The sequence below is a fragment of the Halalkalibacter alkaliphilus genome, from assembly GCF_023555415.1.
GTDB lineage: Bacteria > Bacillota > Bacilli > Bacillales > Bacillaceae_D > Halalkalibacter > Halalkalibacter alkaliphilus.
In genome coordinates this window covers 1-54,283 of record NZ_JAKRYL010000029.1, presented here as the reverse complement: position 1 = coordinate 54,283, position 54,283 = coordinate 1, and the positions used below count along the sequence as shown (strand labels likewise).

Genomic DNA, 54,283 nt, shown 5'->3' with positions numbered 1-54,283 from the left:
GCGTTTGTACTACTAATGTTAGTATGTTTTGCGTTTTTGAAAAGTTGTTCATTCATCCTATTTCTTATCATAAGTATTAATAAGATTTCCTTTCCCTTAACAGAGGTTTTATAAAAACGATGTCATGGGAGGTGCAAATATGAAAGTCAAAAAATATTTGAATTTCATCTATGAGAGCGAAAATTACTTACAGAGTCAATTTAAGATTTCTAAAAAACATGCACATCATGGATTAGAAGGAGTATGTGAAACCATTCGATGGTTAAATTCTTCTATCTTCAAAGAAGCCGTAGCTGATCTAACCTGCTATATTACCGATGAGCCAATTAATTTTCCCGGAGAATTAGCCATTGATGATGTAGGATCCTTTGAACCCGTTATTTATATTAACATTATGTCAGTAACGGAGTGTTTTCAAAATAAGGAATATATTATTGATTTGAAGAAAAATCGTACAACCTGTTTTGAATATGCTGCATTTGTGCTTTTACACGAAGTAGGTCACTATATCCATGCTCTTATTGGTGGGAATGGAAAAAGTAAGAAAGAGCGGTTATTTGATTACTTTGATCGAGGAGAGTATCATTATGAGCGATTTATCGATAACATGATAGACGGGAATACGTATAAAGAGAAAAAAAGGTATCGAAACATTCCTCATGAAAAAGCAGCAGACAATTTCGCCAGGCAATATGTAGAGTATATCTGTGATCAATAAATAATTAATTAATGACGTCACACCCTGCGACAAAGGAGTGGCGTTTATTTTATTTTAAACGAGGATGGAATAAACAACTCTCTTTTGGGAGATTTTTTAGTTAGACTAATTAAAATTAAGGAGAGATTCTATGTACATTACCGAAATGATCATTCGCACAACTATTGCTTTTATTATTTTGTATATATTGTGCAGGATTCTAAATAAAAAGTTAATTTCCCAAATGACATTCTTTGACTTTGTCGCAGGAATTACCATCGGTTCGATTGTTGCGAGTGGAATCATTATGAAGGATGTTCCTATTTTAATAAGTATGGCAGGATTAATTGTTTTTTGCTTATATACCTTTATTTCAAATGTCATAGCGATCAAAAGCCTTAGGGGCAGAAAATTATTGGAGGATGAGCCAACTTATTTGATAAAAGATGGAAAAGTGCTAGAGGAAGGATTAAAAAAATCGATGCTTACTATGGATAGTCTATTAACAAATTTACGTAAAAAGAATGTTTTCCATATAGATGAAGTGGATACCGCATTATTAGAAACGGATGGGACTGTGTCTGTATTGAAAAAACCAGCCTTTTTACCCGCGATGCAAAAAGATGTGTTTAATGTTCAGCCTTCAAGAGGGGTGGGACAAGCTTTTATTATCGATGGGAAAATATTAAAGAAAAGCTTAGAGCTATTAGAGAAAGATATTAAATGGGTAAGAACAATTTTGCATGCGAATGATATTGCAAAAATTGAAGATGTTTTCTTTGCTCAAATAGACAAACAAGGAGTCGTCTATATAGATAAAAAAAGTGATTTAATTTGATTGCTTTTATAGATCATAATACTATGAAATTTCAATATTGAGAACAACCGACTTGTTTGATTGCTCGTTTCAATACTATTTTCTATTAAAGATAACAGATCATAATTAGGGGGAACTACATTAACAATTAATTATTTAATTTTCTACAATAAGTTTTTTAAATGATTGAGATAACAAAATCCAATTTGACTTATAGGAATTATACAGATACGATAAAACTAATCATTTTATACAGTGAAATTTGTTGAATTGAGTCATTCATTCTAAAATGATCTATAATTTTAAGATATATTTGTGAGGTGGGTATTGTTGCAACTTCAGGTAATGAATAGTCCGTTTAATCAGGAGCAGGCAGATCTCCTTAACCGTCTTCTGCCAACATTAACAGAATCTCAAAAAGTATGGTTGACAGGATATCTTGCAGCCAGTCAATCAGTTGCTGCTACTACAGGGGTAGAACAGCAGTTGGTTGCGCCAACAGCAGCACCATCAGCAGCGCCCGTTGTAGAGCAAACCATTTCTAAGGAAGTAACCATTCTTTATGGATCGCAAACTGGAAACGCTCAAGGGCTGGCAGAAAGTGCAGGGAAAACACTTGAAGGACGTGGGTTTGATGTTACTGTCGCATCGATGAATGATTTCAAACCGAACAATTTAAAGAAGCTACATAATTTGCTTATCGTCGTTAGTACTCACGGAGAAGGGGATCCTCCAGATAATGCATTGTCATTTCATGAGTTCCTACACGGCAGAAGGGCCCCTAAGTTAGAGAACCTTCGCTATTCGGTGTTATCACTTGGTGACAGTTCTTATGAATTTTTCTGTCAAACAGGGAAAGAATTCGACCAAAAGTTAGAGGAGCTTGGTGGTACGCGCCTTAATGAACGTGTTGATTGTGATCTTGATTTTGATGAGCCTGCAGCTGAATGGTTAGAAGGTGTAATCGCAGGTTTAAGTCAAGCACAAGCTGGAGGGACTGAAGTGGTTTCACCAACAGCTGTAGCTCAGGAAACAGATACGGTCTATTCAAGAACCAATCCATTCCGAGCAGAAGTCCTTGAAAATATTAACTTGAATGGACGAGGATCGAATAAAGAGACACGTCACCTTGAATTATCGTTAGAAGGATCTGGATTAACATTTGAACCTGGTGATAGTCTTGGTGTTTACCCTGAAAATGATCCAACTCTTGTAGACAGCCTTATTAAAGAATTAAATCTAAACCCTACTGAAGAGGTACAGATTAATAAACAAGGCGAAAGTCGCTCACTAAAAGAGGCTCTTACTACAAATTTCGAGATTACCGTTTTAACGAAAGCTCTTCTTGAAAAAGCATCTGCATTTCTCAAGAATAATGATTTAAAAGAACTTTTAGCAAATGATGAGAAAGTGAAAGAATATATTGATGGTCGCGATATGCTTGATTTGGTTTCCGATTTTGGACCATGGGATGGATCAGCTCAAGATTTTATTTCAATTTTAAGAAAGCTACCATCTCGTCTTTATTCAATTGCTAGTAGTTTATCAGCAAATGAAGAAGAAGTGCATTTAACGATTGGTGCTGTTCGATATGAGGCACATGGAAGAGAAAGAAATGGTGTATGTTCAATCTTGTGTGCAGATCGACTTCAGCCTGGTGATACAATTCCTGTTTACATTCAACATAACCAAAACTTTAAGTTGCCAGAAAATCCTGATACCCCAATCATTATGGTTGGACCTGGCACAGGTATCGCCCCATTCCGTTCGTTTATACAAGAACGAGAAGAAAAAGGTGCAGAAGGGAAGTCTTGGCTCTTTTTTGGTGACCAGCATTTTGTCACAGATTTCTTGTATCAAACTGAATGGCAAAATTGGTTAAAGGATGGAGTATTAACGAGAATGGATGTTGCCTTCTCACGTGATACAGATGAAAAAGTGTATGTACAAAATCGCATGTTAGAAAATAGCAAGGAATTATTTGAATGGCTTCAAGAAGGTGCTGCTTTCTATATTTGTGGTGATGAGAAAAAAATGGCGCACGATGTTCATAACACGTTAATTGAAATTATTGAAAAAGAAGGCGGCATGAGTCGTGAGGATGCAGAAAAGTATCTTTCTGACATGCAGCAACAAAAACGTTATCAGCGTGATGTATACTGATTTAGGTATTGGAAGGAGTTTATGATAGATGGTGAATAAATTAATATTAAAAGCGCCGGACGGTCCTCCAAGTGATGTCGAACGCATCAAAGAGGAAAGCAACTATTTACGTGGTACTCTTGCAGAAACGATGTTAGATCGAATCAGTGCGGGAATTTCAGATGATGACAATCGACTAATGAAATTCCATGGAAGCTATTTGCAAGATGACCGTGATCTTCGAAATGAAAGACAAAAACAAAAGCTAGAACCTGCATATCAATTTATGTTACGCGTTCGTACTCCAGGCGGGGTTTCAACACCGGAGCAATGGTTAGTTATGGATGAGCTTGCTCAAAAATACGGCAATGGAACGTTAAAACTAACAACACGTCAAGCATTTCAAATGCACGGAATTTTAAAATGGAATATGAAGAACACAATTCAAGAAATCCATGCATCTATGCTAGATACGATTGCCGCTTGTGGCGACGTCAACCGAAACGTTATGTGTAATCCAAACCCTGATCAATCTGAGGTTCATGAGGAAGTTTTCAAATGGTCCAAACAATTAAGTGACGATTTACTACCTCGTACAAGAGCGTATCATGAACTTTGGCTTGATGAAGAAAAAGTTGCTGGCACACCAGATGTAGATGAAGTAGAACCAATGTATGGACCGCTTTATTTACCACGTAAATTTAAAATTGGTGTAGCTGTTCCACCATCTAATGATGTTGATATCTTCTCACAGGATCTTGGTTACATTGCTATTGTAGAAGATAATAAATTAGTTGGTTTTAACGTGACCATTGGTGGCGGTATGGGAATGTCACATGGTGATAAGGAAACGTATCCACAGCTAGCTAAAGTCATCGGTTTCTGTAAACCTGAACAAGTATATGATGTAGCTGAAAAAATCATTATGATCCAGCGTGACTATGGTAACCGTTCTGAACGGAAAAATGCTCGTTTTAAATATACGGTTGATCGACTTGGCCTTGATACAGTGAAAGAAGAATTAGAAAATCGTCTCGGATGGAAGCTAGAAGAAGCAAAGCCATATCACTTTGACCATAATGGTGATCGTTACGGTTGGGTGAAAGGGTCTAAAGGTAAGTGGCACTTTACGTTGTTCGTTCAAGGTGGGCGAATCACAGATCTTGACGATTATAAATTAATGACCGGTTTACGAGAAATTGCCAAAATTCATAAAGGTGATTTCCGCCTAACTGCAAATCAAAACCTAGTCATTGCCAATGTATCAAGCCAAAAGAAGAAGAAGATTAGCGAAATAATTGAAGAATACGGATTAACAGACGGAAAGCATTATTCTGCTATTCGCCGTAGCTCACTAGCCTGTGTTTCGCTTCCAACATGTGGGTTAGCGATGGCAGAAGCAGAGCGTTATTTGCCGGAATTAATTGATAAGGTTGATGCAATTATTGATGAAAGCGGCCTGAACGATAAAGAAATTACGATACGTATGACAGGCTGTCCAAACAGCTGTGCTCGTCCAACTTTGGCCGAAATCGGCTTCATTGGGAAGGCACCAGGTAAATATAATATGTATTTAGGGGCAGCGTTTGACGGTAGTCGCCTAAGTAAAATGTATCGTGAAAACATTGGAGAAGAAGAAATTTTAAACGAATTAAAAGTACTTCTTCCTCGTTATGCAAAAGAACGTGAGGAAGGCGAACATTTTGGTGACTTTGTGGTCCGTGCAGGGATTATCAAAGCTACTACAGATGGAACGAACTTTCATAATTAAGAGTTTTAGTTGAGACAGGATCTTATTCCTGTCTCTTTTTCTGTACATTATATTCAAAATTCAACATATAATCTTTATCAAATCACAGAAGGTATTTAAAAACGGCTTGAAAGGTCGGTGTGTGTGGTGAATGATGAATTTACTTGTTCCAAGAAGTGTCCGATCTGTAAGAATAATAATCATTGTGGCTATCACTCTTGTTGGTGTACGAAAGAATGGTTTCCACATGAGATTTTTGAATTAGTTCCTAAAGAACTTAAGAATAAGTCGTGTATATGTAAAGCATGCCTAGATTCATTTAACAAATGATCAACAACTGAGATTTTAATCAAAAAATAATCCCTTGAACATACATAAATCAGGGGATTATTTTATATGTTATTTCTCACTATTCATGATCCTTACTGCATATTCCTGATAAACCGCCTCTTCATAAGCTTTTGCTAGACCTACTTTAATAATATCCTGTTTCATAATTTCTTTATATTTGATCTTAATTTCGAACTCATCTTTAAAAGGGAATGGGGTTATAGAGAGTTGTTTAGTATTTAGCCAACATGCAGTGATTTTATTACCATTTGTACATGGGAGTAGGTCTGAATTATTAAATCGGTAACTTTTCTGTTGTCCAGGTTTATTCATACATAAATAAAGTGACAGGTGATCACAAAATTGAAGCAAATTAAAATGAGAAGCTAGTAAATCTTCGTGGCATCCAGGGTTGATTTTGAGTTGATTTTTTAAATTTTCTTGTCTTTCTTCTTCATGAGATAAAAACCACTGGTATTCATCGTCATTGGCAGTTAATAAAGCACAAAAATGGAGACTACAAAGCAAGGCCGCGTATGAATTTTCTCGTTCCACTTCATCAATTCCATGTTTATAGTGTACTAATTTAGGTACAAGAGGAAAGTCGATAAACGAATACGGCTTCTTATATAAATCATTCCAAAACGGTGTATGATCTAAGGCAATCCATCCTCGATCATGCTGATACACACTGTATATAACGTCTTCTCTCTTATTTTCACCCTGAAAAATGTCCTCATTCCAATTTTCGACTAGTTGACCAGAAATAACTGCATGGTCATGCTGCTTTACCAAAACAAAGCTATTTACTTTTTCACGAACGATCAACAGTGTTCCCCCTCACCCTGCGATTTTCTTACTACTTCTACATTAATATGTTTATCCCTTTTTTATAAAAAATGTGAATACTTCCAGTTTGATCAACTGATTTGTTTTAGACAATTAGAGAATTTATCATTTTTTAGTTACATATCTATTCAAATTATTCATGCTTACATATAGTAATATAGTTCTGCAATATAATCCCAACTTATTTAATCCATTATGACATTTACCAACGCATTCAAACGATTAATCTTCTAATTTTTAATATTGAGGTGACAAATATTATGAACCATGTAAAGCGTAATATATTGCTCAATCCGGGTCCTGCAACTACAACTGATAGTGTCAAATGGGCACAAGTAGTTCCTGATATTTGTCCACGTGAAGCTGAATTTGGTAATGTAATGAAATTTATTAGTAAGGAACTTACCAACATTGTAACTAATAAACATCAGTATTCGACGATTCTATTTGGTGGATCTGGAACGGCTGCAGTCGAATCCATTTTAAGTTCGGTTATAGATTCAGGCGATACAGTCTTGATTATCGACAATGGTGCATATGGTAAGCGAATGTGTGAAATTGCAAAGGTTTACGGTTTAAATTCTCTCGAATACCAAAGCCCTTCAGATGACGGAATAGACTTAGATGCGCTAGAGACAGTTATCCGTGAATCTAGTCAAAAAGTAACCCACCTTGCTGTCGTACATCATGAGACAACGACTGGGTTGCTAAATGATATAGAAACAATAGGATCTATCTGTAAAAGGTATAACATTGAAATGATTGTGGATGCAATGAGTTCATTTGCTGCAATCCCCATTGATATGGATAAAATGAATATTCATTTTTTGGCGGCTAGTTCAAATAAGAATATTCAAGGGATGGCTGGGGTTTCTTTCGTCATTGCGAATAACCTTTCATTAGAATCAATTAAAGATATCCCTCCAAAGAATTATTATTTAAATCTTTATGATCAATATCAGTATTTTACGAAGACTAGTCAATTGCGATTCACACCCCCTGTACAGACACTTTACGCACTACAGCAGGCTATTATTGAATTAAATCAAGAGGGCATCGAAGAAAGATATAAAAGGTATTCAGAATCCTGGAATACATTAATAAATGGAATTTCTAAATTAGGTCTTCGTTTTATGATTCCTAAAAAATACCATTCGAGGTTAATAACAGCAATCTACGAACCGGATTGTAGTCAATATGATTTTACAGAAATGCACGATTATTTTTATCAGCAAAATTTCACGATTTATCCAGGCAAGCTAAATAAGTTCAATACATTTAGAATTGCTAATATTGGAGAAATTTGCCATAAGGATATAAAAGAGTTTTTGAGGCTATTAGAAAATTATCTTAAGAATATAGGATATTTAGAAGAGAGCTAACTCGTTTAAAAAACTGCAAAAAGTAATTTTCACTAGTAATATTTGTTTAATTTACTTGAATCGTCACCTATATCAGAATCAATAGCGAAAGGTGGTTATCATGGCTGATTTAATAGGGAAAAATAAGTATGTAAGATATTTGTTATTAAAAGAGTCTGAGAGACTTATACCGCATTTACCTGAAACAATAAGATTTTCTGAAAAAGGCTTATGGAATATGCTCAGTAAATATAAAAACGTAATACTAAAACCAGTTGTAGGACAGCGAGGTAAGGGAATTATTAAAGTTTCATCAAAAGACTCCGAAGCGTATGAAATTCATTCGGAATTAGAAAAAACATTGATTACGGGAAAAAATGAAACCTATGAATATTTATTAACAAAGATAGGGGATCAACCGTATATGATTCAATATCGAATCGCTCTTGCTGAAATCAATGCATGTCCTATTGATTTACGAGTCATGGTTCAACGAAAAACAACAGAGGATCCATGGAAAGTTACTGGAAAAGCAGTCAAAGTGGCTGGGAGTGGCTATATCGTGACGAATAATGAAAGAAGTAATGGAACTATTTTGTCTGTAGAAGAAGCAATGCAAAAGTTATCTATCAATAAAAGGACAAAAAGAAGAATTATAAAAAAGATTAACCAAGTTACGATCCATGCAGCTGAAGTATTAACTCAGTCTATGCCGGACCACAGGGTTTTTGGTTTTGATATTGGAATAGATAACTCGAATCACATTTGGATTATCGAGGCGAATCGCTCTCCTATGGTTGCCCACTTCAAAAAGCTAAAAGATCAAACACAATATGAACGGATTATGAGGTATAAGAAAGGGGAGTAATCCATAGAACTTTCCAATTCACCAATAATCGGTTTTTTAAGCAAAGTTCGTATATAAAAAGATGAAAAAAGTCAGGAAATGATATTTAAAATCAGGGAACTAATGGCAGCAAATAAAATCGCTCAAATATTCATTTACTTTTCCACAGAAGAGGGTAACAAATTATGCGTGTACTGCACTCCAGTAAAACGAGCTTTTTGGTTCGTTTTTTTTTTCGGTTAAATAGCCATTTGTAAAAAGCTATCAATAATAAATTACTTTGAATTATAGATAAAAACATCTAGTGAAGGGAACTACACTAGATGTTAAAAAGTTTAATTATTTTTATCCGTAATTCTTTTGCTTTTTTGTTTTGTTGTAGGCATATCTGGCATTTCATTAACAGAAATGACGTTTGAGACTTTCTTGTTTGGTTTTTTCCAGTACTGATCATTATTAGGTAAATCATCGAACCAGCTGGCATCGTCTGGACAATCTAAGACCATGAATTTCCCATATTCATTATCTCTTGATTGATGATATTTCAAATACGCTTTTCCATCTTCAATTGCTAATATTTCAATTTTACCAGAAGTATGACTCATGGAAAGTCTAACACGTTTGCCTAATCCTGAAGTTCTTGCCTTAGCTTCTTCTACAATATCATATGCTTCTTTTAGAGTTAGAACAAAGGAACGGTTCCCAGCCACTGGACGATTAATAAAAAAGTAGTAAGGAGTTACTCCTGCCCACGATAATTTATCTAATAATTCTCCTAATACAACCGGGTCATCATTAATGCCTTTTAAGACAGGGGTTTGATTTACGATAATTGCTCCTGCGTCGTGTAATGCTTTAAAACATTTTCGTGCTTCTTCAGTTATTTCTCTAGGGTGGTTTATGTGAGCCATAATATAGATTCGTCGTTCTTCAGTGGAGTATTCTTTAATTAACTCAAGTAGGCTTTCATCTTCGTATATTCTCATTGGATTAAAAACAGGAATTTTTGACCCCAATCTAATGATTTTTACGTGATCTATAGCTCTTAGCTGTTCGATAATTAATCTAAGCTTTTTCGTAGCTAAGACTAATGGATCACCACCTGTAAGCAATACATTATTAATTTCGGGGGTTTTGGAAATATATTCAATTCCTTCACTTACATCTGACATCGCTTCTTTTACATCTGATCTAAATAAACGCTTTCTAAAACAATATCTGCAATAGGCACCACAAACTTCTGAGCAAATTAATAAGGCTGTTGTTTTATATTTATGCTGACAACCTTTAACAACATAGTTTGTGTCCTCATCTGAAGCATCCCAACGCCCGTATTCCTCTAGCTCATTTTCTGATGGGATAACTAATTTTTTTATTGGATCATTAGGATCCGACCAGTCGATAAGATTTAAATAATAGTCATTTATTCTAAATACATACTTATCAGTTACTTTTTTTAAGGCAATCTTTTCTTCTTCTGTTAAATTGCCTATTTTTTCAATATTAGCAATGTACTTTGGTTTCATATCACAATTTTACCCCTCTCCATAATTAGTAGTTGTATGGTGATTACAACTAATAGATAAAAAGATATGCTATAAATAGAACAGTTTAATTCCCTTTGTAATACATAAACTTCGCATACTCCAGTAGGTTTAAAAAAGATCGTGTAATGGTTTTCTCATCGTATGCTTTTATAAATGATTTTTTAGCGGAGAATGCATTACACTCTATAAACCATAATTCTCCTTTTTTATCTAAACCAATATCAATTCCAATTTCGCCGAATGGACCATATTCTTCTTCAATAGAAGTATATAATTGTATCAATACGTCCTCAATTTTGTTATGCAACAGATTAACATCTTCTTCTGAATAGGAAAGGATGACTTTAAAAAAATCGTTAAATGTAAAACTGTTACCATGAGTAGAAATAGGGGAGAACTTTTGACCAATTCGAACCGGAATAGCTGTCACTTCTATTTCTCCTTTTCCATTTCGCTGTACTTCAGCTCGTAAGTCAACAATTTGGTTATCTATCTTTACTAGATCAATTGCATCTTGAACAATAATATTTGATTCTCCAAAAAATTCTTTTAGAATGTCTATGATTTTAGTCTTATTATTAACTTGAATGATTGTGAGTTTACCAATAAAAAAAGAACATTCATAGCCATTTTGTTTTTTTTCAATACTTACAACTTTTCTGCCACGGGATCCTCTTGTAGCTTTAATATATAGTTTCGTTCCTTTTTTTAAGAGTGTTTCAATATCTTTTGTTGTTATATTATGAGCTTTCTCAAAAAAACGAGTAGAAGGTAAAAATGGCTGCAATTTTTTTTTCTTAACAAGGGATCGATAAACATCCCACTTATTAAATCCAGAAAGTGTATTAATTAACTGAACTCCGTTTGCCTGAAACGTATTGATTGCCTTTGTTACGTTTAACGAGCCCCTATAACCACGGTTATACACCACATCTGGAAAAGGAAAGCTTTTTTGTTTCCAAATTTTATCTTGATAATCAAAATATATTCCAGAAATGGTTTTGATAACGTAATTTATATCTCGTGGCGAAAAAAAATAAAGGGTTATTCTTGCAACCTTGTTCGCTCTTGCCATGTGAGTATATTTTATATGAAGTTCTTGCCGCATTAATTTGCTTACAATACTCCGCGAAGTTAGTACGCCTACAATGGGTTTTATATAGGATGTATCTTGACCTACCCTATTCATGCTACGCCACCCTCTTTAGCTTATGACATTAACTGGCAATTGTGAAAGTATTGGTAATTTAGTTTTATGTGATTTAAATTGACATAGGTATTTTCTGTAACAAGTGAAGTATTTTTTGTTAAAGAGAAATTTGTTATTAATGAAATTAATATAAAATATAAAGAACCTAAATAAGCAGGTTCTTTATAACAATACTTTAATTATTACGAACTGATTTCATAAGAAATTTAGCATACTCAATTGGGTTTAAGAATGCTTTAAAGTACGTTTCTTTGTCATATGCTTTATATAAGGAAACTTTTGCAGATTTTGCATTTGGTTCAATGAACCAAATATCGCCATTTGTATCTAGACCGAAATCAATTCCAATTTCTCCAAATGGACCGTATGCTTCTTCGAGCGCATGATACATGTCGTATAAAAATGTTTCGAATTGATCTTTAATTAAATATATTTCTTCTTGTGGATAATATAATACTGTTTCCAAAAATTGTTCGAGAGTATAAGCAGAAGAATGAGTAGTAATAGGAGAGTTCTTCACTCCTGTCCGAGCTGTTATCCCGGTAATTCCTAATTTGCCTTCTCCATTCCTTTGTAACTCAGCACGAAAGTCAATGTTGCTATTATCGACTTTTAATAAGTTGATTCCTTTTTGCATAATGAAAGGTCTGTCTTTAAAAAATTTTTGGATAAATGTGAACAACTCATTGAAATTTAAAGCTTTCCCTGTAAATAAACGATCATCCCTGAAATATTTATATTGATATCCATTGGATTCAACACTCTCTATACATAAAACACTTCGTCCTCTTCCGCCACGTGCAGCTTTTAAATAAACCTTTGAATGACGATCTAAGAAGGTAATTAGTTCTTTCTCATTTTTAAACCATTTCGTTTCTGGCAAATATTTATTCGATTTTTCATTTTTAAGAAGGTTCGTGTAAACTTCCCCCTTATTAAAATAGGAAATGGAATTAATTTTCTTTATTCCTTTTCGGTCAAACTCACGTCTTATTTGCTCTGATAAGCTTTTTGTATCTCTCGTAGCAAGACGATCATATAATACATCGGGCAATGGAAATAACTTCTTTTCCCAAACTCCTTGTTCGTCCATGATCATTCCTTTTACAGCTTTTGAGAAGTAAACGTTTTTTGCAGAAAAGAAATAAAGGGTCACATTAGCCACTTTAGCAGCTTTTGATAGTTGAACAAGGCGGTCATATCCTCTCATGGAATGGTCGCCTTTCATTAATTTATTGATAACTCGATTTGTTACAAGAACTCCGATTATTATTGAATCAGAAGTTGCCATTTCTTTATTTCACTCCCTTCTCAACAATACTTATGTTCATTTCCTTAAAACGGAAACGGCATATATAAGGGTTGTGGGAAATAATTAATAATTTAGTTTGAATTGCGCCATTGTACCTTTCAAATTGATCGCTCCTTAATAGAATAATGTAAATGTATTGTAAATCATTTTGCATTCATTCTATTGCGCCTATTAAGGAGGTTTAAAAGTGAAAAAAACAAAGCAACTTCGATCCTTGCTCAACTCTCCGCAGTTAGAGTTCTTAATGGAAGCACATAATGGTTTATCAGCAAAAATAGTTGAAGAAACCGGATTTAGTGGAATATGGGCTAGCGGGTTATCGATTTCAGCTAGCTTGGGAGTAAGAGATAACAATGAAGCATCCTGGACTCAAGTGTTAGAAGTTTTGGAATTTATGAGCGATGGAACATCCATACCAATTTTGCTAGATGGAGATACAGGTTATGGTAACTTCAATAATGCAAGAAGGTTAGTTAAGAAGTTAGAACAACGCCAAATAGCTGGTGTGTGTATAGAGGATAAATTGTTCCCTAAAACCAACTCATTTATAAATGGTGACACACAGCCTCTTGCGGATATTGAGGAGTTTAGTGGAAAGATAAAAGCAATGAAAGATACTCAAACAGATGATGATTTTAACGTAGTTGCAAGACTCGAAGGATTTATTGCTGGTCATGAATTAAAGTCAGTTTTAGAACGAGCTGAGGCGTACCGAAAGGCTGGAGCTGATGCTATACTCGTGCACAGCAAAAGAGCAGATAGTAATGAAATAGAGTTATTTATGAAAGAATGGGGAGGAAGACACCCTGTCGTCATTGTACCAACAAAATATTATCAAATTCCTACTGAAAGATTTAGAGAACTAGGGATAAGTTTAGCTATTTGGGCAAACCATAACGTGCGTGCTGCCATTAGTGCAATGCAAAAAACATCTGAGGAAATATATAGAATTCAAAATTTAACCTCAATAGAAAAACAAGTTGCTAGTGTAAGTGAAATTTTTAGGCTTCAAGGAGCAGATGAGCTTTTAGAGGCAGAAAAAAAATATCTCCCACAAAGGGCAAGTAAAGAATCAACAGAGGGAGGAGATAAACAAGGTGATACATCATGTTAAACACAGTGGAGTTTGGGGAGAAGTTAAAAGAACTAGGATATGACTTTTTTAGTGGTGTACCTTGTTCATTTTTAAAAAGCTTAATCAATTACGCTATAAATGATTGTAACTATATTCACGCAGCCAATGAAGGCGACGCCATCGCCATATCATCTGGAAGCAAGATTGGTGGGAAAAAATCAGTTGTCTTAATGCAGAATTCAGGTTTAATGAATGCTGTATCCCCATTAGTCTCACTGAATGCTCCGTTTAAAATTCCTCTACTTGGTTTTGTGAGTCTCCGAGGAGAGCCAGGAATATCTGATGAACCCCAACATGAATTGACAGGAAAAATTACGACAGACCTTTTAGAATTGATGGAAATTAAATGGGGATATTTATCAAAAGATATTGTGAAGGCCAAACAACAATTAGAGGAAGCAGACGAATGGATCAAAAAGGATCAATCATTCTTTTTTGTTGTCAAAAAAGGTACGTTCCAAAGTGAAGCACTAAAAGCACAAGAATCACGAACTAGTCTTATTCGTAAAAAAGAAGATGAACCTTCCGCTGATGAAATGCCAACTCGCTATGACGTTCTATCTGTCATTAACACGTTAAAAGATGAAAATACGGTTCAATTAGCTACAACAGGGAAAACAGGTCGTGAGTTATTTGAAATAGAGGATGCCGATCATAATTTATATATGGTGGGGTCAATGGGTTGTATCAGTTCTCTTGGCTTAGGTTTAGCTTTGTCTAGAAAAGATTTAAATTGTGTAGTGATTGATGGTGACGGGTCTTTACTAATGAGAATGGGAAGCTTAGCCACAAACGGGTATTATCAACCTTCCAATATGCTTCATATATTGCTTGATAATAATTCACATGATTCAACAGGGGGACAAAAGACCGTCTCTCATAATACAAATTTTGTAGATATTGCTGCATCTAGTGGTTATCCTTTTGCACGCTATATCCACACTATGGATCAGCTAAAATCCGCTATCAAACAGTGGAAAGAGGATCAAAGATTAACATTTATATATATGAAAATAGCAAAAGGATCAAAAGAAAAGCTAGGCCGACCGACGTTAAAACCATATGAAGTGAAGAATAGGTTAGAAAAGTTTATAAATTCACATAAAAAAAGTTGTGATTGCTTTTAGTCACAACTTTTTTTATTTCCCTTTTTAAACGAGTTGAAAATTACTGACAATATTGATGGATGCTTCAACAGGTTTAACTTTTCTTTTTTTTTTCGTCATATAAAAATTTGGCATATTCTAATATATTTAGATAAGAACTTTCTATAGTTTCCTTATCATATGCTGATAAAAATGATTTTTTAGCTGATTGAGCGTTGCACTCGATATACCATAGGTTGCCATCTTTATCCAAAGCTATATCAATTCCAAGTTCTCCAAAAGGACCATATTCCTTTTCAAGCGCTTTAAAAAATAGCTTCAATACGTCGTCAAGTTTCTTACGCAGTTCTACTACCTCTTCCTCAGAATACGAAAGAATTTTTTTATAAAAGTCTTCAAATGTGAAGCTTCCCCCATGTGTAGAAATAGGTGATGATTTTTTACCTACTCGAACTGGTATAGCAACAACCTCTAATTCGCCTTGGCCATTTCTATGCAATTCAGCTCTCATATCAATAAATTGTTCATCTAACTCCAGTAAATCAATTCCTTCTTGAAGAATCACACTCCTAGATCCAAAAAAATCCTTTAGTAGGTTTAATACCTCATTTTTATTCTTTACATGAACACTAGTAAGCTGATTATCGAAATGGGAAAAACAATAACCGTTACCTATTTTTTCTACACGTACAACCTTCTTCCCACGTGATCCCTTTACCGCTTTTACATATATTTTTTGATTTTCTTTTATGAATTTTTTAAAGTCGTCTTTTGAAATATCAGAAGCATTAGAAAAGTATTTAGTAAGGGGGAGAAAAGGCCGTAATTCTTTATTCTTAACTAAACGTTTGTAAACATCCCATTTGCTAAATCCAGCTACACTATTAATTACTTTCATTTCTCCTGAGTGAAGGGATCTTACTGCCTTCATAACGTTATAAGAACTTCTACTCCCTCGATTGTATAGAACATCAGGAACAGGGAAAATCTTTTGTTTCCATTCTTTTATTTGTTCATCATAATACGTTCCTACAATTGTTTTGTTATGATAAATAATGTCTTTATAACAAAAAAAATAAAGTGTTGTATTGGCAACTTTATTTGCGTTTGTAAGAAGAGAATATTTATAAACGTTTTTTTGTTCGTTTAGACGCCTTATGTTTCTGCAACTTGTTAATACTCCTACTATTGGTTTACTTAAGATAGAAGTCTCACGTATACTCTCCATTATAACCTCACTCCTTTTACCATCATTTATAATAGTTTATGAATTTCAAGAGAGGCTGACTTGGCTAATTCATTTATTATACATATATTATAAAAAATGGGTCATTGGAGGGGCATAACCATAAATAGAAGCATCTCACTTTGAAGTACATTCTATTCCTTATCTTTTTTTTGTTTCCCAATTATGCCATAAAAAAAGATATTTGTTATCTCTTCAGTAAGCGGGAGAATTTTTTGATAAACATCTTCTTTTTGAATATAATCTTTTAACATTTGTACATAAAACAGGATCGCTTCCTCTGATAAGTTCGGATCAATAAACCCTTGTTCTTTTCCTTCTTTAAACAAAACGGTAAAATAAGGCACTGCTTTTTCAACGTAAATCTTCTCAATATAATTTCCTTCAGTTGAATATTCTTTCATTAGATATTGATAAAATTCTTCATTTATCTGTTTCGCTACTTCTTTCTTATTAAAAATAATCTTTTTGATTTTATCAGGAAAAGGAGTGTCGCTATAGACAATCTTTTCAAAATCGCTCGATGCCTTGTCTACGTAATAAATAAATACATCGTGAATTAATTGATGTTTGCTTTCAAAATAATTATATATGGTCACTTGCGATACATTGGCTTCCTTAGCTATTTCTGAAATGGACACTTTTGAAATGCCGTATTCCATAAACAACGTTAATGCTGCATCAAGGATATTCCGTTTCTTTTGTTCTTTACGTCGTTGAAAACCATCCATTCCATTCACCTCTATAAAGATTGTAATAAAAAATATGAAATAAAACAAACGATAAAGTTCATAACATCTTGTCAGAAAGGTACTTTATGTATATTATGAAATATATAAGTAAATTTATTTCATAATTTTATAGATATAATGGAGAGGGGAACCTTAATTCCCATGAGGAGGCACTAAAAATGACCATTATAAAAACAACGAATTTAACAAAGAAATTTGGCAAATTTACAGCATTAAAAGGTGTGAATTTGGAAGTGAAGCCTGGGGAAGTGTTTGGCTTTATCGGTCCTAACGGAGCTGGAAAGTCAACTACTATTCGAGTTTTGCTTGGTATTTTGAAAGCATCTGAAGGGGAAGCAAAGATATTTGGAAAAGATGCATGGAAAGATGCAGTTGAAATACATCAGCACCTTGCATATGTACCTGGAGATGTGAATCTTTGGCCAAATTTGACAGGTGGGGAAGTCATTGATTTATTTTTGAAATTACGAGGAGTCCCTCATAAAAATCGCAGAGACGAGTTTATTGAAAGATTCAAACTTGATCCATCAAAGAAGTGTCGTACGTATTCAAAAGGAAATCGACAGAAGGTTGCGTTAATATCTGCTTTTGCAGCAGAAGCAGATTTGTATATCCTCGACGAACCAACCTCTGGACTTGATCCGTTAATGGAAAAAGTGTTCCAAGATTGTGTAATAGAAGCAAAAAGGGCCGGAAAGAGTATATTGCTGTCAAGTCACATTTTATCGGAAGTAGAGCGCTTATGCGATAGAGTCGGAATTATTCGCCAAGGTGAAATGATTGAAACGGGAACATTAAATGAAATGCGTCATTTAACTAGAACGAACTTGCTTATTGAAACAAAGCTTCCAATCACTGGACTGTACGAAGTTAAGGGGGTCCATGATATTCAAGAAAAGGAACAGACACTCTCTTTCCAAGTGGACTCTGAGCATTTAGATGAAGTCATGAAATACGTTACTCGGTATGGCCTGATAAAACTAGAAAGTTCACCACCTACATTAGAAGATTTATTCATGCGTCATTATGAAAGTCCAGGAAAGAATTCTCGTTTAGGAGCAGGAGGTCATTCGTAATGGAGAAGCAGCTATCTAATCAAACAGGTGAAATGGCTCGCTTTATCATTCGACGTGATCGAATTCGTTTTTCAATTTGGATAACGTCTCTTGTCCTCATTACGATTATTACCGCATCATCCTTTACAAATTTATATCAAACAGACCAAGAAAGACAGGCTATTGCTGAAACGATGAAAAATCCAGCCATGACAGCTATGCTTGGACCTGGCTATGGATTAGATAACTATACGGCAGGTCCGATGATGGCACACCAAATGTTGCTTTTTACAGCAATCGTTGTAGCGATCATGAGTATTTTACTCGTAACACGTCATACACGAACAGATGAAGAAGAAGGACGGATTGAATTAATCAGGTCCCTCCCTGTTGGTCGTTTATCAAACCTTTCTGCAGCCGTTGGGGTATTAAGTGGTTTAAATGTTCTATTATCTATTGTAATTGGGATCGGATTATATAGTTTACAAATTGAAAGTATCAATCTAGAAGGTTCACTTTTATATGGAGCTGCACTTGGGGCAACCGGAGTTTTTTTTACAGCCGTCACAGCTTTATTTGCTCAGCTTTCAGAGAATTCTAGAGGAACCATTGGCTTATCATTTACTATATTAGGAATTGCTTATCTCATTCGAGCAGTTGGTGATGTAAGTAACGCAACGCTTTCTTGGTTTTCACCGCTTGGTTGGATTTTAGGAACAGAAGTATATGTAAACAATTTTTGGTGGCCAGTTATCCTAACCATTTGTGCTGCGATCGCGGTGAATGCACTAGCTTTTTATTTGAATACAATTCGGGACTTGGATTCAGGGTTTCTTCCTTCAAAACCAGGGAGAAAGAATGCTTCACCGTTTCTACAAAGTCCTCTTGGATTAGCGTTTAGGCTTCAACGTACCGGGATCATCACATGGGCGATTGGTATGTATGTGTTAGGTCTTTCTTACGGTTCTGTTTTTGGTGACCTAGAATCTTTCTTTTTAAATAATGAAATGATGAGTCAATTAATGCCCCCTGTTGAAGGTTTATCATTAACAGAACAATTTTTAACGATGTTAATGTCTGTCATTGCGATGATATGTACTGTTCCTCCTTTGATGTTTATGATGAAGCTTAAAGGAGAGGAAAGAAGAGCTCACACAGAACATTTACTATCTCGAGCCGTGTCTCGAACGAACGTGATGGGGAGTTATTTTTTGTTATCTTTCGTTTTGGGATTTGTTATGGTTTTTTTAGCTGTGTTAGGATTATGGTCTGCTTCTGTTTCAGTAATGGAGGAACCCATCTCTTTTCTAGTCATGTTTAAAGCAGCGATGGTTTATATGCCAGCTATTTGGTTTATGATCGGATTGGCGGTACTGATAATCGGTTACAAGCCGGAATATACAGGATTAACTTGGCTGTATTTAGGTTACTCTTTTCTAGTCGTTTATTTAGGTGGATTGCTACAATTTCCTGAATGGTTAGGAAAGCTATCACCATTCGGCTATATCCCACAGCTGCCTGTTGAAGAAATGAATTTTTTTATATTATTCGTGTTGAGTTGCATTGCTGTCGGATTCATCGTTATTGGATTTATTGGATACAAGAAACGTGATTTATCTGGATAACTATTTTAAGCACTGAATGCTTATTAGGAGCCCACTGAAAACAGTGCTTTTTCAGTGGGTTCGCTTATGGCCATTGGTGGGTTTTTAGGATGAGCATTGGATGCCGATAGAGGCATGTGATTTAGTATAAGGCTAATTTATATTGGATAGAAGTACATTCCTTAAGGAATGTACTTCTTTTTTTCCATATGTATAAGGATAAATTTGATTATAGAAAATAAATTTAGGATAAACTGCTTTACTATACTTTTAAATTTACAATGATATGAATTAAGGAGTTAATATGGGAAACGAAACAAATAGAGTAATTTATTCTAAGCGTAATCTATGGTCAGGTATTTTATTTGGACTAGGCCTGATTGCTTTTTTTGATGAGGTGGTATTTCATCAATTGCTAAGATGGCATCATTTTTACGACAGATCAACGACTGATATTGGTTTAATTTCCGACGGATTGTTTCACGCGTTCAGTTGGTTTGCTACAATCGGAGGTTTGTTTTTGTTTGCCGACTTGAGGAGGAGAAACGCAGCTTGGATGACTCGTTGGTGGGGAGGTGTCTTCTTTGGGGCAGGAGTATTCCAATTATATGATGGAATCGTTCAACACAAGATTATGCGTCTACATCAAATTCGGTATGTGGAGAATGTAATTGTTTATGATCTAATCTGGAATATTGGTGCTATTGTGTTAATCATTATAGGTTGGATTCTCATTAGGAGGACGAGCCGTAACAATCAACATGGGGGGACTGTTTCAAGTGAACACACATGAGCATATGCACCATAATATACATGTTGAACATTTGATGGGAGTCGCTCCACAGCTCATTCTTACTATCCCATTTTTAGTAGCTCTTATTATTTATATCATGGCGGTTCTTGTTTCAAATCAAAAATACAAACAATGGCCTCTGTATCGGACTCTATTATGGGTAATAGGTATTGTTTGTGCAGTCATGGCAGTTGCGGGCCCATTAGCTAAGCAAGCACATGTTGATTTTACAATACATATGATTGGGCATTTATTACTCGGAATGATTGCCCCGTTGTTAATGGCTCTAGCAGCACCAATGACTCTTATATTGCGGACTTTACATGTAACCTCAGCAAGAAAGCTAACGACCTTGTTAAAAACTAGACCTGTCCGAACTATTACGGACCCTATTGTTGCATCTCTATTGAATATCGGAGGGTTATGGATTCTTTATACAACGAATCTATATCATGCCATGCACGAACAGATGGTACTTCATATTTTGATTCATGCCCATGTATTTCTAGCAGGGTATGTTTTTACTATATCCATGATCTATATTGATCCAACTCCACATCGAACTAGCTATGTGTATCGATCGATTGTTTTAATCATAGCCCTAGCTGGTCACGGAATTTTATCAAAATATATTTATGCGAACCCGCCAGATGGTGTAGTAGCGTCCCAAGCAGAAACGGGGGGGATGATTATGTATTACGGTGGAGATGTTGTAGATATCATTATTATCTTTATTCTATGCTTGCAATGGTATAGATCGACTAGACCACGCACGATACATCAGTCCGGATATTCAATTGAAAATTAGTAGCTTCGCATAAATGATATGGTTGCTTCTTACACATTCTAAGTAAGAATATGTGTAAAGGAGGGACACTGTATGAAAGATAAAGAAAAACTGCAGAATGAAGAACCGACTATAGCAACTGGCATTGACGATGATGAAGAATTAAGCGAGAAGGCAACACAGGAAGAAATTGAAAGAGGAGACTCAACGAGGGTCGTAACCCTGTCTTGGGATGAGGATCCTCGTTAAAGGAATAAGGACTAAACGAGAGGTTGTAAATCATAAGACAAACCTCTCGTTATTTTTTCAGTTAGAGATATCATTCCTTAGTATAAAGTAAGCGTAAGTGGATTGGTTTGCTCCCATGAAGTAATTCTAATTATAATGAGAATGGCAGTACTTTACAGTGAAGAACGGAGTGGATACATATGGAACGGAACCTTTATGAAAGACTGGGTGGAGAAGAAGCGATTGCAAAAGTTGTAGATTATTTTTATAACGAGTTGGTTTTAAAAGATGCGAGCGTAAATCACTTTTTCAAAAATACTGATATGGAAAAACAACTGCTTCATCAAACGAAATTTATTAGTTATGCTTTAGGTGGTTCTCGAACATATGAAGGCAAGTCAATGGAAAAAGCGCACGGAGGATTGAACATTCAACCTTCTCATTTTGATACGATTGCTAAACATCTACATGATGCTCTTGTTCATTTTGGTGTAGCGGAAGGAGATATAACAGAAGCTTTGGAAAGAGTAGCTTCGTTAAAGGAAGATATAGTACATAAATAATGTTACAGTGAGCGTTTCTGATTTTCTTAGGAACGCTTATTCATCATTGATTACATTAGGACAACATTCATGTTTGTACAATTGAAACCATTCTTTTTCAAATGCGTATAAGATATGAATAAATAATAAAGGAGAAATCTTCGTTGTATTTTCCATCAAAAAAAAGACTTATGGTTAGGAATGATCATCTGGGTGACCATTCTTTTATGTACTATCCCGCCAATTATTGAAAGGGAAGTAGTTACGGGATTAATCACCTTTCCGTTAGCTATTTTTGTTGCATGGATTTGGTATTCAACTGGCTATAAAATAGAAAATGACCGTTTAAAAATTGCATTCGGCCCTTTTTCTAAGATGATATTAATCAATGAAATTAAGAGCGTGAGGAAGACTAGAAGTTTGATTTCAGCACCAGCTAATTCACTTGATCGTCTGGAAATTATGTATGGCAAATTTAATCTAATAGTCATTTCGCCAATTAATCAAAAGCAATTTCTACATTTTTTATTAACAATTAATCCATCTATAAATTTGGAAGGTGATTTAAAACACCTTAATAAAGATTAGAAGCGCACTCAAATAGAGAGCTCTCGGTAGATAGAATTTTAGGAATGTAGGCATTAATAATGGTCAATAAACTAAAAATAACCATTGCACATCATTAACGAAATAAATAGATGTACAACGGTTATTTTTAAGCTTCTTATCTCAGTTTTGAAAGTCCTTTCAAAGAACTGATGTTTACTGTATTAATGGTTATTCTGTGATTGATCATTTTGAGTTCGTTGTGGAATCATATCTGATGTAGCATCATTGACGATATCGGCTGCTGTCTTTGCTTCTTTCTCATCATCTTTTGCTTTTTTTATAATTTGACGAATATCATCAGAGGTATTTTGAGACATTGTTATCACTTCCTTTTAATTTGTTTTTATAATTCCTCGAAATCAAATGAATATTGATGGCAATTATTGCTGAAAACCGTTTATAAAACACCAAATACTGATAGTTTAGAAAACCTTCCTTTTAGCCATAATAATCCAAAAGGAGGAATCTAAAATGGATAAAAAAATATTATCATCAGCAGTTATAGCAATACTGTTCTTAGCTGTGACCGCCTGTGGGATAGATGATCAGGCAACGAACCCAGCTAATATAAGAGAGCAGGGATTTAATTCTGAGCTGACCGAAAACGATGAGATAAGAAGAGTTGGTAATGACCAACTCGTTAATCAAGAAGACAAAAGACATACAATTCAAAAACAGGTTGAAAATATTATTGGGATAGATGACGCCTGCGTTGTCATTCAAGATGATAATGTATTGATTGGGTTACAAACTACGGAAGAAAATAACGAAGTGAGTGCAAGAGTTCAGCATTTAGTTAAAGCATCCAATGTTGAAAAACATGTCCATGTTGCAGCTGATGAGCATATTGTGCAACGTATTTACGCATTTGATAACCAGTTACGTAATGGGATGACTTTTGATCAAATTGGTGCAAATTTCACAGATATTCTTAACGATATAGCAAGAGGGACGCAACATCAATACCAACTTCCAAGATGAAAAATAATTTAAAAAGTTTTTTAAAAGGCTACTTATTTAAGAGGCCACTGAAAAAGGTACGGTTTTGACCTTTTTCAGTGGCCTCTTATTTAATTAGCCTTTTTTTATTGTTGAAAATATAGAAAATTTGAAACTTTCGACTGCACTTATACGTCTATATTAATAGAAGAAAATGAAAAATAGTGTTATTTGAATAGGGAGGTACACATTGATCAGAAGAAGTTTACGTTTGATTGTTATTTTTTTGTTCCTTTTTCTAGTTGGTTGCTCTTTTGGAAAGATATCTTTAGACCATGCAGAAACGGTCGCTATTCAGTTCGCCGAAGAATACATAGATGTAAATAATTTAGATATTGCTATTGCGGATGTAAAAGTGTTTGACGCAGCAAGAAGTGATGAGGAAAATAAGTGGGACGTTTATTTAGAAGTTGATAAAGATTCAAATGAATTTGACTTGTCTACTTTAGGATGGATTTCTGTATCTGATGAGGAAGAAGTTATTGAATATTATTTGTGGGCAGAGTAAATGTTTAGATAATGATGATACATAATTTTAGTTAGTCGAAGCCAAGTTTTTCTTCGGCTTTAATTTTTTATTCTGAAGTTATTAATGGAATTTGAATAGTAAGATTGAAATAAAGGGGGGATCTACACCGCAACATTATTACGTAAAATATAAATTTGACGTAATAAAGTTTCGAGTGTATAATAACTATATAGAACATTATGTTTTGAGGTGTTTTTCATGGCAAATCAACAACAGCATTTTCAAAAGCTTAATACGTTACTTGATCAATTACCATGGTATGTTAGTGAATACATAAATCATAAACAAAGGAAATTGTCTGCAGCTTCATTACTGAACTACGCTCATGATTATAAGATCTTCTTTAACTGGCTTAAAAATGAAGGTTTACATACTGGTGAGATGAAAAATATTCCCCTTGAACTGTTAGAGTCCTTAACGAGCCAGCAAGTTGAAGGTTTCTTAGGTTTTTTGCAATATCAATTAAATAATAAAGAAATTACGGTTAACCGAAAATTATCGGCTTTGAAATCTCTTTTTAATTACTTACAGAACATCGCAGAAACACGTGAATTAAAACCGTACTTACAAAGAAATGTCATGGCTAAAATTGAGTTTAATGAGATTAAAGAAAGCATGGAAACAATCGCTAACAAAATGGAAGGCAAAATTTTAATGGGCGATGAATATGAAAAGTTTAGGCAATTTATAGCGTCTGACTATGGTTTGCTTAATAAAAATAATAAAAAACTATATAATTTTCATCTATTAAATCGAGAACGTGATACTGCTATAGTCTCCCTCATCTTAGGATCTGGACTTCGTCTTTCAGAAGTTGTGAATTTGAATATTGATGACATTGATTACAGTAAATACACTGCACGCGTTATAAGAAAAGGTAACAAAGAGCAATTTGTTTTCTTTAGTAAATTAGCAATGGATGACCTTCAGGATTACTTAAAAATTCGAGAAAAACGCTATAAAGTTGAAAAGTCTAATAAGGCACTATTTGTTGCAGCTCCAATGGGTCCAAAAGGAAAACCTAGAAGATTAACAGCAAGGTCTATTGAGAAATTAATTGAGAAATATGCTACAGCATTCGGAAAACCATCATTATCGGTGCACAAACTTAGACATTCATTTGCTACGAGGTATCATACTGAAATTAATGATGTTCCAAAATTACGAAGACAACTCGGACATTCTTCTATTCAAACGACAATGATTTATACGCATATTAACAATGATGATCTAAAACAAGCTGTTGATAAAATGGATATACCTAAGGGTGATTAAGACCTTTAGGTATCTTTCAACTTGTACTTTATTACGTAAAATATTATTTAATACTATTAGTTTACATAATAAATATTATCGGAAGTTCTTTTCTGGAACTCCTTTATATCTCATTTCCTAAGTTTACTCTTAATTCTGAGACGGAAAGTGATTTTTTTTAAAATTTAAATGAACTTGATTAAACAAATCCAGCCTAATTCATATCAAAATTCAACAAAAATCGCTACCTATTACTCCACCCTTCTCCTACACAAATCATGTCCTAATTACTATTTAGTTAACATAAGCTTGTATCATATAGGTTTTACTTTTAGATTGGATGGTGATTCAAATCCATTACTCAAACCGTCAGTGGATTGGTCTTTATCTTGGTCCGATATTTGCTTTAATATTGTATTTCATTCCGGTGATAACTAGATTGGCAAATGAGCCTAGAGCAGTTTTATCCATAACCGTTTTGATCGCTATATGGTGGATGACAGAACCATTGCCCATTGCCGTCACTTCCCTCCTCCCTCTTATTCTTTTGCCTATAAGTGGTGCTGTGAATTACGAAGTAACTTCCGCTGCTTACTTTAACCCGATCATATTAATGTTTTTAGGGGGATTTACAATTGCTCTGGCTATAGAAAAGTGGAATTTACATAAGCGAATAGCTATGTCGATTTTGCTTTTTATTGGGACAAGTACGAAGAGAATTATATTAGGGATCATGTTAGCGACCGCCTTCCTCTCTATGTGGATCTCAAATGCAGCAACAGCATTAATGATGTTCCCTGTCGTAATGGCATTAATTTCAGAAGTGAAAAACAAGAAAATATTTGATCCAATTTCTACGGAGTCTTTCACGAAAGGATTATTGCTAACCGTTGCTTATTCAGCTTCCATTGGAGGACTTGCCACACTAATTGGTTCTGTACCAAATGCTATTTTTGCAGGGATTGCAGATTCAGTACTTCATCAGAAGATTTCGTTTGCTGATTGGTTTGTGTTTGCTTTTCCAATTACAACTATTTTGTTATTCCTACTTTATGTTTTAATTCTATTACGTTTTCCTGTTCCATCAGGTACTCATATTCCAGACAGCATCGTCAAGCAACAGTTAAATAATTTAGGCAATATGACAAACGAGGAGAAATCTGTATTATTCATTTTTATAAGCACAGTTGTTCTTTGGATTTTTAGTGGCTTTTTACCCTTTCAATTGACAGATACGACTATTGCGCTAATTGGAGCTCTCGCCCTCTTTCTTGTACCTAGTCAATCACAGAAAGGGATGCTAATGAACTGGAATGACATGAAGAAACTACCTTGGGGTATATTGTTACTTTTTGGAGGTGGGTTATCTCTTGCAGCTGCTTTTGTTGAGACGAATGTAACAGGTTGGATTGGAATGCATTTAACTAGTATAGAGACACTGCCTTATGGTTTGCTTTTGTTTGTCTTTGCTACGGCTTTACTATTTATGACCGAGTTCTTATCTAATACAGCAATTTCTAATATGTTCATTCCTATTTCAATTGGAATTGCTTCTGGTATTGGAGTAGATCCCTATGCACTAATGGCTATCGTTGCCTTATCTTCCACTTGTGCATTTATGCTGCCTGTTTCAACTCCTCCAAACGCTGTCGTTTTTGGATCGAACTTTATTTCCATTCAAGACATGTTAAAAACCGGCTTCCGATTAAATGTCATTGCTATCATTGTCATAGTCACAGCTGTTTATTTTTGGCTACCATACTTCTTTCATTGATAAATTAGTAAAATAGCAGGGGAAGTACCTTTGGTCCCCCACCCTTTGCTCTTTTTACACTTTTATCTCAGTACACATTACGTGTTTCATAAGGAAATTGTATTTGTTTTATCGCGTTTATACGTAGTGTCTCTCAAATGGCTTAGACTGATATTTTCTTTTCACTAGAGAAACAACAGAATTTCCTGGGCAAGCGCATAATATTACAAAAAAGTCAATACCCCGACGAAAAAACTCGACTAAAGTCGAATTTCATTTATGAACTTCATTTTAACCTTAATCAAACGTTTGTTTAAGATTCGGCCGCTTTGCTGGTTATACGCTGTAGTGAAAGAACCTAACAAAAGAAGAGATAAGAAAAAGTTACATTCCATTTGATTTTCTTGCATGGAGAACGTATACTAAAAATATACATGCATACAATAGAAAAAACCGACGGTGCTGGTAACACCATCGGTTTACACAATAGACTGCCCTTCAAGGGGGCGGCAGATCACACAATTCAATGGATCCACCCTGCTTCTCTAGAGCAAGGGTGGATTATTTTTCTTTTGACGTTAGGATCACAACTACCAATGTTGCAAATGCAATCATAAGCATTAGTGATTCAAATACAGTCACCGGCCTCACCCCCTTTCATTGGGGATGATATACCGTCCACCCTTAAGAAGCGATATTCTATTGCTTTATCATTATAGCATAAGAGATTAGTAGATTTAAACACAAAACAAACGTATGTTCCGAAACCAGCATTTTTATGACTATATCCTCATTTCCTTAGCTAGTAAACGGTAGGAGTTAACCCTATCTTCATGGTCATGAGTAATTGATATGATCATTAATTCATCAAATACATATTTTTCTCTAAGGCCCATAATTTGTTCTCTAACTTGTCCTGGATCTCCGATGATCATATTTTTTTTCATTTTTGCAATTGATTGACGGTCTTGCTCTGTTAATGAATACTCTTTTGCTGCATTAATGGAAGGAACTCCCTCTTTACCTTCTCCCTTTTCGGTTTGAATTTTCCACACTAGAGAACTAAGAGCTATTTCTTCTGCTTTTTCAATTGTTTCCGCGCAAATAATTGAAACGGTTAGAATGATTTCTGCACGATCCCCAACCTTTTTTGGTTTGAAGTGATCCCTATACGTATCTATTATCATACGTCCATCATTGTCACTCATAAATAAACCAAAGGCATAAGCCATTCCGTATTCGGCAGCAAGTATGGCACTTTTTTTACTAGTGCCAAGAAGCCATGGTTTAGGAGAGATGGTTGGTACCGGTGCTGCCCTAACATTTGCATATTTATGTTCCGGGAGAAAATCCTGATCTAAAAAATGGAGAAGTTCTTTCACTGACGTGGGCATCTGAAATACTTGTTGTAAAAAATTGTCTGACAACGCACTTGTCACCTCTGCAGAACCTCCTGGAGCTCGACCAATTCCTAAATCGATTCGCCCAGGAAACAATGTAGCTAAAGTGTTATATACTTCTGCTACTTTATAAGGTTTATAATGAGGAAGTAAAACCGCTCCGCAACCAATTCGAATAGTTTCTGTATTTGCTCCAATATAACCTAGAAGCACTTCAGGTGCTGAGCAGGCTAGTCCTGGAAGATCGTGATGTTCAGCAATCCAATAGCGCGTATATCCTAAACTCTCACCAGCTTTTGCAAGTTCCATTGACTGTTTAAGTGCCATACCTGCTGTTTGAGTTTCTGAAATTGGTGCTTGGTCCAAAATACTTAATTTCAACACATTCCCTTCCTTCACCGGATAAATTATTAATGAGTAGAAATGTTGCTATTCATAGGGTTGACGTCTCGTTGTCTGTCCTCATCTTGCTGTGTCAAATTAGTAATCACTACATTTACTACAATAAATGTAACAATTACTACTCCTATAATTAGCCACTTTTTGTTGTGATTCATGTATTTCTCCTTCTTTTTTACAAATTAATCCTATGATTGATTATGAATAATCCTAACATTTTATGCAAATAGTAGGAATTGAAAAAGTGAATGGAGGAACCTATATGAATAAGCTTCGAGCTCAAGAAATTGCCGCTTCACCTGTTATGGCAAATGTCACTTATAATGGCACGCCGATTTATATTCAAAATGTCAGCAATGATCACGATATTGCCCGAATCTTTCCGCTGGATGATCCAGAAAATGAACAAGAAGTCAATCTATCAAGTTTAGTTGAACATTAAAGGACGGAGGTGTCTCAAAGGTCTATTTTTGACCTTTGAGACACCCCTTTTTCCACTATTTACGAATTATTAATGATTTGCGAGATTTCTTCTTCTGCTAAATCTTCGTTAGCTCTTTCTAATTCTTTGTGTTCATTCACTGAATCACCAGCATAACGATCGATCGTATGTTCCGGATGAGCTGGATCAACTTCAGTTCTTATCCCCATTTCACCACTTGTATTAGCCTCTGTCGGCATGATAAATTCATCTTTCTTATTTGATTTCATATAATCACCTCAATCTTATCTTTCACTGTAAAGCTCTTTTCATTCAAATTGTACGATTGATTTCGATTGGTGCTTTGAGACTTTTTCAATGGCGATGTTTACCTAAAAACAAAGACAATAGTATTAGTCATAAAGTATTTTGCTAATGTCAGTCCCTTACATTGACTTAATACAATATTGTCCAATTTCACGAAAGAACTATTTGTTTTTCTTTACCATTTTATAAAATCCTTTGCTTCTACCTTCTCCTATTTTTTTTAGTTTATTCTAATTCAATATATAAAATTTAGAAAAATTGACCAAAACTCTCACAAAACCTTTATAATTATTTGTAAAATCTTACCTGAGGTGATCTGATGAAGACCGAACAAATTTATAGCAACTTACCGATTTTAACAACAGACCGATTAATCTTAAGAAAGATCTCCCTAAATGACTTAGAAGCTATGTTTGATTATGGATCAAATGAAGAAGTGACTAAATACGTGACATGGAACACCCATCAAACTTTGACAGATACAAGAGAATTTATTGATTTTGTGCTTCAAAATTATGAGAATCAACAAGTCGCTCCATGGGGGATTGAATTAAAGGACGAACAAAAATTTATTGGAACCATTGATTTTGTATGGTGGAAACCAACTCATAAGACAGCTGAAATTGGCTATGTTATTTCACAGGATTATTGGGGAAAAGGAATTACGACTGAAGCGGCAACGAAAGTAGTAGAATTTGGATTTGAACAAATGGATTTAGTTCGAATTCAAGCAAGATGTTTTGTTGAGAATTTGAGATCGCAGCGAGTGATGGAGAAGATTGGAATGTCTTTTGAAGGAATAAATAGAAAAGACATGCTCGTTAAGGGCAAACACCGTGATCTAAAAATCTTTTCTATATTAAAAGAAGAATTCAAACGATAAAACAAACAGAACAGGACTAGGGCGTTCCTTCCCTGTTCTGTTTATTAGATTTTATTCATTCTCTTTTTCTTTAGGGTCTTCTTGATAATGTTCGTTTAAATATGCGTTTTCAGTCGTTGCAAAGTTTACCGACAACAAACTTTCTGCAGGGTTTAAGCCGTATAATCCTTTTCTTACATCGGATACATCTTCTCCACTTTTAAATTGAGGATCTTTTCCCTTAGTCATTAACTACACCTCTTGTTTTTAACTAACCTTCCTCATTATTATTTTTAAAAAAACACTTTTTATTTATCAAAAGGTATTAATTCTCTACATATTTTGCTTTTAAATCGGCGAAGATAAGATTTGTACCACGATCAATATCACTTTCCTAGGAGGTTTTCATAATGGGCTTTTTTGATTTGTTTAACGAAGAAGAAGAAACTCAAAAGGAAATCCGCAAAGAGGCACGTGAAGTAGATCGAACTGCAGATACAGAATTTGCACAAGAAAGTGCACATTTAGATCTGCGTGAAGAAGAATTAGATATAGATAAATACCGTGTAGAAACTGGTGATGTGACTCTTCATAAAGATATCGTTGAAGAGGAAAAAGCAGTCAATGTTCCTGTCTCTCATGATCAAGTCGTTATTGAACAAAGAGCAGTTGATCATGAGCCAACAGACGAACCTATCACCGAAGAAGAAACGATCCATATTCCGGTTACAGCAGAAAAGATTGATGTGGATAAACATACTGTTGTTACGGGTGAGGTTTCTGCTCATAAGCGTTCTGTCCAAGAAACAGAACAAGTACGAGATGTCCTTCATAAAGAAGTCGCAGAGATTGAAGAACATGGTGATACAGATATCATCAGAGAAGAGTAATATTATTCGGGGGTGTCTCAAAAGGTCAAAAACAGACCTTTTGAGACGCCCCCTTTTCATAAAAATAAAAGGTCGGGGAAAGATAAAAAAAAATTAATCAGGAGGTTCCTATGGGAAAGTATATCCTTGTTGGTGCCATAACTGGAATTCTTTTAGGATGGTTGTTAAATTTCTCACTTTTAACTGGAGGGATTATTGGAGGGGTTTTTGGGGTCATCGGTAACATGTTAATCTCAAGGAGACATACGAAAGCTTCAAATGAGGAGATGGAACGTTCAGAAACGTTACAACTTCGTGAAGAGGAACTAGAGCTAACAAAAAAACGAGTACAAACAGGAGAAGTAAAAATACATCATGAAGTTGTAGAAGATAAAAAGACCATTACCGTTCCAATAAAGCGTCAGGAAATGGTGATCGAAGCAGCAAATGAAGAAGAAATACGAATTCCAATTAAAGAAGAAGAAATAGAAATTCATAAGCACCCTGTTAAGGTGAATGAAGTATCTATTGAAAACCGTCAAATTGAAGAAAATGTAACTGTTACTGAAAAACTCAAAAAAGAAGTAGCCCATATAGACGTAAAAGGTGAAGCAGATGTCAAAGAAGAAGAACATTAGAGCTCCTTCATAACGCTTTACATCAAAGCGTTATGATATTTTTATCCTTTTCAATTGGGAATATTTACATAACGTTTCACTGTATAATAAAAAGCATGCTTTAACATACTAATCTCAAAACCAAGAAAGAGGTGTTTTAACATGGCAAGTAACAACAATAATTCAAATCAATTATTAGTTCCAGGTGTACAGCAAGCATTGGATCAGATGAAGTACGAAATTGCATCAGAATTTGGGGTTCAATTAGGAGCTGACACGACTTCCCGTGCAAACGGCTCTGTTGGTGGAGAAATTACAAAAAGATTGGTTCAAATGGCTGAGCAGCAAATGGGTGGCTCTCAGTTTTAAGAATTATTCCGAACAGGACTAAATATAAAAAACAGAAAGTGCGCTGATGTTTATCAATCAGTGCACTTTTTAATTTAGGAAGTTCCTCTCCACCATTCCCTCTATTTGAACTTCCACTTTCCTCATAACATTTACAGCCAATGAGATTACAAAGTAGTACTGATTTTATGCTTTTACTCTTGAAGTTGTCATCTCGTCACCTATGGGAATAAGTAAGGTTTCTGCACACTAAACACTATTCTAGTTTTGATTCATTCATCCACTTATTAATTATTCCCTTATGTGCTACATACAGGGTCTAACATATTGGCATATAACTAGTGCGAGAAGAGCAATATATCAATGGGCTTAACAGTCCTTAAAAAATTATTTCTGGAGGTATTGCCTTATGAACCAACAAAACCAAACAAACCAACAACTTCAACAAGCCTTACAGCAAGCAGAACAAGCTTTAACATCAGCCCAATCATCTGGAGATCCTCAACAAATTCAACAGGCTCAACAGTCTTTAATGCAAGCTCAGCAACAATTTCAAACTGGGAACCAAGAGCTGCAACAGGCTAACGACCAGCTTCAACAAGTTACACAACAATTACAAAATACTGCTTCACCACAACAAACTACAACTACTACAACTACTAAGATTACAAAAACAAATAATTAAAGATAAAGCGAACGAGTTTGTAACTACAACGGGTGTCAACTATTCGGTTGCCACCTGTTTTGTTGAGAGCACTTAGAGAATGATTGTTTAAATCAGCGTATGCAGAAGAACAAAATAGAAACTGTTACGTTAATGCTTACCAAAATGACTCCTATCTCAACGTGAAGTCGATTTTAACATGCACGTAGCCCTTGATTATTTACTCAAGGGCTGAATACGTATAACTTGTATGGCCGGTACTTCTCTGAAAGGATATTTACTAATGATTCTATGATCTATAATTATGATTTCACTTTGTTTTTTATTTCTGTTTTACTCCCACAACACATTTGCATAGTCGACAATCTCCAACTCTTCTGGAATTTTTAAATACAACACTTCTGGTGCGATATGTGTATGATGTCCATTAAATAAACTTTTTTGTTCCGAAAATTGAGTGATGGTAAACTCTTGTATAAATTGAGCAAAGTGCCGTTCAACCACTTCAGGTCGCATAAGCTCAAGCGTACTTCCATCTAGTTCTAGGTCGACTCTGCTTACAGCATCGGTAATATCAATGTTTCCTGCTGTGGATACACCTGTATAGTAATATGCTTCTATCGTACCATCGTTCGTTGACTTTCGTTCCGTTACGACCAAGATAGAAATATGGTTGTTATATTTAGTTCTTAGATGTAGCTTAGGTTGATCATAGTCAAACACCCATTCTGCCGTTTTTATACTCCCCTCAAGTGAGTCTAACTCACCTTTTATAGCTGCATTATGAAAATCGTTATAGAACTGATTCATCTCTGCTTGTGTGATTTCTGGTTCAAGAACTTCATCAGTCTTCGGAATCAATTGATAGATCAAGACAGAAGCAAGTAATAAAAGCGCATACCCTGCAATAAACCACTTTGTACTACTCCCAGAAAACCATTGTGACTGTCTTCTTGCCCCCGATCCTTTTACGACACCTGCAATCACAATAGCAATGATCGCTAATAGGATAATACTCATCATCATTGTCTAACCTCCAATCGATTCAGCAGAAAGAACGAACTTACGAAAAACATTCCGGTAAAAATGATGATTTTACAAATGAAAATGAAAAAAGATGTTTCGCTAAATAGAAATTCATTGATCCAAACAATCGCATTTCCAATACCAGACTGGTCACCAATAAACAAAGACCCAAAGATGACAACTGGTATTGAAACAGCGAAAAATCTGTGAAGTTGAACAAGAGTGCCGATAAAATAACCAGCTGAACTAAACAAAATTACGTATAAAATGGTTGCAATTGTTCCTATGATAAACTCACCTGGTGCAGCCTGAGGCAAACCTCCTGCAAGCGTTATATCAGTAAAAAAGAAGTAAATAATGTTCTTCAATAAAAAACTCGATAACATCGCTGAAACTCCTGCAGCAGCACATGCAAATAGGAGGAAAAGAACCGTAGAAAGACTACTGCTTAGACGATTAGTCACAAAAGAAAAATCATCATATCGATATGCTCTTGTTGTCAGCATAATCGCTGTAATAAAAGCCCATAGGAACGTAAAAGTGATTACCATATTTGCTGAATAACGACTAATAGTAATAGAAAAGCTATCCGACCCACTACCGAACGAGCTGACGCCATTAAAGGAAAAAACAATCGCAATGAGCTGCAAGATCATTAATGATACAAACACCCCTAAATATGCTTTTACTTTATAGCGAAACTGACTTTTGACCACACTCGCAAAGCTAACCTTGGTTAAAGACATCATCAATCCCTCCTTTTGTTTTATTCGTCAGGAATACATATAAATCACTAGAAGAAACAGGAGAAACGTCAATCCCTTTTACCTTAGCTTCATGAAGCTCTGCTTCTGTGAAGTTATTTTCCACAACCACATATGTCCGCTTGATGCCATTTTCTTCTAAATGGTACACTTCCTTATCCGAAATTAATGGATTCACGATACTTAGATCTCCACTTAACCCCATTGCCATTTCTTTAAAGTCCGTTAATGGCACGTGGAGAAGGGTTTTCCCTTCTTTAATAATAAGGACATCTTCTAAAAGATCTTCCACTTCATGTAGGTGATGACTTGATAACAAAATCGTTCTCGGATAAGCGATGTAATCTTTAAGTAAAGCGCGATAGAAGTCTTTCCGTACAGCTTCATCCATGCCGATTGTCGGCTCATCGAATATCGTAACAGCACAACGAGCGGCTAAGCCTATAATCATATTGAAGGTACTTTTCATTCCTTTTGAAAGGTTGTTGTGACGCTGCTTAGGATGAAAGGAAAAATAGTCAAATAATCTTTTTGCAAGTTCCTTATCCCAATTCCGGTAAAAACCGCCAGCACATTCTAATATTTCGCTTAAAGTTAACGAAGTAGGTAAGCTCATTTGATCATCTACATAAATTAAATTGGCTGACACCTTTAAATTATTAAATGGATGCTCGGCCAAAACTTGCACTTCTCCTGATGTTTCTTTCAGAAACCCAGCAAGTATTTTTAACATCGTTGATTTTCCGGCCCCGTTTCGCCCAATTATACCGGTTATCTTGTTTTCTTCAATTGCAAATGAAGCACCTTTTAACGCAGCTATGTTCCCATAGACTTTTGTGACATCTTTACATTCAATCACACTCATTGTCCTTCCCCCTTACGCTTTATTGATTTAATCATTTCGATTAATTCTCCCTCATCTACATCAAGGTACTTAGCCTCCATGACTAGCTCAAAAATGAGTTTCTTTAGCGTTTGATTTTTCCGTTTGTTTTTAATTCTCTCTCTCGCATCTTCAGCTACAAACATTCCTAGCCCTCTTTTTTTATAAAGAATATTATCTTCTACAAGTAAAGTTAGCCCTTTACCAGCTGTGGCAGGATTAATATTAAATTTGTCAGCAAGCTGATATTGAGAATAAACTTTTTGATCGGTTGTAAAATGTCCGCGTAAAATCTCAGCCTCGATCCATTCAGAAATTTGCACATAAATCGGTTTTGAGCTATCTGAATCTAAAATCAAATGTTCCCCTCCTCTCATGACTAGTGCATTAGTGTTGTAATGTAGTATATAATATGATTAAATTTTTCACAAGGTGTGGATTCGTACAGAATGACCTTAAATTCGTGTATAGAAAAAGGATATGGAGTAATCATATTCGAATGAAAAGGAGGAGCATTTGTTGGAGGGTGGCACGGTGCAGAGGACTTTCCTATAAATCGATTTTCATAAGAGCGACATTTATACATGTGTACATTTTCATGGAAGTGTACATAAGGTCAACACTACACGCATTCATAAAAACAGAAATAAGCAACCGAATTATAATAATAATCGGTTGCTTATTTCTGTAGTGTTGTTATTTTCTATTGAAAATACAATATTTACCTCTAGGTAATTAAAGTTAGATCGTTTTTCTCAATTTAGCGTTCTGATTCATGTTAGCATGAAAACCATTATATTTCTTGTTTACTTCTTCTATTTTTTTCTTTAACTTTTCCTCGTCTAAATCTGGTGCTACGTACTCTTCGTAGATGACCTTCTTTTGCCATTCAGTCCACTTTCTGTCCACTTTTTTAAACATCTTTTCATCCACCTCTGTCATATGCTTTAGTTTATGTTACGAAATTCATAAAGCTCAAATAAAAATGCAGAATATTCCAACTATTATTCACACAGTAATCTTATCGGCCTGCTTACTTTTCTAACAAAACGATCGATGTCGATCTAAATTGTTTCTACTTGTATTTTAATTTTGTAAATCAATCTTATCAATATGGATAAAAGATAGGATTAATATCAAAATGATATGAATTATAAAAGCATGGGAAATTCAAATAACAAAAGCGATGCCCTCTTTATTTGAGCATCGCACTTTTAATCAAAAAAATTTGTAGGTCAATTTGTGGATAAAGTTAATAGACTGTTAGAACCATAAATCGAAGAGAAGAATATACGCTCCCCCCTAAAAAACTATTTTTGTATAGTTAAGATAACAGAAAAAAATATTAGGATAATGCCAAAAATCAACAGAAATAGCCACAACTGGCTCGATAGTTGAAAGAATGGCTGCCTTACTTGATTCGACGTATTTTAAGCCGATCGTATAGACAATATAAGCTAACACTGTTACAAAAAATGCAAGACCAATACCATATATCAAGACTTGACTCTCAAGAAATAATTCTTTTTTCACCCATAATGAACTTGTTGGTAAAAGAAACAAAGCACCAAGCAGCATCGAATAGAATGTAATCGTTAAAGCGTGATATTTTTGACTGACCACTTTTCCAAATATTATATACAATGAATAAAAAAATCCTGCACCAACCCCTACAATAATTGTGTTAGCACTGACATTCAGACTATCGGTTGGTAAAATCCAACTGTAAAACTACAACCAATTATTACCACAACTAAAGCAGCTACCTTATTTATGTTCAATGATTCTTTGAAGAGAATTCTTGATATTAAAGTTACAAAAACAGGTGCAGTATACAAAAGTACGACCGCTATCGATAAATTTGCTTGTTCAATAGTAGTAAAAAAACAATAGTTAAAAAATGCGATACTTGCAATTCCTGTACCAATAAAAAATCCAATATCTTGCGTTTTTATTTTCAATAGATTACGATCATAAAACAGTAAAAACAATCCTAATATGAGTGTTGAAAATATGAGGCGTATCCCTACAACTTCCCATGGAATAAATTCAAAGGAGTATAAATGCTGAACAAATAAACCAGTTAATCCCCATAAACTAGCACCTACCATCACTAAAAAATAAGCATTAATTTTTGACAACGTTTATCACCTTCAGGATTATTTCTTAATTAGATATTGTTCATTGCTATACTACTTTTGCCTTTTAATCACAACATATCCCTTCCTTTGAAAAAGGTTATGAGAAACTCATAAAATAACTTTTCTGTAGGTAATAACTGTCGTTCACTTGGTACAAGAATCCCCACGGTACGAGTTACAGACGGCTTAATAACAGGTATTTTCACGGTTGCATGTGGTACACTGTCAACTAATGTAATTTCAGGTATTAACGTAATACCCAAACCTGCCGATACCAATCCCTTTAGCGCATCTATATCATCTCCCTCGAATGCAATCTTTGGATTAAACCCTGACTGCGAACAAGCTTCCACTATAAGATCTCTCAAAACAAAACCTTTTGGTAATAAAATAAATGACTCGTCTTGTAGTTCATTTAACGTTAGCGATTGTCTATCTGCCAAAGGGTGATTTTGAGGCAATAGCGCAACAACCCTCTCTGTAAATAGAATTTTGCTTTTCACCTTTTTGTTTTCCTCTGGTAGAGGACCGATCATTGCCATATTAAAATCCCCATTAATAACACCAAAAATTAAATTCCGATATGTAGCTTGTTTAAGTTGAAATTTTGCCTTTGGATACTTCTCTCGAAAAGCAACAATTGCACTAGGTAGTGTATATGCTGCCATGCTAATAGGGTATGCAATCCGAATCGTCCCTTGTTCTGGGTCTAAGTACTCTTCCACTTCTATACGTGCATTATCAATGACATTCATTGCTTGCTTCATTCTCTCTAGAAACATTTCTCCAATGGGTGTTACCTTTACTCTTCTTCCTTTTCTTATAAATAAATCAACTCCTAATTCCGATTCTAAATTGGATATTTGTCGACTAACAGCTGATTGAGCAACGTGTAGAGCATCTGCGGCCTCTGTAACATGTTCTCGTTTTGCAACTTCCATAAAATATCTAATTTGTCTCAATTCCATTTCGGTCCCTCACCTTTCATCTCATTTTGGCATTAAATTTATCTCTTTTCTATATTGTTCAGAACATTTATAAATTATAAGATATACCATAACAGAAAAATTAACAAACAATCGTAAAGTATTTTTTAATTTACTTTATGATTGTAATATAACTATTTTTTAGCTTGGGGGTAAAACATGTCTACATTAATACAACAACAGAATCAAGAAACACAATTCGCAAAATGTTACGTCGACGATGTTTATAACTTAGTAAAGAAGCGTAATCCAAATGAAAGCGAATTTCACCAAGCAGTAAAGGAAGTTTTTGACTCTTTAGTTCCAGTACTTGCTTCTAATCCAAAATATATTGAACACGGGATTCTTGAAAGAATGGTAGAGCCAGAGCGTGTCATCAGCTTTCAGGTTCCTTGGGTCGATGATCAAGGCATGGTACAAGTAAACCGAGGTTTTCGTGTCCAATTTAATAGTGCAATAGGTCCGTACAAAGGTGGCCTTCGTTTCCATCCATCAGTAAATGCAAGTATTATTAAATTCCTTGGTTTTGAGCAAATTTTCAAAAATTCCTTAACTGGTCAGCCAATTGGCGGTGGTAAAGGTGGATCTGACTTCGATCCAAAAGGAAAATCTGACAAAGAGATTATGCGATTTACACAAAGCTTCATGAGTGAACTCTCAAAATATATTGGTCCTGACGTCGATGTGCCTGCTGGAGATATCGGGGTAGGTGCTAGAGAAATTGGGTATATGTTTGGCCAATATAAAAAGATGCGTGGTGGTTTTCAAGCTGGTGTCTTAACAGGGAAAGGTTTGGCTTATGGTGGCAGTTTAGGCAGAAAAGAAGCAACAGGTTATGGAACTGTTTATTTTGTTGAAGAAATGCTGAAAGATAAAGGGTTTAGCTTAAAAGGTAGCACAGTTGTCGTATCAGGTTCTGGTAATGTATCTATCTATGCTATCGAAAAAGCGCAACAGCTTGGCGGAAATGTAGTTGCTTGTAGTGATTCAAGTGGGTATATTTTTGATCCACAAGGTATAAATGTTGATACTGTTAAACAATTAAAAGAAGTTGAAGGTAAACGAATTAGTGAGTATGTCCAAGAACACCCTCACGCTCAGTTTACTCCAGGATGCTCAGGTATTTGGTCGATTCCTTGTGATATCGCTTTACCTTGTGCCACACAAAATGAAATCGATGAAATAGCTGCCAACTTATTAGTATCCAATGGAGTAATTGCTATCGGCGAAGGTGCTAATATGCCTTCAACGTTAGAAGCAATAGAAATATTCCATGCTAATAAAGTACTATTTGGTCCGGCTAAGGCTGTAAATGCTGGTGGGGTTGCTGTTTCAGCGTTAGAAATGGCGCAAAATAGTATGAGACTATCTTGGACACTTGAAGAAGTTGATGAGAAGCTCCAAGACATAATGAAAAATATTTATAGAAATAGTATTGAAGCTTCACATGAGTATAATGCTCCTGGAAACCTTGTTGTTGGTGCAAATATTGCTGGTTTCAAAAAAGTTGCTGATGCCATGATTTCACAGGGAATTATCTAGTTTCATAAAAAATAGGACTTACACTAGTAAGCCCTATTTTTTATGGTTAATAAGAAAGATTTCTAAACCGAATCATTTACCAAAACTGAGTTTAATGTTTTCTAATATATAAGTGATAAGAGTTAGAATTATGGGGTGTCTTATTTAGAGACACCCTCCATTCTACTTAAAAATTTCTTTGTGCTCTTCTTTTATAGTATTAAGTGTGTCACTAATAGATTCGTGATCAATATCCAACCGATAACTACAAATTGTCTGTAACAGATCCCCTTTTCCGTACCCATGAAAAATGTATATGATTTCTTCCGTGCCCTGATTTCTTTCTTCAACTCTGTTCTCCTTAATCAAAGCCTCAATGTTTTCAAATTTTTCATAGACAACATAGTAATTTACTTTTGTCTCATCAACAAAATATTGTTTTGATTCAATTAAATTATGAATTTCCACTCATAATCCACCTCTCTATTATTAGGAGTATACTACAATAAAAAAATACCATAGAGAGTAACTTGAGTATAGATTACATAAATAAATTGATTATTTTGTATTTAAAATCATATTGTTCATTTTTTTCATGAAATAAAACTGATTAATCCAAACTTAAACAGAAACAGTTGATTCAAGAACAGTTAATGTATTTTCTATTGTATTAAGATTAACAGATGCACCTATTGGAATAGTAGCTTTATAATTTCCATGTCCTGTAGCAAGGTTGACCATGAGAGGTTTTCCTAAGGGTACTAACCAATCCCTTATTAAATCTGCATACGTAGTACCATAAGCCACAGGACAAGTGGTGCATTCTCCCATTATAATACCAATACAATCTTGGAGCTTTCCTGACATTGATAGCTGAGTAAAGTAGCGATAAATCATTGTCGTAGGAGAATTGATTTCTTCTAAGAAAAGTATTTTCCCTTTTGTATCAATTTCATATGGTGTACCCAGTGTATTAATAAGCGATGTCATATTTCCTCCTACTATGGGACCTGTTACATTACCTTGTACTAAACTCATTAGTGGTATATTCGGTGGGTTCTGGATAGACCTAGGAGAAATTGCGGTAGAAGTAGCTTGAAAGAATTGATTATAATTATAAGATGGAGTATCTGCTCTAAAATCACCAAGCATTAGGCTGTGAAACGTAATTAAGTTACTAAATTGATTCAAAATATTAAGTAGTACGGTAATGTCACTATAACCAGAAATGATTTTAGGGTTATCTCTTATTACATCGTAGTCTAGATACGGGAGAATGGTCTGCACCCCAGTCCCTCCACGTGTTGCTAGTATCATCTTAACATTTGGATCTGTGAACATGCTCATAATATCTTCGGCTCTTTTTTCTGCCGATGAAGCTACGATGCCCTCAAATGAATAAACGTTTCTGCCAAAAGCAATATTAAAACCCATATCTCTAATTGTTTGAGCTCTAGTATTTATTATATTAGCATCAAGAGGGCTCCCAGCTGTAACCAATCCAATCGTATCTCCTCTTTGTAACACTGGTGGTCTTATAGCCATTTTTATCCTCCCTTGTCTTCGCTGTTCTAAAACCGTTAGAGTTTTATGTTCTATATATAAATATATGAAAACATATTTATTTTATAAACACTTTTTTAAATGGACTATAAAATCGTACGCAAACGAGTTACAACTTGAAGGCTGGTAGTTATGATCGTTCAAGAAGTGATTCATTCTCCCCCCTTTTGTCAATCATACAACCAGCCATGTCAAATGATTTTTACTTTTCATGATCAAACGATTCATGCAGCTTTCCATCAGCCTTTCATTACCATTCATAAAAACCTAACTAAGAATGAGACTTATTATGATATTAATTTAATATCTTTCCCTGTATCATTATGTTCAAACTCCGGAATAATTTCTGTGATCATTTCATCTTTAAAAACTTGTATTAGCTGGTTTTTCTTTTGTTTGGCTATCTTTAATTGGCTAAAATTAGTAAAGAAAATATAAGATTGATTCTTACATTCCTGACCATTTTTAATGGTTGGGTTATGCAAATCAAAAAACAAATCTAATAATTCATTATAGGATACTTTCCAAGGATCAAACCAAATTTCTACAATATCTACATTCTTTTCTTTTAATTGTTTAACTTGAATATACTCAATACCACGAAAATCTGTAATAAAAGCCTTTTGACTGAAAAATTCACTTGCACCAAACACTGCTCTTTCCATTAATGTTCGCTCCTTTTGAGCGATAATTCTTCTATCCATCAAAAAAACCTCTCTAATAATTTTAAAGAGAGGTTAGTATGTATTATTAAAATACATTTCTCTCATCTTTCAAAGGTTATACCTTTGCAGGAATTAGCACCGTTCAAGTCATTAATTTAACTTGAGGTTGCCGGGTTTCATAGGGCCTGTCCCTCTACCACTCTGGATAAGAAGTTTATCGCTATTTATTTTTTAAAATATTTAACAACTTTATTGTTTTTAATAATATCAATCTCTAATGCAATATTCAAGTAATATTTTTAAAAGTATTAAAAAATTCACCTTTGATTGAGAAATGCTTCTAGGTGAGGTCTTCATATCCTTACGTTTTTTATTAATTACAAATAAATATATCAACTGTTGCTGAAAACAATGCCAAAATAAAATAAACGAAAAAAGCAGTCTCTTAAGATCAACCTCAAGAGACTGCTTTATCCAATAATTAACGATTTAAGGTTACATCACGTAAGAAGAAATAACCACTTGGGTATTGCCAAAATCCTTCAACATCTGAACGTACAGCTGAGATGTTATCAGGGAAGTATAAATATGCATATGGAGATTCTTCAGCTAGTTTGTTTTGAACTTGTGCATATAAATCAATTCGAGTTTCTGGATCTATTTCTTGTCTAGCCGCATCAAGGAGTTCATCCAAATCTTCGTTTACAATACGAGAGCGATTTCCTGGTGGTCCAATATTTTTGGAATGGAATACTGCGTATAGACCATAGTCAGCATCTATAGTCACTGTTCCCCAGCTTCCTAAGAAAATTTCCATTTGGCCTAAACCAGCTCGTTCTATATAGGTTCCGAACTCATACGTATCAATGTTAACATTTACACCGATTTCTGCTAGTTGAGATTGAAGTGCAACAGCTAAGTCTTGGCGCTCACGCTCATCATCTGTTAACAACGTAACATCAAAACCATCAGGATAACCTGCTTCTGCAAGAAGTTCTTTTGCTTGTTCAATATCATACTCAATAGTATCGACACCTTCACTATAACCGTATACACCTGGAGCAATCGGAGTATCTGCTGGAATTCCAACACCATCTAAAATTCCTTCAACTAAGGCATTTTTATCTACAGCCATGTGTAGCGCACGACGAACGTTTACATCGTTTAACGGTTCTACTTCAGTATTAAAACCAAGGTAAACCATTCTCGTGCTATTAACTTGTTCAACAATAGTATCAGGATTGCTCTCGACACGAGAAACATCACTAGGAGAAACAGTAAAATTAATATCAATTTCCCCTGTTTCTAGCTCAGCAATACGCGTTAAGCTTTCAGGGATTACCTTAAAAGTCACTGTGTCCACTTTCGCTTGTTCTTCATGCCAGTAATCTTCGTTTTTAGAAAGAGATACTGAGTTTCCAGGCTGTTGGCTCTCAAATTTGAAATAACCTGTACCTGATGGTTGTTCATTTGCTGCTGCGAATGGATTCTCTCCATTTGCAAGGTCTTCATATGATTGCTCAATTAATTGCGGACTGATAATACTACCAGCAGTATGAGCTAAATGAGCTGGTAGTGGAGCGAATGGAAACTCCGTCTCAATATGTACAGTGAATTCATCAACTACACGAACATCTGTTACCATTCCAAATAAAAATGCAACAGGCGCTGCAACTTCTGGATCACGCACACGGTCAAGGCTTAACTTAACAGCTTCCGCATTTAGTTCCGTTCCGTCATGAAACGTAACACCTTCACGGATTTTCGCCTCCCAAACCGTATCTTCAATTTGTTCGAGCGATTCAGCTAACCCTGGTTGAATTTCTGAATTTTGATCCATATAAACAAGGCGATCATAAATAGTTGCATTGATTGTGTTAGCAACTGTTTCGTTCGCACCATGTGGATCTAACGAAACAGGATCAGATACAACACCGATATTAAGGTTTCCCCCACCAATTGTAGGAGTTGATTCGTTATCAGTGTTAGAACCCTCATTTGTTGAATCATTGCTACAAGCAGCAACAAAACCGACAACTAGAGCAAGCATGATGAAGAAAAACTTCGTTGAAATGCGCTTCATGTAAATCCCCCTTATTATTATTAAACTACAAGAAAAATTATAGTATAATAATTTGAGTGATGTCAATTTAATACAGGAAATTACGGATATTTACATGTATTAGTAAGTTCAGTTTCAGAGATGACTTGGAAGGCAACTTATTATAGTAGTTATTTTCGGTTGTGTTTTGTCATTTCCTCACGCAATTTTATTATTTCTTCCGTTTGCTTTAATATATTATTATTCACTTTTCTTATTGCGTCATAAATAGCAAAGAGACCTGTGAATAGTAAAATAGCAATTAATAACTCCATAAACACTCCCTCTTCTTTTGTTAATGACATGTTAAAAGTATAACATTATGAATATTATGTAAGTAAATTATTATGTCCAAATGTAACAAAAGACAACGAGGATGTCATCAAGTTCACTGTAAAAGGTCTACTTTCATTTTTTTAGTGAACTCGTCATCCAACGTTGTCATTAAATTTTATTTACCCTCTACCTTAATCTCATTGTCCATAATATCAACCGTAAACATAGTAATCTTCTCATCGCTGTTAATTAAAATCGACGTAATTTGATCTTCAACATGTTCTTGAATTGCCCTGCGCAATGGGCGAGCTCCAAATGCTTGATGGTACCCTAGCTCAGCAATTCTTTCTTTAGCCGCTTCTGTAACAGTCACTGATAATCCTTGCTCCGTAAGTGTAACTTGTAAATCCTCTAGCATAATATCAATAATCTTAATGAGATTCTCTTTTTCTAGGTGATTAAATACAATAATTGAATCAATACGGTTTAAAAATTCAGGTTTAAAGTAATCTCGTAAGCTGTCAAGAATGCTTTGAGTTTTGAGGACACTTTCACCTTCTGATTCGTTAAAACCGATGGCACCTAATTTCTTATCATTCACACCCGCATTTGACGTCATAATGATAACAGTTTCATTAAAGTTGACCACTCTTCCTTGACTGTCAGTTAATCGGCCATCTTCCATGATTTGTAGAAACATATTCATAACATCCGGGTGAGCTTTTTCAATTTCATCAAGAAGAATTATCGAATATGGGTTTCTTCTCACTTGCTCTGTTAATTGACCTGCTTCATCATGTCCTACATACCCAGGAGGTGAACCGATTAATTTAGAAACGGAATGCTTTTCCATATATTCACTCATATCAAGGCGAATCATTGAATCTTTGCTTCCAAATAACTCTGCAGCAAGAGTTTTTGTTAACTCCGTTTTACCTGTACCAGTGGGACCGACAAATAAGAAAGAAGCAGTTGGACGAGTTTTGGATTTCAACCCTACTCGAGCTCGTAGAATTGCTTTTGCTACTTTTTCAATTGCTTTTTCTTGTCCAATTACTTTCTTAGTTAAATTCCCTTGTAGGTCCTTCATTTTCGACTGCTCAGATTTTTGAAGCTTTTTCACAGGAATCCCTGTACTTTTTTCAATGATATCTTGAATGTGCTCAATGGTTACTTCTGTCACAGGTTCAATAATATCATTATCTAATTTCTTTTTTAGTTCGAGTTCTTCATCTCGCAAGCGTGCTGCTTTCTCATAATCTTCTTGTTTTGTTGCTGCTTCCTTTTCACGAGTGAGATCATCCAACCGTTTTTCTAACTTGCCTTTGTCTGTTATACCTTGCGTGAGGTTTAATTTTGAACCAGCTTCATCTAACAGATCAATCGCTTTATCTGGTAAGAAGCGATCTTGGATGTAACGATCTGATAATGATACACATGCTTTTAATACATCATCAGAGTATTTTACATTGTGATAGTTTTCGTAAATAGGACGTATTCCTTTTAAAATTTCAAAAGCTTCTTCTGAAGTTGGTTCTTTGACGACAACAGGTTGGAAGCGACGTTCTAGTGCTGGATCTTTCTCAATCATTCGATATTCTTTTAATGTTGTTGCACCAATGATTTGGAACTCTCCTCTTGCTAATGATGGCTTTAGAATATTCCCTGCATCCATTGAACCTTCTGATGAGCTACCTGCTCCCACCAGCATATGAAGTTCGTCAATAAAGAGAATCACATTCTCTCGTTGTTTTAATTCTGTCACTAATCGTTGCATTTTCTCTTCAAATTGACCACGGTAGCTTGTACCTGCCACAAGAGAACTAATATCTAGAACATATACTTCTTTATTTAAAAGCTTAGCTGGAACTTCCCCTTTAACAATCTTTAAGGCAAAGCCTTCTGCAATTGCTGTCTTTCCGACACCTGCTTCTCCAATTAAGACAGGATTGTTTTTTGAACGACGATTAAGTACTTCAATCACACGTTCAATTTCTTTTTCTCGCCCAATCACAGCATCAATTCGACCTTGTCTAGCTTCATCTGACAAGTTGCGGCCATGTTGATCTAGGAATCCATCTCCGTTATGGCTTGGAGCTTCCTCTTTTACTTGTTGTTGGGTAAAACCGTGATTAGATCCTGACATACTTTCTAGCATGAACCCTTTAAAGAAGTCATCTAAATGATATGATGACATTCCAAATTGTTTTTGTGTTTGTTGATAACAATCAGAACATAAAGCAAGTTGCTTTTTCGTTTGATTAATCATTACATTTACTTTTACGTTTGCTTGTTTACTCTGACATTTGTTACAAATCATTTCTAGTTCCTCCTTTTGACTTTGACTATATTTGACCAATTATATAAAAAGAAAAGCCGTTGATGGCTGTAATGTATTGACGATCTATAATCATTATATTTGACCATATTTGACTTTTCAAGTGTGAAGTTTGATCTTTTTTGACCAAATAAAGAATTAACCACTATAAGATGAGTAAATATAAATTCAAATTTCTCGTAAAAAAATACTTTGTAATTGCTAAATATTCTCTTAAATAAGATTGCAGCAAAACAGTTCTTGGTGTTTTAGCGGGCAGTCCGGTAACGTCTAATTGTTGATCTTGTGCAATCATTGTCGCTCGGTAAACATGGTAACGGTTCGTAACAACAAGTCCTTTTTTAGATATAGCAGGAATGTGTTTTTTCGATAAACGAATGTTTTCCACTGTAGAAGTAGACTCATCCTCAAGAAAAATACGCGATTCTTCTATTCCTTTCCTCATTAATTCCGTTTTAATAGCCTCAGCCTCTGTTATGTCCTCACCAGGCCCTTGTCCACCGGTTGCTATTACTACCACATCTTCGTTTTCTAATACATACTCAGCCGCAGCTTCGATTCGATATTTAAGGGATAAAGATGGTTCGGCTCCTTTTACCCTTGCTCCTAATATAATGACATAATCAATGTCTCCCTCAATTTCGATATGACTGTAACGTATGATTTGAATATGTAATAAACAAACATAAATAAAAAATATTAAACTAGAAATCAGTATTATGATTAGACTCTTTTTCCCCATATCCCTATTCCCTTTCTATAAGGTCTCCTCAAACAAAAAGAGTTGTCATACAACTGACAACTCTTTTTGATTTACTGTAACTGTTCTAATTCTTGTTCTAAAAAAACCATTAATTCTTGTATCATCAAATCTGAAAAATCAAAGCGAATCCCTGCCGCCTCATATACTTCAGGTAAAGATTTCGATGAACCGAGAGCTAATGCTTTTTTATAATTTTCAAGTGCTTGTTCTGGATTTTCTCGGTATTGTTTGTACATTTGGACTGCTCCTAGTTGGGCAATTACATATTCTATATAATAAAATGGCACCTCAAAAATATGAAGAACACGCAACCAAGCCGTTTGTTGCCATTTCTCATAACCATTCCAATTCACCACATTTGAATCTATATCTAACATCAGTTCTTTGTACTTTCTATCGCGTTCATCAGATGTATGGTCTGGATTTTCATACATCCAATGCTGGAACTGATCGATGATCATCCCTAGAGGAAGAAAATCGATTATTCCTTTTAACTGCTCTTTCTTTGCACGTATAAGATCTGCCTCATCTTCATAAAAGAGATTCCACTGGTCCATAGTCAAAAGCTCCATTGACATACTTGCTAATTCTGCTGATTCCATTGGTGTCTCACGATAGTCTCCAATTGGTTGCTTTCTCATTAAGTCATTATGAATACAATGCCCCATTTCGTGAAGCAAAGTAATCATATCATCTTGTGTCCTTGATGCATTCATAAAAATAAACGAAAGCTGTGATACAGGTAGATTAGAACAAAAACCGCCTGGCGCTTTGCCTTTTCGACTATTTAAATCAAGCATCCCACGTTCATCCATCGTTGTTAGAAGTTCAGCAAAACGTGGATCAAGGTTTCCAAGGATAACCTTCGACTTTTCAATAAGCTCCTTAGTTGTTGTAAAAGGCTGTAATGGCTTTTGCCCTTGTGGAACACCCTGTCTATCCCATGGTTTATACGTGTCAACACCTAGTTCACTCTTATGCTGTTTCTGTAATTTTTCTTTGAGCGGTTTGACATACTTACGAATTGATTCTGCTAATTTTTTACAATCCTGTGGTGAATAATCAAAGCGCTCATATTTTTTAAACATATAATCTCTGTAATTCGTTAGCCCTGTGTTTTGAGCTTTTTGATGACGTAACACAATAAGCTCATTCATAATTTGTTGAAGCTCTGCTTCCTTGAAGAGGATGGCTTCAGATATTAAAGTAAGAGCTTTTTTCCTCGTATCACGATCAGGGGCTTGTATGTATGGAGAAAGTTCACTTAATGTCAGTTCTTCATTACCCCATTGAACGGTTAGCCCTCCTGTATGTTCAAAATAATTCGTTGCAAGTGCATCTTCTTTTACTTCTAATTCAATATTTTCTAATCTAAAAATTTCTTTTGCATTTTGTTTTCTTTTAATCAACTGTTTATACAAAACAGGGTCTAATTGGCAGTTTGCCTTAGAAGATAAAAATGCCTCATCAAATAAAGAATTATATTTCTTAAAAAGGGGATCAATGACACTTTGATCATGCTCAAAAATCTCTTTTGCCTCTTTAGAGTCACTTTGACATTGAAAGTCGATGTAATGCCCAGACATTGCTTCCTCAATGGCATCAAATAGCTCTGACTGTTTTTTAAGCCATGATTCTAATTCCTCTACAGTGTCCGTAGATTCCTGTAGCAATGCATCAAACATTTCCGCTATTTTCTTAGGTTCTTTAAAATTCAGTTTCTCTACATAAAATGTTGACATGAATCATCCTCCTTTTCAAGTAAACTCATCGTACCAGAATACGATGTAATTATAAATACAAATTTATCCAAACAAAAAAAGGCAGCCTCGACTAAGTCGAAGCCACCTTTCACAATTTATTATTTTTCCATCCAGTTTGTATGGAATGTTCCTTCTTTATCAATACGTTGATACGTATGAGCACCAAAGTAATCTCTTTGCGCTTGTAGAAGGTTAGCTGGAAGTGTTTCTGTACGATAGCTGTCAAAGTATGCTAACGCACTTGCAAGACCTGGAACAGGAATTCCAAGCTTAACAGCTGTAGCTACTACGTCACGAGCAGCTTCTTGGTAGCTTTCTACGATTTCTTTGAAGTAAGGATCTAGTAAAAGATTTGTTAAGTTTGCATCACGATCGTACGCTTCCTTGATGTTTTGTAAGAAACGAGCACGGATAATGCAACCACCTCTAAAGATCATAGAGATATTTCCTAAGTTTAAGTTCCAATCATACTCTTCAGAAGCTACTTTCATTTGAGCAAACCCTTGAGCATAAGAACAAATTTTGCTTAAGTATAATGCTTTACGGATTTTTTCAACAAATTCTTTTTTATCGCCTTCAAACGTAGTGTTCGGTCCGCTTAGAATTTTGCTTGCTTTCACACGCTCTTCTTTCATCGCTGAAATAAAACGAGAGAAAACAGATTCTGTAATGATTGATAACGGTACACCTAGATCAAGCGCACTTTGGCTTGTCCATTTTCCAGTCCCTTTTTGACCAGCTGTATCTAAAATAACATCAACCATAGGCTTTCCTGTTTCATCGTCCATCTTAGTGAAGATGTCTTTAGTGATCTCAATTAGGTAACTATCAAGTTCTCCTTCATTCCACTCTTTAAATGTTTCATGTAATTCCTGTGCACTTAGTCCAAGAACGTCTTTCATAAGGTGGTAAGATTCACAAATTAACTGCATATCTCCATATTCAATTCCGTTATGAACCATTTTTACATAGTGACCAGCACCATCTGGACCGATGTATGTGCAACAAGCATCTCCGCCAACTTTTGCAGAAATATCCTTTAAGATAGGCTCTACAAGATCATATGCTTCTTTTTGTCCACCTGGCATAATAGAAGGCCCTTTAAGCGCTCCTTCTTCACCACCAGATACTCCTGTTCCAATGAAATGAACGCCTGACTCAGCAAGCTCTTTGTTTCTACGACGAGTATCTTCAAAGAACGTGTTTCCACCATCAATTAAAATGTCGCCTTTTTCTAAGTGTGGCAAAAGCTGCTCAATCGTTGCATCTGTAGCAAAGCCAGCTTGTACCATTAATAATATTTTTCTTGGTGCCTCTAGTGAAGCAACAAATTCTTCAATGCTATATGTACCAACGACATTCTTACCTTCTGCTTCTTTCAACATAGTCTCCGTTTTTTCAGAAGATCTGTTAAATACAGAAACACTGTACCCTCTGCTTTCAATGTTAAGCGCTAGGTTACGACCCATTACTGCAAGTCCAATGACTCCAACTTGTTGTTTGCTCATTTCTACCACTCCTAATATTTTCTTTCTTTCTTTAGTGTGCTCGAACTATTCCCATTACATTACATGTTATTTTCTCACAGCAAATATTGTTTTGGGAAAAGTTTTTTTTGAATTCTCTATCTATATTACTACCACTACACATTATGCGCAAACATTTCTTACTGATTTAGTCGAATTTTAGGGATAGTAGCCTTAATTTTCTGATTTCACTAATAAATATAGCTTACTTGCATATGATGGATATTATACCAAGTAAATGTAGGTGATCATTTGAAACAACAAGAAAGGTTACACTACAAGTTTCAAAATTTACAAGAAAAAAGTATGTCGTTTGAACAAGTCTTTAAGCGAATTATTAAATTTATGAAATTAAATCCACGCGGCAATTATCGACTGATGGTTGGAACGGATTCGCAAGTTCATGCACGATGCACGGTTTTTATAACTGGAATCGTGATTCAAAATACTGGGAAAGGTGCTTGGGCTTGCATCCGTAAAATAACGATACCTAAGCCAATGCACCAATTGCATGAACGAATATCGTTAGAAACCACACTAACAGAAGAGATTGTCTCTATGTTTACAGAAGCAAAAAAGAACAAAATGATTGATATTGTCTTACCATACGTATACCAAGGAGCTACATTTTCAATTGAAGGACATATCGATATCGGTTCAGGGAAACGCAATAAAACACGAGAATTTGTAAAAGAAATGGTGGCCCGGTTAGAAACGATGGGGGTTGAACCTAAAATTAAACCAGATGCCTTCGTAGCCTCTAGTTATGCGAATAGATACACAAAAAAAGTTGGCAAATAATCTTTAGATTACTATTCTCCCTCTACTAAAAAAGTACCAGCAATCGTAGGAACTGCCCTACCTCCAACTTTTATGATTGGCTTGTTATCCTCGACATAGATGATAATGTCAATCTTCCCTGGCCTTCCAACTGCATGCCCTTGAGCAATACAAAAGACATGATCTACTTTTGAATTTAAGATTCCTTCGAGTACTAAATAACCAGCTAAAGCCCCATTTGCTGAACCTGTAACAGGATCTTCATGAATTCCTACAGCAGGAGCAAAGTCGCGTGTATAAATCAAGCAATTCTCTTCTTGACTATCAAAAGTAAATAGATGCGTCGTACAGATATTATGGCTTTCGTTATGCTTTTTCAATTTGAGAATCTGTGGTATAGCTTGGTCAATGGCCTTACGTGTTGTGACCGGTATGAGTAGGTGCCAATTTCCAGTATACCCAAGTCTAACAGGATAATTTGTATCAATATCATCCTTAGTTAAACCGACATAGGTTGCTAACTCAGCTAGGTCTGTCTCTATCTTTTTTACTTTGGGTTCTACCTGTTTCATAATAACAGCATGTAATGCGCCTTGCTTAGTAACGAATTCAACCGGAACATGACCGATGTTTGTCTCAAACGTGATCATGTTCTTTTTTTCTGCCCAATCATATACCGTACCAAGTAACCAAGCTGATGCAACGGTGGCATGCCCACAAAAATCAATCTCACTGCTCGGCGTAAAATATCGAATACAAAAATCTGTATTTGTACTTTCTGAGGGGATGAGAAAAGCTGTCTCCGACAAATTAAGCTCTTTTGCGATCGATTGCATCTCAAAAGAGTCAATAGATTCTGCGTTTGGGACCACCCCAGCAGGATTTCCTCCAAACGGTTGATCCGTAAACGCATCAACATGATACACTTTAATACCTTTCATTCAAACCACTCCAATGTAGTTCTTTGTATTTCTATCATAGATGAGTTAAACGTTTCTATCTAGTACTTAAGCCCTTTTTATATTGACACCTAATATATATTACCCCGCTGTTCGCTATCAAAAGCTTCCGAATAATTATCCTTGAGATTTTTCTACCTGTAATTGTTCATTTTGTACTTTAGTCGCTCTTTTTGACTTAATCCAATTTACAATAACTAGTATGAATACGATTGAAAGCCCTATTATACTAGACTGCCAAACATGTTCCGATATCCATTGAAAAATTAGATCAAACCGAGGAATTACCCATAAGAAACTTAAAAACAATGAAAATACAAGGATTTTTAAAAGGTCTGACACTTAGATTCTCCTCTCAAAGTTTGTCCTCATACCACATATATGATAAAAATTAAGTTTTATGCCAGGAACGTTAGAAAATATACGACTGATGGTTTTACTTCTCCATCACTATACTTAATTCATGAAAAAATTCAGGACTGTCCATTTTTAGCATTAGTAATTTAAGCCTATTTCCCACTAATATAGATCATGGTATGATTTGGCTACTTACGAAGAGGTGAAAACAACATGAAATATGTAATTCTTTTAGTTTCATCAATGGTTTACTTGCTTTTGCACACCTCTTTTCCAGTTGAAAAGACCTTTGCAGAAAAAGGCTACGGTCCTGACGCAGTAATTGAAACTAGTCAGTTACACGACTTTCAAGAATTGAAAATACAAAGTATAAAACCTGCATCCCTTACGTTATTCATTTGTTTAATTTTTTTGCCGAAACTAGCAACCTCTGAAAATCATTATGTAACATCAATAAAACATTTCTTATTAGCTGTATTTTATAAGTCGAATTATTTTCAAAATAACATTTATTCCGCATAAATCCCTTGTTGAAAGGAGGAATCAATGTGTTTTGGATTCGTCTAATTACAGTTGCTGTTTTCTCGGCAAGTGCACTGAGCATTTTGTTATATCAAGGAATTGAATTTGCGCAAGCTATGTTTGATTTGTGGAAAAACAAAGCTTAGTCAAGAGAAAGGGGTGTCTCAAAAAGGTTTTGACCTTCTGAG

At 35.1% G+C, this 54,283-nt stretch carries 60 protein-coding genes and 1 riboswitch; of the genes, 29 read left to right on the top strand and 31 right to left on the bottom strand.

Annotated features, from left to right (window positions below):
* Positions 1–139 precede the first annotated feature (139 nt).
* From MF646_RS20350 to MF646_RS20330, 5 genes are all read left to right on the top strand, one after another.
* Positions 140–718, top strand: a complete 579-nt coding sequence (locus tag MF646_RS20350) for a hypothetical protein (RefSeq protein ID WP_250098337.1) — start codon at positions 140–142, stop codon at positions 716–718.
* A 130-nt stretch (positions 719–848) separates the two neighbouring features.
* Positions 849–1,535 carry a DUF421 domain-containing protein gene (locus tag MF646_RS20345; protein WP_250098336.1) on the top strand — a complete coding sequence of 229 codons (687 nt, stop codon included), beginning with the start codon at positions 849–851 and terminating at the stop codon, positions 1,533–1,535.
* 309 nt (positions 1,536–1,844) lie between these two features.
* Positions 1,845–3,677, top strand: coding sequence for an assimilatory sulfite reductase (NADPH) flavoprotein subunit (locus tag MF646_RS20340; protein WP_250098335.1), 1,833 nt, complete (start codon positions 1,845–1,847; stop codon positions 3,675–3,677).
* Positions 3,678–3,705: 28 nt separating this feature from the next.
* Positions 3,706–5,427 (top strand): assimilatory sulfite reductase (NADPH) hemoprotein subunit, encoded by a 1,722-nt coding sequence (gene cysI / locus MF646_RS20335; RefSeq protein ID WP_250098334.1) that lies wholly within the window; start codon positions 3,706–3,708, stop codon positions 5,425–5,427.
* A 117-nt stretch (positions 5,428–5,544) separates the two neighbouring features.
* The gene (locus MF646_RS20330) at positions 5,545–5,736 is read left to right on the top strand and encodes a cysteine-rich CWC family protein (protein ID WP_338035520.1); all 192 of its coding nucleotides are present in this window, start codon (positions 5,545–5,547) and stop codon (positions 5,734–5,736) included.
* Between the two features lie 69 nt (positions 5,737–5,805).
* On the opposite strand, the gene MF646_RS20325 is transcribed toward MF646_RS20330, so the two are convergent.
* Complete coding sequence (locus tag MF646_RS20325; RefSeq protein ID WP_250098332.1) at positions 5,806–6,564, bottom strand: DUF3891 family protein; 759 nt, start codon at positions 6,562–6,564, stop codon at positions 5,806–5,808.
* 281 nt (positions 6,565–6,845) lie between these two features.
* Between MF646_RS20325 and MF646_RS20320 the strand changes: the two genes are divergently transcribed.
* Both MF646_RS20320 and MF646_RS20315 read left to right on the top strand, forming a co-directional pair.
* Positions 6,846–7,967: a 2-aminoethylphosphonate aminotransferase gene (locus MF646_RS20320; RefSeq protein ID WP_250098331.1), complete on the top strand. Its 1,122-nt coding sequence runs from the start codon at positions 6,846–6,848 to the stop codon at positions 7,965–7,967.
* A gap of 100 nt (positions 7,968–8,067) precedes the next feature.
* Positions 8,068–8,814: a YheC/YheD family protein gene (locus MF646_RS20315; protein ID WP_250098330.1), complete on the top strand. Its 747-nt coding sequence runs from the start codon at positions 8,068–8,070 to the stop codon at positions 8,812–8,814.
* Between the two features lie 314 nt (positions 8,815–9,128).
* On the opposite strand, the gene MF646_RS20310 is transcribed toward MF646_RS20315, so the two are convergent.
* The 3 genes from MF646_RS20310 to MF646_RS20300 form a co-directional block, all read right to left on the bottom strand.
* The gene (locus MF646_RS20310) at positions 9,129–10,319 is read right to left on the bottom strand and encodes a KamA family radical SAM protein (protein WP_250098329.1); all 1,191 of its coding nucleotides are present in this window, start codon (positions 10,317–10,319) and stop codon (positions 9,129–9,131) included.
* An 85-nt stretch (positions 10,320–10,404) separates the two neighbouring features.
* The gene (locus MF646_RS20305; RefSeq protein ID WP_250098328.1) at positions 10,405–11,529 is read right to left on the bottom strand and encodes a YheC/YheD family endospore coat-associated protein; all 1,125 of its coding nucleotides are present in this window, start codon (positions 11,527–11,529) and stop codon (positions 10,405–10,407) included.
* 196 nt (positions 11,530–11,725) lie between these two features.
* Positions 11,726–12,841, bottom strand: coding sequence for a YheC/YheD family endospore coat-associated protein (locus MF646_RS20300; protein WP_250098327.1), 1,116 nt, complete (start codon positions 12,839–12,841; stop codon positions 11,726–11,728).
* A 208-nt stretch (positions 12,842–13,049) separates the two neighbouring features.
* Here MF646_RS20300 and aepX point away from each other — a divergent pair, with 208 nt between their 5' ends.
* The gene (gene aepX, locus MF646_RS20295; protein ID WP_250098326.1) at positions 13,050–13,976 is read left to right on the top strand and encodes a phosphoenolpyruvate mutase; all 927 of its coding nucleotides are present in this window, start codon (positions 13,050–13,052) and stop codon (positions 13,974–13,976) included.
* Positions 13,970–15,124 (top strand): phosphonopyruvate decarboxylase, encoded by a 1,155-nt coding sequence (gene aepY, locus MF646_RS20290; RefSeq protein WP_250098325.1) that lies wholly within the window; start codon positions 13,970–13,972, stop codon positions 15,122–15,124. Before aepX ends, aepY begins: the two co-directional genes overlap by 7 nt.
* 73 nt (positions 15,125–15,197) lie before the next feature.
* Here the strand turns inward: aepY and MF646_RS20285 are convergent, their stop codons facing one another.
* Both MF646_RS20285 and MF646_RS20280 read right to left on the bottom strand, forming a co-directional pair.
* Positions 15,198–16,331, bottom strand: coding sequence for a YheC/YheD family endospore coat-associated protein (locus MF646_RS20285; protein ID WP_250098324.1), 1,134 nt, complete (start codon positions 16,329–16,331; stop codon positions 15,198–15,200).
* Between the two features lie 152 nt (positions 16,332–16,483).
* Positions 16,484–17,080, bottom strand: a complete 597-nt coding sequence (locus MF646_RS20280; RefSeq protein ID WP_250098323.1) for a TetR/AcrR family transcriptional regulator — start codon at positions 17,078–17,080, stop codon at positions 16,484–16,486.
* 179 nt (positions 17,081–17,259) lie between these two features.
* Here MF646_RS20280 and MF646_RS20275 point away from each other — a divergent pair, with 179 nt between their 5' ends.
* From MF646_RS20275 to MF646_RS20245, 7 genes are all read left to right on the top strand, one after another.
* Positions 17,260–18,177: an ABC transporter ATP-binding protein gene (locus MF646_RS20275; RefSeq protein WP_250098322.1), complete on the top strand. Its 918-nt coding sequence runs from the start codon at positions 17,260–17,262 to the stop codon at positions 18,175–18,177.
* On the top strand, positions 18,177–19,781 hold the full coding sequence (locus MF646_RS20270; protein WP_250098321.1) for an ABC transporter permease: 1,605 nt from the start codon (positions 18,177–18,179) through the stop codon (positions 19,779–19,781). The genes MF646_RS20275 and MF646_RS20270 overlap by 1 nt, the downstream gene beginning before the upstream one ends.
* A 283-nt stretch (positions 19,782–20,064) precedes the next feature.
* Entirely contained in the window at positions 20,065–20,553 is a 489-nt protein-coding gene (locus MF646_RS20265; protein WP_250098320.1) for a DUF2243 domain-containing protein, read from the top strand.
* Between the two features lie 4 nt (positions 20,554–20,557).
* Complete coding sequence (locus MF646_RS20260) at positions 20,558–21,361, top strand: cytochrome c oxidase assembly protein (RefSeq protein WP_250098339.1); 804 nt, start codon at positions 20,558–20,560, stop codon at positions 21,359–21,361.
* 72 nt (positions 21,362–21,433) lie between these two features.
* Positions 21,434–21,589, top strand: a complete 156-nt coding sequence (locus MF646_RS20255; protein WP_250098319.1) for a hypothetical protein — start codon at positions 21,434–21,436, stop codon at positions 21,587–21,589.
* A 179-nt stretch (positions 21,590–21,768) separates the two neighbouring features.
* Complete coding sequence (locus MF646_RS20250) at positions 21,769–22,131, top strand: group I truncated hemoglobin (protein WP_250098318.1); 363 nt, start codon at positions 21,769–21,771, stop codon at positions 22,129–22,131.
* A gap of 180 nt (positions 22,132–22,311) precedes the next feature.
* Entirely contained in the window at positions 22,312–22,698 is a 387-nt protein-coding gene (locus tag MF646_RS20245; protein ID WP_250098317.1) for a PH domain-containing protein, read from the top strand.
* A 182-nt stretch (positions 22,699–22,880) separates the two neighbouring features.
* On the opposite strand, the gene MF646_RS20240 is transcribed toward MF646_RS20245, so the two are convergent.
* Positions 22,881–23,036: a hypothetical protein gene (locus tag MF646_RS20240; RefSeq protein ID WP_250098316.1), complete on the bottom strand. Its 156-nt coding sequence runs from the start codon at positions 23,034–23,036 to the stop codon at positions 22,881–22,883.
* 154 nt (positions 23,037–23,190) lie between these two features.
* Here MF646_RS20240 and MF646_RS20235 point away from each other — a divergent pair, with 154 nt between their 5' ends.
* From MF646_RS20235 to MF646_RS20220, 4 genes are all read left to right on the top strand, one after another.
* Complete coding sequence (locus MF646_RS20235) at positions 23,191–23,700, top strand: YhcN/YlaJ family sporulation lipoprotein (protein WP_250098315.1); 510 nt, start codon at positions 23,191–23,193, stop codon at positions 23,698–23,700.
* Between the two features lie 208 nt (positions 23,701–23,908).
* Positions 23,909–24,226, top strand: coding sequence for a hypothetical protein (locus tag MF646_RS20230; protein ID WP_250098314.1), 318 nt, complete (start codon positions 23,909–23,911; stop codon positions 24,224–24,226).
* A 219-nt stretch (positions 24,227–24,445) separates the two neighbouring features.
* On the top strand, positions 24,446–25,522 hold the full coding sequence (gene xerS, locus MF646_RS20225) for a tyrosine recombinase XerS (protein WP_250098313.1): 1,077 nt from the start codon (positions 24,446–24,448) through the stop codon (positions 25,520–25,522).
* Between the two features lie 322 nt (positions 25,523–25,844).
* Positions 25,845–27,275 (top strand): SLC13 family permease, encoded by a 1,431-nt coding sequence (locus MF646_RS20220; protein WP_250098312.1) that lies wholly within the window; start codon positions 25,845–25,847, stop codon positions 27,273–27,275.
* A gap of 540 nt (positions 27,276–27,815) precedes the next feature.
* Here the strand turns inward: MF646_RS20220 and MF646_RS23545 are convergent.
* The 3 genes from MF646_RS23545 to MF646_RS20210 all read right to left on the bottom strand — a co-directional run bounded on the left by MF646_RS23545 (position 27,816) and on the right by MF646_RS20210 (position 29,211).
* Positions 27,816–27,896, bottom strand: a complete 81-nt coding sequence (locus MF646_RS23545) for a putative holin-like toxin (RefSeq protein ID WP_420842554.1) — start codon at positions 27,894–27,896, stop codon at positions 27,816–27,818.
* Between the two features lie 140 nt (positions 27,897–28,036).
* A complete protein-coding gene (locus MF646_RS20215) occupies positions 28,037–29,035 on the bottom strand; it encodes an LLM class flavin-dependent oxidoreductase (protein WP_250098311.1) in 999 nt (332 codons plus the stop codon).
* 29 nt (positions 29,036–29,064) lie between these two features.
* The gene (locus MF646_RS20210; RefSeq protein ID WP_250098310.1) at positions 29,065–29,211 is read right to left on the bottom strand and encodes a hypothetical protein; all 147 of its coding nucleotides are present in this window, start codon (positions 29,209–29,211) and stop codon (positions 29,065–29,067) included.
* 104 nt (positions 29,212–29,315) lie between these two features.
* Between MF646_RS20210 and MF646_RS20205 the strand changes: the two genes are divergently transcribed.
* Positions 29,316–29,495, top strand: a complete 180-nt coding sequence (locus tag MF646_RS20205) for a small acid-soluble spore protein H (RefSeq protein WP_250098309.1) — start codon at positions 29,316–29,318, stop codon at positions 29,493–29,495.
* A 59-nt stretch (positions 29,496–29,554) separates the two neighbouring features.
* On the opposite strand, the gene MF646_RS20200 is transcribed toward MF646_RS20205, so the two are convergent.
* Positions 29,555–29,764 carry a hypothetical protein gene (locus MF646_RS20200; RefSeq protein WP_250098308.1) on the bottom strand — a complete coding sequence of 70 codons (210 nt, stop codon included), beginning with the start codon at positions 29,762–29,764 and terminating at the stop codon, positions 29,555–29,557.
* Positions 29,765–30,120: 356 nt separating this feature from the next.
* Between MF646_RS20200 and MF646_RS20195 the strand changes: the two genes are divergently transcribed.
* Positions 30,121–30,684 carry a GNAT family N-acetyltransferase gene (locus MF646_RS20195; protein WP_250098307.1) on the top strand — a complete coding sequence of 188 codons (564 nt, stop codon included), beginning with the start codon at positions 30,121–30,123 and terminating at the stop codon, positions 30,682–30,684.
* A gap of 51 nt (positions 30,685–30,735) precedes the next feature.
* On the opposite strand, the gene MF646_RS20190 is transcribed toward MF646_RS20195, so the two are convergent.
* Positions 30,736–30,912 (bottom strand): hypothetical protein, encoded by a 177-nt coding sequence (locus MF646_RS20190; RefSeq protein ID WP_250098306.1) that lies wholly within the window; start codon positions 30,910–30,912, stop codon positions 30,736–30,738.
* 161 nt (positions 30,913–31,073) lie between these two features.
* Here MF646_RS20190 and MF646_RS20185 point away from each other — a divergent pair, with 161 nt between their 5' ends.
* From MF646_RS20185 to MF646_RS20170, 4 genes are all read left to right on the top strand, one after another.
* A complete protein-coding gene (locus tag MF646_RS20185; RefSeq protein ID WP_250098305.1) occupies positions 31,074–31,553 on the top strand; it encodes a YsnF/AvaK domain-containing protein in 480 nt (159 codons plus the stop codon).
* A gap of 110 nt (positions 31,554–31,663) precedes the next feature.
* Positions 31,664–32,170, top strand: a complete 507-nt coding sequence (locus MF646_RS20180; protein ID WP_250098304.1) for a YsnF/AvaK domain-containing protein — start codon at positions 31,664–31,666, stop codon at positions 32,168–32,170.
* A 141-nt stretch (positions 32,171–32,311) separates the two neighbouring features.
* Positions 32,312–32,518 (top strand): alpha/beta-type small acid-soluble spore protein, encoded by a 207-nt coding sequence (locus tag MF646_RS20175; RefSeq protein ID WP_034742580.1) that lies wholly within the window; start codon positions 32,312–32,314, stop codon positions 32,516–32,518.
* A gap of 388 nt (positions 32,519–32,906) precedes the next feature.
* The gene (locus tag MF646_RS20170; RefSeq protein WP_250098303.1) at positions 32,907–33,182 is read left to right on the top strand and encodes a hypothetical protein; all 276 of its coding nucleotides are present in this window, start codon (positions 32,907–32,909) and stop codon (positions 33,180–33,182) included.
* Positions 33,183–33,494: 312 nt separating this feature from the next.
* Here MF646_RS20170 and MF646_RS20165 read toward each other — a convergent pair whose 3' ends face one another.
* The 8 genes from MF646_RS20165 to gltC all read right to left on the bottom strand — a co-directional run bounded on the left by MF646_RS20165 (position 33,495) and on the right by gltC (position 38,943).
* Positions 33,495–34,187: a hypothetical protein gene (locus MF646_RS20165; protein ID WP_250098302.1), complete on the bottom strand. Its 693-nt coding sequence runs from the start codon at positions 34,185–34,187 to the stop codon at positions 33,495–33,497.
* Entirely contained in the window at positions 34,184–34,933 is a 750-nt protein-coding gene (locus MF646_RS20160) for a hypothetical protein (protein WP_250098301.1), read from the bottom strand. The genes MF646_RS20165 and MF646_RS20160 overlap by 4 nt, the downstream gene beginning before the upstream one ends.
* Positions 34,914–35,816, bottom strand: a complete 903-nt coding sequence (locus MF646_RS20155; RefSeq protein WP_250098300.1) for an ABC transporter ATP-binding protein — start codon at positions 35,814–35,816, stop codon at positions 34,914–34,916. The genes MF646_RS20160 and MF646_RS20155 overlap by 20 nt, the downstream gene beginning before the upstream one ends.
* Positions 35,813–36,193, bottom strand: coding sequence for a GntR family transcriptional regulator (locus tag MF646_RS20150; protein ID WP_250098299.1), 381 nt, complete (start codon positions 36,191–36,193; stop codon positions 35,813–35,815). The genes MF646_RS20155 and MF646_RS20150 overlap by 4 nt, the downstream gene beginning before the upstream one ends.
* 382 nt (positions 36,194–36,575) lie before the next feature.
* Positions 36,576–36,755: a hypothetical protein gene (locus MF646_RS20145; protein WP_250098298.1), complete on the bottom strand. Its 180-nt coding sequence runs from the start codon at positions 36,753–36,755 to the stop codon at positions 36,576–36,578.
* Positions 36,756–37,136: 381 nt separating this feature from the next.
* Entirely contained in the window at positions 37,137–37,511 is a 375-nt protein-coding gene (locus MF646_RS20140) for an EamA family transporter (protein ID WP_338035521.1), read from the bottom strand.
* A gap of 20 nt (positions 37,512–37,531) precedes the next feature.
* Complete coding sequence (locus tag MF646_RS20135) at positions 37,532–37,975, bottom strand: DMT family transporter (protein WP_250098296.1); 444 nt, start codon at positions 37,973–37,975, stop codon at positions 37,532–37,534.
* Positions 37,976–38,043: 68 nt separating this feature from the next.
* Positions 38,044–38,943 (bottom strand): glutamate biosynthesis transcriptional regulator GltC, encoded by a 900-nt coding sequence (gene gltC, locus MF646_RS20130; protein WP_250098295.1) that lies wholly within the window; start codon positions 38,941–38,943, stop codon positions 38,044–38,046.
* A gap of 177 nt (positions 38,944–39,120) precedes the next feature.
* On the opposite strand from gltC, the gene gdhA reads away from it, so the two are divergent.
* Entirely contained in the window at positions 39,121–40,503 is a 1,383-nt protein-coding gene (gdhA, locus tag MF646_RS20125; RefSeq protein WP_250098294.1) for an NADP-specific glutamate dehydrogenase, read from the top strand.
* Positions 40,504–40,665: 162 nt separating this feature from the next.
* Here gdhA and MF646_RS20120 read toward each other — a convergent pair whose 3' ends face one another.
* The 9 genes from MF646_RS20120 to gndA all read right to left on the bottom strand — a co-directional run bounded on the left by MF646_RS20120 (position 40,666) and on the right by gndA (position 51,459).
* Positions 40,666–40,950: a hypothetical protein gene (locus tag MF646_RS20120; RefSeq protein ID WP_250098293.1), complete on the bottom strand. Its 285-nt coding sequence runs from the start codon at positions 40,948–40,950 to the stop codon at positions 40,666–40,668.
* 153 nt (positions 40,951–41,103) lie between these two features.
* Positions 41,104–42,027, bottom strand: a complete 924-nt coding sequence (locus tag MF646_RS20115; RefSeq protein WP_250098292.1) for a S66 peptidase family protein — start codon at positions 42,025–42,027, stop codon at positions 41,104–41,106.
* 305 nt (positions 42,028–42,332) lie between these two features.
* Positions 42,333–42,749, bottom strand: coding sequence for a peptide-methionine (S)-S-oxide reductase (locus MF646_RS20110; protein ID WP_250098291.1), 417 nt, complete (start codon positions 42,747–42,749; stop codon positions 42,333–42,335).
* Between the two features lie 59 nt (positions 42,750–42,808).
* Positions 42,809–42,922: riboswitch (SAM riboswitch) on the bottom strand.
* Positions 42,923–43,191: 269 nt separating this feature from the next.
* A complete protein-coding gene (locus tag MF646_RS20105; RefSeq protein ID WP_250098290.1) occupies positions 43,192–44,793 on the bottom strand; it encodes a glutathione ABC transporter substrate-binding protein in 1,602 nt (533 codons plus the stop codon).
* A gap of 149 nt (positions 44,794–44,942) precedes the next feature.
* Positions 44,943–45,086: a hypothetical protein gene (locus MF646_RS20100; protein ID WP_250098289.1), complete on the bottom strand. Its 144-nt coding sequence runs from the start codon at positions 45,084–45,086 to the stop codon at positions 44,943–44,945.
* Between the two features lie 176 nt (positions 45,087–45,262).
* A complete protein-coding gene (locus MF646_RS20095) occupies positions 45,263–47,407 on the bottom strand; it encodes an ATP-dependent Clp protease ATP-binding subunit (RefSeq protein ID WP_250098288.1) in 2,145 nt (714 codons plus the stop codon).
* A 163-nt stretch (positions 47,408–47,570) separates the two neighbouring features.
* The gene (locus tag MF646_RS20090; RefSeq protein ID WP_250098287.1) at positions 47,571–48,167 is read right to left on the bottom strand and encodes a YdcF family protein; all 597 of its coding nucleotides are present in this window, start codon (positions 48,165–48,167) and stop codon (positions 47,571–47,573) included.
* Between the two features lie 71 nt (positions 48,168–48,238).
* Entirely contained in the window at positions 48,239–49,930 is a 1,692-nt protein-coding gene (locus tag MF646_RS20085) for a M3 family oligoendopeptidase (RefSeq protein ID WP_250098286.1), read from the bottom strand.
* A gap of 119 nt (positions 49,931–50,049) precedes the next feature.
* Positions 50,050–51,459 (bottom strand): NADP-dependent phosphogluconate dehydrogenase, encoded by a 1,410-nt coding sequence (gndA, locus tag MF646_RS20080; RefSeq protein ID WP_250098285.1) that lies wholly within the window; start codon positions 51,457–51,459, stop codon positions 50,050–50,052.
* Between the two features lie 324 nt (positions 51,460–51,783).
* Between gndA and MF646_RS20075 the strand changes: the two genes are divergently transcribed.
* Positions 51,784–52,278 (top strand): ribonuclease H-like YkuK family protein, encoded by a 495-nt coding sequence (locus MF646_RS20075; RefSeq protein ID WP_250098338.1) that lies wholly within the window; start codon positions 51,784–51,786, stop codon positions 52,276–52,278.
* A gap of 11 nt (positions 52,279–52,289) precedes the next feature.
* Here the strand turns inward: MF646_RS20075 and MF646_RS20070 are convergent, their stop codons facing one another.
* Both MF646_RS20070 and MF646_RS20065 read right to left on the bottom strand, forming a co-directional pair.
* The gene (locus MF646_RS20070; protein ID WP_250098284.1) at positions 52,290–53,198 is read right to left on the bottom strand and encodes a PhzF family phenazine biosynthesis protein; all 909 of its coding nucleotides are present in this window, start codon (positions 53,196–53,198) and stop codon (positions 52,290–52,292) included.
* 135 nt (positions 53,199–53,333) lie between these two features.
* Positions 53,334–53,558, bottom strand: a complete 225-nt coding sequence (locus MF646_RS20065; protein WP_250098283.1) for a hypothetical protein — start codon at positions 53,556–53,558, stop codon at positions 53,334–53,336.
* 228 nt (positions 53,559–53,786) lie between these two features.
* On the opposite strand from MF646_RS20065, the gene MF646_RS20060 reads away from it, so the two are divergent.
* On the top strand, positions 53,787–54,095 hold the full coding sequence (locus MF646_RS20060) for a hypothetical protein (RefSeq protein WP_250098282.1): 309 nt from the start codon (positions 53,787–53,789) through the stop codon (positions 54,093–54,095).
* The last annotated feature ends 188 nt before the right edge of the window (positions 54,096–54,283 follow it).

Coding starts and splice junctions, on each gene's coding strand:
- MF646_RS20350 (WP_250098337.1), top strand. CDS start 140: ATGAAAGTCAAAAAATATTTGAATTTCATCTATGAGAGCGAAAATTAC.
- MF646_RS20345 (WP_250098336.1), top strand. CDS start 849: ATGTACATTACCGAAATGATCATTCGCACAACTATTGCTTTTATTATT.
- cysI (WP_250098334.1), top strand. CDS start 3,706: ATGGTGAATAAATTAATATTAAAAGCGCCGGACGGTCCTCCAAGTGAT.
- MF646_RS20320 (WP_250098331.1), top strand. CDS start 6,846: ATGAACCATGTAAAGCGTAATATATTGCTCAATCCGGGTCCTGCAACT.
- MF646_RS20315 (WP_250098330.1), top strand. CDS start 8,068: ATGGCTGATTTAATAGGGAAAAATAAGTATGTAAGATATTTGTTATTA.
- MF646_RS20310 (WP_250098329.1), bottom strand. CDS start 10,319: ATGAAACCAAAGTACATTGCTAATATTGAAAAAATAGGCAATTTAACA.
- MF646_RS20305 (WP_250098328.1), bottom strand. CDS start 11,529: ATGAATAGGGTAGGTCAAGATACATCCTATATAAAACCCATTGTAGGC.
- MF646_RS20300 (WP_250098327.1), bottom strand. CDS start 12,841: ATGGCAACTTCTGATTCAATAATAATCGGAGTTCTTGTAACAAATCGA.
- aepY (WP_250098325.1), top strand. CDS start 13,970: ATGTTAAACACAGTGGAGTTTGGGGAGAAGTTAAAAGAACTAGGATAT.
- MF646_RS20285 (WP_250098324.1), bottom strand. CDS start 16,331: ATGGAGAGTATACGTGAGACTTCTATCTTAAGTAAACCAATAGTAGGA.
- MF646_RS20280 (WP_250098323.1), bottom strand. CDS start 17,080: ATGGATGGTTTTCAACGACGTAAAGAACAAAAGAAACGGAATATCCTT.
- MF646_RS20275 (WP_250098322.1), top strand. CDS start 17,260: ATGACCATTATAAAAACAACGAATTTAACAAAGAAATTTGGCAAATTT.
- MF646_RS20270 (WP_250098321.1), top strand. CDS start 18,177: ATGGAGAAGCAGCTATCTAATCAAACAGGTGAAATGGCTCGCTTTATC.
- MF646_RS20265 (WP_250098320.1), top strand. CDS start 20,065: ATGGGAAACGAAACAAATAGAGTAATTTATTCTAAGCGTAATCTATGG.
- MF646_RS20260 (WP_250098339.1), top strand. CDS start 20,558: ATGCACCATAATATACATGTTGAACATTTGATGGGAGTCGCTCCACAG.
- MF646_RS20255 (WP_250098319.1), top strand. CDS start 21,434: ATGAAAGATAAAGAAAAACTGCAGAATGAAGAACCGACTATAGCAACT.
- MF646_RS20250 (WP_250098318.1), top strand. CDS start 21,769: ATGGAACGGAACCTTTATGAAAGACTGGGTGGAGAAGAAGCGATTGCA.
- MF646_RS20245 (WP_250098317.1), top strand. CDS start 22,312: ATGATCATCTGGGTGACCATTCTTTTATGTACTATCCCGCCAATTATT.
- MF646_RS20240 (WP_250098316.1), bottom strand. CDS start 23,036: ATGTCTCAAAATACCTCTGATGATATTCGTCAAATTATAAAAAAAGCA.
- MF646_RS20235 (WP_250098315.1), top strand. CDS start 23,191: ATGGATAAAAAAATATTATCATCAGCAGTTATAGCAATACTGTTCTTA.
- xerS (WP_250098313.1), top strand. CDS start 24,446: ATGGCAAATCAACAACAGCATTTTCAAAAGCTTAATACGTTACTTGAT.
- MF646_RS20210 (WP_250098310.1), bottom strand. CDS start 29,211: ATGAATCACAACAAAAAGTGGCTAATTATAGGAGTAGTAATTGTTACA.
- MF646_RS20205 (WP_250098309.1), top strand. CDS start 29,316: ATGAATAAGCTTCGAGCTCAAGAAATTGCCGCTTCACCTGTTATGGCA.
- MF646_RS20200 (WP_250098308.1), bottom strand. CDS start 29,764: ATGAAATCAAATAAGAAAGATGAATTTATCATGCCGACAGAGGCTAAT.
- MF646_RS20195 (WP_250098307.1), top strand. CDS start 30,121: ATGAAGACCGAACAAATTTATAGCAACTTACCGATTTTAACAACAGAC.
- MF646_RS20190 (WP_250098306.1), bottom strand. CDS start 30,912: ATGACTAAGGGAAAAGATCCTCAATTTAAAAGTGGAGAAGATGTATCC.
- MF646_RS20185 (WP_250098305.1), top strand. CDS start 31,074: ATGGGCTTTTTTGATTTGTTTAACGAAGAAGAAGAAACTCAAAAGGAA.
- MF646_RS20180 (WP_250098304.1), top strand. CDS start 31,664: ATGGGAAAGTATATCCTTGTTGGTGCCATAACTGGAATTCTTTTAGGA.
- MF646_RS20175 (WP_034742580.1), top strand. CDS start 32,312: ATGGCAAGTAACAACAATAATTCAAATCAATTATTAGTTCCAGGTGTA.
- MF646_RS20170 (WP_250098303.1), top strand. CDS start 32,907: ATGAACCAACAAAACCAAACAAACCAACAACTTCAACAAGCCTTACAG.
- MF646_RS20165 (WP_250098302.1), bottom strand. CDS start 34,187: ATGATGATGAGTATTATCCTATTAGCGATCATTGCTATTGTGATTGCA.
- MF646_RS20160 (WP_250098301.1), bottom strand. CDS start 34,933: ATGTCTTTAACCAAGGTTAGCTTTGCGAGTGTGGTCAAAAGTCAGTTT.
- MF646_RS20155 (WP_250098300.1), bottom strand. CDS start 35,816: ATGAGTGTGATTGAATGTAAAGATGTCACAAAAGTCTATGGGAACATA.
- MF646_RS20145 (WP_250098298.1), bottom strand. CDS start 36,755: ATGTTTAAAAAAGTGGACAGAAAGTGGACTGAATGGCAAAAGAAGGTC.
- gltC (WP_250098295.1), bottom strand. CDS start 38,943: ATGGAATTGAGACAAATTAGATATTTTATGGAAGTTGCAAAACGAGAA.
- gdhA (WP_250098294.1), top strand. CDS start 39,121: ATGTCTACATTAATACAACAACAGAATCAAGAAACACAATTCGCAAAA.
- MF646_RS20115 (WP_250098292.1), bottom strand. CDS start 42,027: ATGGCTATAAGACCACCAGTGTTACAAAGAGGAGATACGATTGGATTG.
- MF646_RS20110 (WP_250098291.1), bottom strand. CDS start 42,749: ATGGATAGAAGAATTATCGCTCAAAAGGAGCGAACATTAATGGAAAGA.
- MF646_RS20105 (WP_250098290.1), bottom strand. CDS start 44,793: ATGAAGCGCATTTCAACGAAGTTTTTCTTCATCATGCTTGCTCTAGTT.
- MF646_RS20100 (WP_250098289.1), bottom strand. CDS start 45,086: ATGGAGTTATTAATTGCTATTTTACTATTCACAGGTCTCTTTGCTATT.
- MF646_RS20095 (WP_250098288.1), bottom strand. CDS start 47,407: ATGATTTGTAACAAATGTCAGAGTAAACAAGCAAACGTAAAAGTAAAT.
- MF646_RS20090 (WP_250098287.1), bottom strand. CDS start 48,167: ATGGGGAAAAAGAGTCTAATCATAATACTGATTTCTAGTTTAATATTT.
- MF646_RS20085 (WP_250098286.1), bottom strand. CDS start 49,930: ATGTCAACATTTTATGTAGAGAAACTGAATTTTAAAGAACCTAAGAAA.
- gndA (WP_250098285.1), bottom strand. CDS start 51,459: ATGAGCAAACAACAAGTTGGAGTCATTGGACTTGCAGTAATGGGTCGT.
- MF646_RS20075 (WP_250098338.1), top strand. CDS start 51,784: ATGTCGTTTGAACAAGTCTTTAAGCGAATTATTAAATTTATGAAATTA.
- MF646_RS20070 (WP_250098284.1), bottom strand. CDS start 53,198: ATGAAAGGTATTAAAGTGTATCATGTTGATGCGTTTACGGATCAACCG.
- MF646_RS20060 (WP_250098282.1), top strand. CDS start 53,787: ATGAAATATGTAATTCTTTTAGTTTCATCAATGGTTTACTTGCTTTTG.